This window comes from Halobacteriovorax sp. YZS-3-1 (assembly GCF_047084945.1).
Classification (GTDB): Bacteria; Bdellovibrionota; Bacteriovoracia; order Bacteriovoracales; family Bacteriovoracaceae; genus Halobacteriovorax_A; species Halobacteriovorax_A vibrionivorans.
Genome location: NZ_JBKIYI010000001.1, coordinates 1,268,790 through 1,326,460 on the forward strand (window position 1 = coordinate 1,268,790; position 57,671 = coordinate 1,326,460).

A 57,671-nucleotide genomic window follows, 5' to 3' on the forward strand; every position below is an offset into this window, starting at 1 on the left:
TCAAATATTCTTTTTTTAAAGAATTAGCTCTATATAGGCCATTCTTAAGTGTTTTTCTCGAAAGAATGACCTAGGTGTTTCTTGTATTTTTATGCTGCTTTTTCAAATCCAATATTTTTAGCTTCATTGCATTTTTTTAACATTGATAAATACCTCGTTTTTGTCATTTTTATATTCTCAATAATTAAATCTAAATTATCTAATTTCTCTACCGCTTGATATGCTTTTTCTACATGTTCAACATCTTCGTTCGAATGAATAAACATAAATCGCGTAGTAGGTTTTCCATGTATGGAGATGAGCTTATCAATGTATTCTTTAGGAACAGAAGCAGCAAAAGCTTCAAGAATAAGAACCCATCCAAGGACACTTTCTCCAGAATACTTTTGTGCAAGAAAAAACTGTGATTGATAAAAAAGCTTTGTTTCTTCAAATTCAATGAAGTTTTCTATTTTGAACCCAAGTCGTTTTAAATCACCCAATGCTAAATTCTCATGGCCAGCTTCTTCATCAGCATGTTCTAGCCATCTTTTTGCCATATCTGATTTTTTACTCTTTTCTGCACAAAAAAGAAGGATATCCTCAGAGCTTGAAGTATAAAAATATGTTTGTGCCAGCCAGTTTGCATATACTTCACGAGATTCTAAGTTCGCTGCCATAAAGAAATCGATCATTTCAGCAACTTCATTATCAACTAACTTTTTTAGCTTGCTCATAAATTTTCTCCTTGTCAGATAAACTCTTAATTTTTTCTTTGAAAGGTTGATAGAGGCTATTAATTGCTTTTGCTAGCTTTTCATCTTCTATATCTGGAACAGTTTTGTAGTTCATATGTAAAAAATCACAAAATAAACTTTTATATATAATATTTTGAATAATGATTTCACCATGGACCCGACCTTTTAAACTTGCTTGGTTTGTTTTTACAATAGGTGCGATCACATGTTCTGCTTGAAGATCACGAATGATATTCATAAGTACTTGCTTTAGGCCTTCATAAACATCAATTTCGAAATGGCCTTGTCTAAAATTAGGGTGGACAGTTAGAAGCTCAACACTCCATGTTTTTTGAAGTTCTAGTTGCGTAAGTGTCTCTAATACTTCATTTGGCATATTAGTGAAAAAAGAATGATGTCGGTAAGCTAACAAAGTATAATCGTACTTGCTCATTGCACAATATCCAATAGGTTTCATTTCGTGATAGAGCAAAATATGTATATCTTGTCTTAATAGTGAATCAGAGGGGAATACCTCATACTCTGTGAATATATTTTTCCATACATCCATATAAAGCTTAAAGGCCTCATTTATGGAAAATGAGTTTACAGATGAGTTCATTATTTCATCTTTTAAAATAATATTCATTGATATATTCATAAATTTTATTTTAGTAAGGAAAGGCCGGCCATAGGGATAATTATATTAGATCTTGAGTTTTCAATACTTTATATATAAAATAAACTTGTTTTGTTTACTTTGGTGTGCCACTATTTTATGTGTATGTTTTACACATCAAACTGTCTATACTTACTTATATGGTAGATAAGAACACATGATGAACGATTTACAAATCTCAAGTGTCGTTGCAAATATTCTCATGGGCTCTCTTGAGAAATTCAATATTGAGAGAGACGAGTTCAACGAGCTCTACAGAGAACATTTTGGTAACAAACAAAAGTATAGCAGTGTAAGTTTTCTTAATGAATACTTCGCAAAGCTACGCAAGAGTTATTCTGATGAAGAAATCGTTCGCATCATTGCTATAGAGGGAATTCATTCAGAAGATATCGCATTATTTAAAAATCTCGTTTTTAGCTTCATTTCACATAAGAACCTATATCGTTTTCAATCGAGGCTAGTTCTTCCTTATCTATATAAGGGAATAAAGTTAAAGGTAGAGTTTCGAGATCGAAAGATCATATTAGAGCAAATAAATGAAACTCAAGAAAGAATTGATCCAATATTTTTTAAAGTATATCTCGAGGTTTATCGCAATTTTCCTGTAATCATTGGAAGAAAATCAGCAGTTATTTTATTTGAAGAAATTACATCTAATTCTTTAAAATTAGTTTTAAAGCCTGCATTAGGAAGTAATATCTTCTCTTCTTTTTTCCTATATATTCGTACTAGAAGTGCTCATTTTGGTGCAAGATCAAAGTACTTAAAATTAATTAATGAGCTAAAGGATGAAACAGACAGAAAAAACGAAGAGTTAAAGCGTTTAAACATGATGTTGGATCAATCTTTAAAAGAAAAATCCGTTCTAGTTAGAGCGATGGGCCACGATGTAAATAACTCTATTTATGCCTCTCAGCTATTATGTCAAAGACTTGAGAAGAAGCTAGAAAATACAAAAGAACTAGAGTTAGTTAAGAAGCTTACAAACCATATTAATATTATTCAAACCATCTCAGCTAATACTTTAAAAAATGAAATGGATGAGGACCACATCTTAAATGAATATAGTTATGAAAAGGTTTCTGCCATTGTTCATGAATTAGAAGAGATCTATCAAGAGCAATTGACTAGAAAACAAATTCAGGTGAATTTTAAAATTGATGTGGAAGAAGAGATTATTCAAATCAATAAATCAGTCTTTTTATATAATATCTTATGTAACTACTTCTTTAATGCCATCAAATATTCTTCTGTTTATTCAGAAATTGATGTCGAAGTAAAGCAAGTAGGAGATTGTTTTTCTTTCAGCATTATTGATTATGGAAAAGGAATGAATGTTGAAACTGTGCAACAGATAGAAGGAACTTTAGGTGAAAAGGGATATGGCCAGGGAATGATCATTGCTAAGAACCTTCTTGCAAAAATGTATGGTGAAGTAAAAGTTTTAAGTGAAGTAGGAAAGGGAACAACGATTACTTGTGTAGTCCCTCGTCTGCTATCAAAAAGCTCAATTTCTGGAGTTTCATTAAATCACTAAAGTAACTATCAATTGTAAATATGCATCGTCTTATTTCTTTGCTAAACTTAATTCATGAAATTTAAGCTCAGGGATTATCAGGTTGAAGCTGTAGAGCGTGTCATTTCACACTTTCGAAAAACCAAGGATCCATCTCTCATTGTTCTTCCAACTGGGGCCGGGAAATCTCTGGTGATTGCAGAGCTTGCAAGAATTGCAAGAGGCCGTGTTCTTGTTTTGGCCCATGTAAAAGAATTAGTGGAGCAAAATCACGCTAAGTATGAATCCTATGATTTAAAAGCGGGGATCTTCTCTGCTTCAATGAAGAGAAAAGATTATAACGATAAAGTAATCTTTGGTTCAATTCAATCAGTGGCCAGAGCGGACGATAAATTTTTTAAAGACTTTTCTTTGATAATTATTGATGAATGTCATCGCATCTCTCTTGAGAAAGAAACTCAATACCAACAAGTTTTTGAAAAGATAAAGAAGGCCAATGAGAAGGTTTTTTTCTTGGGCCTTACTGCGACACCATATCGCTTGGGAATGGGGTGGATTTATAATTATCATTACCATGAAATCCTTCGAACAAACGAAGAACGATTCTTTAAGTTTTGCCTCTATGAGCTACCATTAAGTTATATGATTAAAAATGGCTATCTAACGAGGCCGATTAAGATTGATTCTCCTGTTGCTTGTTACGACTTTTCTAAGTTAGAAGTAAATGAAGATAGTGGACGCTTTTTAACTCAAGAAATCGAGAAGATTTTAGAAGATTCCGCTCGAGTGACTCCTGGAATTGTGAAACATATTGTACAAGAAGCAAAAGATCGTCGTGGCGTTATGCTTTTTACCTCTACTGTAAAACATGCCAATGAAGTTCTTTCTCATTTACCTGAAAATGAAAGTGCTATCGTGACAGGAGAGACTCCTCAGGAAGATCGAGACTTATTAATTACTCATTTTAAAAATCAAGAAATTAAGTACTTGGTCAATGTCTCTGTTCTAACCACAGGTTTTGATGCCCCTCATGTGGATCTTATTGCAATTCTTCGTCCAACAGAGTCAATCAGTCTCTATCAACAAATCGTTGGAAGGGGCCTAAGACTTTTTGAAGGCAAGCAAGACTGCTTAATTTTAGACTATACAGGATTGGATCACGATATTTTCAAACCAGAAGTTGGGGAAGTAAAACCGAGTGGTGATACACAAGAGGTTCAAGTGATGTGTCCGGATTGTGGGCATGCAAATATCTTCTGGGGAAAAATGGATAGTGAGGGAAATATCACTGAACATTACGGCCGAAAATGTCAGGGAATACATCTTGATGAAGTAACAATGGACGTTCAAGAATGTGGCTTTCTCTTTCGCTTTAAAAGCTGTGATAATTGCGGGCAAAGTAATGATATTAGTGCTCATATTTGTGCCCATTGTGAACATGAGTTGCGTGATGCAGATAAGAAGTTAAAAGAGGCCATGCAGCTTAAAGATGCTCATATAATGCGAGTAGAGGAGATGTTCTTTAAGCAATACCAAGGTAAGAAAGGACGATCTCTAGAAGTTAGTTATTTTGATGTAAATGGAGAGTCTTTAAAAGAGTATTTTCAGTTAAATACTCAGTCACAACGCATGGCTTTCTATCATGCTTTTGTGAAAAAACACCTCAAGCGTAGTGATTTGAAATATAAAGTTGATGATATTGAAAAAGTTATTCAAGATCGTATGTTCTTTAGAAAGCCCAAATTTGTAATTGCTCGTAAGAAGCAACGATTCTGGCAAGTTAGAGAAAAGATATTTTTAGAAGAAATAAATAGTAAACGCTATTTATAATCTGCGGGAAATACGAAATAGCTTCTGCATTGCTAGCTCTCCTAAAGTTTCGGAAAACATTTCAAAGAGTGTATCTGGTATTGATGACTTTTCTCCTTTCCAAAAACTTTTAGAAAAGAAGAGGCAACGTCCATCGCTTAATTGTCTAACATTTATTTCACCACGTAATCCTTTTAAGAATCCTTTATCAAAAGTGAAGGGATAGACACCCGGTTTTTTAATACGTGGAATCTTAAAAGTTAGAGACATTGGAAATGGCATTAATGTGTGATCAAGATAGAGATAGATTTGTTTTTTCTTCTCTGAATAGCCAGATAATTTAACCAGATCAATATATTCATTGAATTTCTCATAACGAGAAATTTTTCGCAGTGCAGTCTTGCACTTGTTTGGATGGATGCCATATATTTGGTAATCTAAACTTTGTTTATTTCCTTCGGTCTTTACGATGGATTTACGATAAATTCTTTTTTTATCTACTAATATTTCCTTAATATCAGGGTTAATCCCTTTGAAATCAGAGGCATAGGCCTGATTTGAAAATACTAATAATTGGCAAAAAAGCGCTGTAATTATAAATGGTTGACGCGTTGTAACTTTCAAGGCCTTTAAGTTTCCCTTATTCTTTATACTGATTACATTATAGCACGAAGCTAAGATAGGGGAAAAGTTAAGGATGGGACGCAGCATTGAGTCAGTTAAAAGAAAAGGGAAGACGAAAGACGCAGTCATTGAGAGTAAAGATCAAAGATGGCACTGTCGAAATCGTATCACTCTCGTTTTCGGATCCAACGATATTGAAGACTTAGAGACTTATGTCTATGGTGATAAATCTGTTGATTTTCAGACAGTTAAGTTTCACCAGGCCAAGTCTAAAGCAATAGAAGAGTTACTAGATAATTGTATCGATGAGTATTATCGTGGCCACGTTACAGAGGTTCACACTTCATTAAGTGAAGATGGAAAGACGGTAACTGTTGCAGATAATGGAATCGGTTTTCCACTGGATAAGGTTAAACAGGTTTATTCTGAATTTAGAACAGGTTCTAAGTTTAAAGATGAAGAAACTGACGAAAAAGGTTTTCTTCACAGAACATTGGGACAAAATGGTCTTGGTGCAGCTGCTACATGTTTAACGGCCGATGAGTTCAATGTAACAATTAAACACTATAACTCTAAAAAAGAGCAGACAACGAAGTTTATCGATGGTGCTCTGAAGATAACACAAACAAAGCCTAAAAAGTTTAAAGGTGCTTCTGGGGTATCGATTCAGGTTACTCTTGCCAAGGAAGTTTATAAAGATAATAAAATTGATGAGGACCTTTTAAGAAAGCGTATTATCGACCTTGCTTATAATAATCCAGGTCTTGCTTTTTACTTTAACGGTGAAAAGTATCACTTCACTAAAGGACTATTTGAGCTTTCACAACGTATTGACGAAGAAAATGCTCATGACTTTGGTGTTCATTCATATGTTTATGAAACAGTAAATACAAAGAAGAAAAAGGTAAAGGGACGTATCGACATGTCTCTTTCATTCTGTATTGATAAAAGTAGTGAAGAGCGTGAAAGGTTTATTTCATTTGTAAACTCTACACCTACTTATGATGGTGGTTTCCACCATGATCGAGTTCGTCGTATCTTTATCAATGCCATAAAAGATAAGTTAGAGAGACAAGCTAAGAAAGAAAAAATCAAGCTAGTTGATAACGATGTTCTCTCAGGTCTTACTTTTGTCCTTGGTATTACAATGCCAAACCCAAGGTTTGAGTCGCAAACAAAGCGTAAGCTTGTACGTGATACACATCTTGAAAAGGCCCTTGAAGAATTCATGGGTAAGAATATTGATAAATTTATGAGAAAGAATAAGGACTATCTAGAAGTTGTTCTTGAAAGAGGTAAGTCTCGTCATAAGTACCAAGTTCTAAAAGAAGCCGCTAAGAAGGCCCGTAAGCAAAAAAGGCAAAGAGTTGAAAAACTTCTTGATGCCAACGAGAGAAAGAAGCGCGATCTTTGTACTCTTTTCATTTGTGAGGGAGATTCAGCAATTGGTGGTTTAAGATCTGCTCGTAATAAGCTTTATCAAGGAGGGATTGCCCTTCGAGGTAAGCCAATGAACGTTGCACAAGCAGGTATTAAAGATATTCTAAATAACCAAGAATTTTCAGATATTATGGCCTCAATTGGCCTGGCCCTAGGTCAAGAAGTTGAACCAAAGAAACTTCGTTATTCTAGTATTGTCTTCCTGGCCGACTCAGATGTTGATGGTGGCCATATTAATACACTCTTAACGAATTTCTTCTACCAATTTTGGCCGGAGTTATTCGAGATGGGTGCTATTCAGATTGCAAAGGCACCTCTTTTTGAGGTTATCACTGATAAGAAGACACTTTATTTTGAGTCAGAGAAAGAATTAGATCAATTTAGAGATTCAGGTGAAGCTAAGATTAAAATGATTCACCGAAATAAAGGGCTAGGGGAGATGTCTCCTGAAGCTTGGAAGTACGTTCTCTCAAAAGATGAGTACACAAAGATAACAATTGATAATAATGCTAAAGCTAAAGAAATGTTAAATATCTGCTTTGGTAAAGACACAAACTTAAGAAAGGACCTTCTATTAGATGAAGCCGAGTCTGAGATCATGTCTGAAGTTATCGAAGAGCAAGAAAAGGCCCCTGCTAAGAAAAAGCCTGCTAAAAAAGCAGCAAAGAAAGTTGCCAAAAAAGCAGCAAAGAAAGTAGCGAAGAAGACGGCAAAAAAGACGGCAAAGAAGAAAACTGCAAAAAAAGCAGCAAAGAAAACTGCTAAAAAGGCCAAGAAGAAAGCAAAGAAAGCAGTTGGTAAAAAAGCGGGCTCAAGCCTAGCAGATATGATTGATTATCTTGATTAAAAAAGTATTAGGAAGGAAATAAATAATGCAAGAAACTTATCTTCACTCACTTGAGTCTATTAATTTAGAAGATATTGTAAGAGATGAATACCGCACATATCAGATCTATACCTTAATGGATCGTGCCATCCCTTATCTACAAGACGGCCTAAAACCAGGACAGAGAAGGATTTTATATACTCTTTGGAAAAATCAATCAAAGGGGCTTTTAAAAGTATCAGCTGCAACGGGATTAGTTCTAACTCTTCACCCACACGGACCTGCATCGATTGAATCTGCCATTGTTAACATGGCACAAGATTATACGTTCTCAAATAATTACCCTCTTATCGATAAGAAAGGGTACTTCGGAGAACGTATGGAAACCGATCCAGCGGCCGGAAGGTATATTGAGTGTAAGTTAGGAAAGTTTTCTGAAATTCTTTTATTTGATGATATGAACCAAGTTGAAATGGTTCCTAATTATGATGAGAGAACAATGGAGCCAGTAGGGCTTCTACCAAAGCTTCCAATTATGCTACTTAATGGAGCAGAGGGGATTGGAACTGGTTTTTCTTCAATGATTCCAAGTTTTCACCATAAGGATGTTATCCGATCGATGATCCATTGTGTAGAAAAAGGAAAACCTCGTAAGATGAAGCCTTATGTGCACAATTATTCACTTCCAATTCATGAAGATAAGAAAACTGGAAAGCTAACCTTTGATATGTCTATCGAAGAAAAAGGCGGAAAGTTTTTTATTACTGAATTGCCACGTGGTTATGATGCAAAAAAGATCTATCGTCACTTAACGAAGTTTATCGATAGTGGTTTTATAAAAGACTTCGTTGATGCATCAGTTGATAACGAAATTAATATTGAATTACTTTTCAAAAAAGGCCAGGAAGTAACGCTAAAAGAAGTTACTGACACAATTGGAGTAACATCTTCACTATCTCCAAACTATACTCTTATTTCTGAAAGAGGAGTTAAGATCTTTGAGCGTGCTGAAGAGATTATTGAGATCTTTACGCAAGAAAGACTTAAGGTCGTTAAGCGTCGATATGAACTTCTTTGTGAAGATCTTAAAGATTCAATTACAAAAAATAATGAGATCATCAAATTTATTAAGAATAAAGAATACGAAAAGGCGACAAAGTCAAAAAACAGAAAGTCATTTGTTGAGTATCTAGAGAAGAAGAAATATGTCTACTCTGATTACCTTGCAGATATGCCTATTTATCGTATGACAAAAGATGAAGTAGAAAAGCGTAAGCTCATGGTTAAAGATGAAACGAAGAAGCTGGCCGAGTATACAAAAATCGCAAAGTCTCCTAAATTAATTGCCAAGAAGTTAATCGAAGAGCTAAACGATGTTGATACTAAGTTGACTGATTGGATCAAGAAAAAAGATCAAGAGAAGCAGAAGGTTCTAAAGAAAATTGCTAAGGATCAAGAAAAGCTTGGAAAGAAGAAGGCAAAGAAAAAGGCCGTTAAAAAGAAGTCTAAGTAATCATCTCGAAAATGAATAAAAAAAATCCCCAGCAAGAGTGCGGAACCTATGCTGGGGATTGTTCATGTCAATACGCCAATTTGACAAGAAGAAGTTGATATATACATATTACATAATAGTTGTTTAGTAGGACAACTTAAGAAATTCTTAAAGTAGGGAAATGATCGCTTTACTCTAAAAATGTCTAAGTTATTAAAATGAAATATATTTCCCATAAAATTTTTTTTGTGAAATATTCATAATTCTGCTAACCTATTAATATATATAGGTTCTTTTGATTCATGGAGGAATGCAATGAGCTTGACCAAAGCTGATATAGTTGAACGAGTTTACAAGGAAGCAGGGTTTTCTAAAAAGGAAGCTTCTGACCTAGTTGATCTAGTGTTTAAGGTAATTAAAGACACTTTAGCACGTGGTGAAAAGGTGAAAATTTCTGGTTTTGGAAATTTCTCAATTCGCGATAAGGCATCTCGTGTGGGGCGAAACCCTCAGACAGGTGAGGCGATGGAGATTTCTGCTAGACGTGTTCTTACGTTCAAACCATCTCAAGTACTAAAAGAAGACATCACTGGACGTTATGCTCATCGTATTGATGAAAAGGGTAAGGAAGATACTTCTATTGCTCCTAAGGAAGGTAAGCCTCAAGCGCTTAGCTCTTTCTTAAATAACGATGATAGTAAAGATGATGAAAATGAATTCAATGGATTTTAATCAATGTTAGAGAACTTAGGTATCCCACAAAAATCACTTTTTAAATTAGATGAAGTTTGTACGATCGTCGGTGTAAAGCCGTATGTATTAAGATTCTGGGAAAGTGAATTTGAAGAAGTTTCACCCCTTGTTTCATCGACTGGACAAAAGTTATTTGAACAAAAAGATATCCAAATTCTTGCAAAGATTAAGTCATTGCTTTTTGATAATAAATTATCAATTGATAAGGCCAAGCTAGTCCTAAATGGAAAGCTTGATCTAGAAAAAGCAACTAAGCCTAAGAAAGTTGTAGCAAGATCAAATAAGCCAATTAAAGCTGTAAAGTCTAAAATGGCAAATTTTGATATTGATCTCGATAAGCTTGAACAGGCACGTGGCATTCTGAAAGAATTGAACCTAAAGAGTCAAAGTATTCAACAAAGAAATAATTGGATCTAAAGAGGCGGCTTGGGCCGTCTCTACATCCTCTTCATTCTTGAGTTGCGATAAATGAGAGATGATCGTCTCTTTACTATTTTCTATTATTGAGAGTATCTTCCCTAAGTATTGTCCATAGACAAACCTTAAGTTTTCACAGCCATATTTTTCGAAGAAATGTTTTTGATATTCTAAATTACGTTTTAACTCATTAAAGCATTGAGTTTGTCTTGTAAGCCATGGGTTTACTGCTGATTCATGTTCACTAAGTTTCTCATCTTCTAGCTCACATAAATCATCTAGAAGTTGAAATGCAACTCCCATATGATGACCTAGTCGGTGAAGTGCTTTGGCCTGTTGAAATGTCGTATTCTCTGTTTGGAGATATGCTCCAACAATGGCCAGTTGAATGAGTCTAGCCGTTTTAAGTTTATGCGTAAGAACGAGATTCTCAAAACTCTCAGTCATTTGGTGATCAAGGTCTAAGGCCTGGCCAAGGATTAGTCCTTTTGCTCCTAGACACCAGTGAGCATAATTTAATATTTCATATTTATTATTACATTTAATTTTATTAATAAGATTAAAGCTTAATCCGTGGAGTGCATCTCCGGCCAATAAGGCCTGCCACTGACCAAATTTTGCGTGTGTCGAAAGTCTACCGCGACGATATTGGTCGTCATCCATGCATGGCATATCATCATGAATAAGTGTATATGTGTGATGGATTTCTAATGCGCACGAGAAGCTCTTAATTGAATTATGTGCATCTTTATTGTCTAAATTGATACCAAAGTCCATGGCCGTTGCATATGCCAGGAGAGGGCGAAATAACTTACCAGCAGGAAGAAGAGAATAGTCATAAATTTCATGGAAAAAATTTTGATAACTATGTTTTTCTATTAGCTCTTTTAGGTCAGCTTCGATATGCTGCCTTGCGTTTTTTATATCCAGATTATTCGTCGTTTGCATCGATTAAAGATGCTCTAATTTGTCTTAGTAGTCAACTAGAACTATGGACTATGGCTTTACGATAATTGGTGTTCCAGGGTTTCCAAGAGTACCGTTAATTCTCATATGATAGAAGCCTTGTTCGTCTGGTTGACCGTTTCCTAAAATAAGATTCAAAATAGCAAATTGTTCAATAAATTCTGGAGAGAACTTAACTTGTGCTTCAATCTCTAACTTCGATCTTTTAATATTGATTTTATCCAGGTCAATAATCCCACTGGCCTTAGCACGGATAGGTGAGTCTTGAGTTCCAAGAATAAGCTCTTTTATCTCTATTGGTCCACCATCAGATGATGCTTTTAAAGATAGGTTATTAATTGCTAAAGTTGGAATTTCAAAACTTTGAATGATCTGTGATGGTATAACTAAGTCTTTTGAACGTAGATATATATCGAGATCTTTAAGTGCTTTTAAATCAGTGCTAACAAGGGCCTCTATATCGATATTTCCATTGATTGAAACTGGACCCAGCATTGGCCTAAGTGATTCTAGATTAATTCTTGTCTCTTCTAATTTTAGATACTGAGTAGAGAAGTTATGAATTGATTTAATATTCAATGTACTATCAAAACCATTGATTTTATCGATTTTAGAAGAAAAGCTAATTCCAATAGGTGCGACACTTGGAAGACCAAGTGAAACGTTAGCAGATTTTATCGTTAGAGCATCTGGTGTACGTAAGCAGCGTCCAGAAACTTCAAGCCCTGATAACTCTAGGCCAGGTAAGAAGTAACTTAATTGTGCTTTCTTATAGAATATTGGACACTGGCGATTCTTTTTTAGGCCACTTTGTAATAGCCCATATATTTTATCTTCAAAAGAGAAGTTTGCTAAAAACCCTATAATGACTGAAGAGAAGGAAAGGACAATAATAAGAAATATTGTTTTCTTATTAAGCTTATAAGTTTCTTCTTGTATATTATTTTCGTTCTTGCTCATCGTTTCTTGCATTAATCGGCCTTCGTATAAAACTCAAAAGTAAACTTACCTGAGACAAATTTTGTGTCTTTCGTACGTTCTAATTCTACTTCTGTAATAATTACTTTGAAGCGTCTATGTAATTCATTGAGTAGACCTACGAGGGCCTTATTTGTAAATTTGTTAATCATAAGATTTGTTTCGATTCGACTAATAGAGCCACCAAGGTTTGAACGACTAAAACCATCAACAGAGACTTGATTAGATTCGATATCAAAACGAGTTAGAGAGTTACTTAACATTTGTACAAAGTCCGGCTTTTCATAGATCTTTGCATCAGATATTATTCCACCTTCTTGAGTTTTAAGTTGAACATTTCCTTCCTTAAAACTAATGATTGAATCTTTAAGCTCCAGTCTTGTCGTTAATTCATTTTTTTGAATCGTTCTAAAAATAAAGACACCGGCCAAAAGTAGAATAGGGATAATAAGAGTTACAGCAGAAAAGAATTGATTGATAATTCTTTGTTCTGTTTCGGAAAATGCTCTTAATTGATCAGCTGTTGATTGAAAGAAGTTAGATGATCTTGCTTCTTCAATTTGCTTATCAATTGCAATATCAATTTCTTTAAATAAACTTTTATCACTCATATTCTATTTGCCTTTAAAGCTAATGATTACGCTACTTTGTTTTGACTCGTCTATATTTGCTTCGTTAACATTTAATTTTTTTAGAACCTTAATGAGTTGGTCGCGATCTCGTTGCGTCTTTGTGTTGAACTCAGCATAACCGCTAGTGAGGTCACCACTATACTTTGTTAATGAAACTTGAGTATTTCTTTTAATTGCTTCAGTTACTGTGTGAAGGTTTTTAAGTGCACTTGAAGTAGGGACACTTTCTAATACTTCTAAATCGATATTAATTGCCTTGTTCTTACGTTCAACAATCTTTTGAAGTCTTTCTGGTCTTTTTCTTAAGTAAGCAGTTTGTTTTCTTGTTAAATTTAGATCACTTGTTTTAATAAGTTGTCTTATTTCACGGTTAGTTGTCTTTATGTCATTGTTTATGAAATAGAATGATTCAACGAGAAGGCCTGCAATTATAATGAGACAAACAATTGCAACACGATAAAAAGAAAAAATTGTATTTTCTAGTTTGATTCCATCTTTTAGGGCCGAGGCAAATTCTTTAGTAAAGAAATTCTTTGCTGGTTCTTTGAAAGCATTAGTCGCACCCATTGTGTAACCAAGCGTGAGGGCATTGTACTCGTGTGTTGATACCATCTTCTCAAGACCCGGTGACATAAATTGAGAAACACTAACTTTTAATCTTTCAGTAATATAATTATCAATATTTTTAATATTTGCACTTCCACCAGTAAGGTAAATATGCTCAATACTTTGACCTGTCTTTACTCGATGGCCTAGAAGCCAACGATCAATTTGTGACAGTAGATCCTTAAATGTTTGATGCATCATCAGTGCGAAATCTTGTTGCTCTTTTGTAACACTATCAAGCTGAGACTTTGTTAAAAAGAAGCTATTTTCATGCTTGAAGATACGCGCTTCACTTGGCCCAATGTCATAAGTTTTAGAGATCGCCTCATCAATTGCGGCACCTGCAACGTATGAAATATGGTGTGTATAAATAATTCCATTATAAACAAGATACGCCTTAGTTGTTTCGTGACCGATATCTAAGATACATACATTTGATTCGATTTTCTTTTCTTCAACGAAACTTTGATAAACACTTAACTCGGAAGTTAGGTTAGAAGGTACTGTATGATAGGCTTGTAGGAAATTGCGATATGTTGCAAAAACATTCTTTTCTGCAATTTGTACAATAGCAGAAAATTGGCCATTAATTTTCTTATAGAGATTCACAATATAGTGAGTATCAATAATATTAAAAGGAAGATCCTCTTCAAGTTGAAAAGGGATCATAAGCTCAGCATCTTTTTTATTCTTTGCTGGCAAATCAAGATAGCGATTTGTTAAGAACTCATTTGGTAATTGAGTGATAATTCTTCCATGGAAGTTTTGATCCTGGAGGTATCCAGAAATAATTCTTTGTTGTAACTCATGAATAGAGATATCAATTTCATTTGGCCCTCTAACATCTTCAAGTAGAATCTCTTCTAACTCTTCAATGATGAATTTCTTCTTTTGAACTCGGCCTTCAATAAATTTGATACTGTACGTACCACAGTCAATAACTAAAATGCTCATAAATTTATTTTACCAAATTTCAATAACTTTGCTGTTACTTTTTATAATGAAAATTTTGCCATGCAAAAGGAGGGAAGTTAGTATGTACGGATTTCTACAACTCTTGGCCTTAGAAGATAGTATTTACTTTCTTCATTTTGTTGCTGCTGACCTTGAGTAGTCTGGTTTGTTCCTTGGTTATTTACTTGGCCATTATTAGAGCCTTGATTGAGTGAACCAGTTTGTCCTTGTGAGTTTGTTGAAGGTGATTGAGGCTTGATTGGTAAGTCGATAAAAGCAGTCAACTTATAGGTAGAGTTTCCATAAGTGCCGATGGACTCAAGTTTAAATAATTTTCCACCAGTTCCAATAACAATGTCAGCATCTGCAAACTCTTTAATTCTCTTATCATATTCACTTGCATCGATGGCACCAATTCGCCCCGTGAGAAGAGCTTTAAAGTCCTTTTCTGTTTTAAAAGGTGTTGCCGTAATACCTGACTCTTCATCTCCGTCACGGTATTTAAAAAACTCTTCAAGTGCCACATCTGACATTTCTGGAAAGAGAACTTTTAATTGATTAAGAGTGATTTCATTGACGTTAATTACAGATACGTTGTGAATGCTAATACGGTCTTTAATTAAGTTTACGATTTCATCATCCCAGCCAGCTAGAGAGTAGAGCTCGTCTGTTGTCTCAAATGCTGCATGTTTTGCTTCAATTCCCTCATTTTGATAAGTTCTTTGAATATCGGCCTTCTCAGGCTCATCGTAATCATTTTCTCCAGATACGTAATATTTCAATTCTTTTACTAGTAACCTGGGATCTAAATTCGAGTAGTGTAGAGCGAATGTTTCACTATTTTCAATCTCTTCTCTAAAAGTTTTCTCAAGCATTTCAATAAAAGTTTTTTCCATAAACTCATGTGGCTTTAGTGACTGGCCACTTCCTTGTTGCGATGAGCTGCTCTGAGAAGAGCTATTGGCATTTTGATTGATTGGCTTAATAACTCTTAGTGTATTAGGGTTTAGAAATCCTGTAATCGATTTTAAGCTAACTGAAAGAGTCCCCTGAATGAATGATTCATCTTCAAACTCAGCAATCGCATTCTTTTGTAGGGCCGACATCTCTCCAGTTGTAGGAATTGGAATCATAAATGGCTGTGTCGCAATCGCTTCAATATCACTTTTTGAAATAGTATTTTGAAGTGAAGTATTATCTTCTAATTTATTCCATGCTTCACGATACACTTTTAGAATTGAAAGAGCATATTGTAGACCTGCTTCAGCATTTAGCTTTGCTTGGGCCTTATCAACTTGGTGCTCAATGCGAATTTTGTTAAGCTTTGTCTCATAAGTAAATTGTGCCAAGAGAACAGTCAAGATAGCAACCGCCGTTGTTACCATGATAATAGCAATACCGGAATTGTTCTTTAATATAATGTTAAAAGTGCTATTTTTTGACTTCATATTTCTCTTTTAAATCTTCAGTTGTATCAAACGTAGGCCATAGGACTCTTACTGTTCTTTCTATCTCAAATTCATCGCCATTTTTTGAAACGTAGTCTAGGTTCAGTTTTATTAGTCTTGGCGTATTTCTTAACTTATTTAATTCTTTTAATGATGCAACAAACTTTTCTTTTTCTGGACTATAAAACTCAAAGTAAAAATCCCTTAAGTTATTAATGACAGCGTACTCTTTTGCATCTTCCCAATCTAGCTCTGTATCATAGAGGTTTTGTGAAATTACTGTTCTAGTTAATGAGTAAGGAGCTTCTTTATTCTTTTCTTCTTCATCAACTCCTGATGTTTCAGTTGTTACAACGCGATATCGAACCCAAATCAAATTAGACTGCTTTGAGTTTTTTATAAGTCTTCGGTTTGCAGAAGTCATAAAAATTAGCGAGCCTTTCTCTTCATTAATAAGAATAGGGATCGGAATATTACTAGATGATAAATTATCAAAGTTCTTATTTTGATAGAGGTGAGAAGTCATCACTGGAGGATTCGTGTTCTGAGTTTGAGACTGACTCTGGCCTTGTGTTTGTGAACCAGGTTGTCCACTTCCAAGTTGTGAGCCTGAAGTACTTGAGCGCTGGCTTTGCTGATATGTCTTAGCAAATAATTTATTATCTTCTGACTTTTGTGATTCAAAATATAGAGGAGAGTGGATTAACTCGAGGTCTCTTTGAATTCGCATAAGACCAATTTCTAATTGAAGTCTTTCTCTGTCTTCTGAAGTTATTCGATCGTTTGTTGTGGCACTACTATCGACAATTTGATAAATGGCCGTCATGAGAAATGAAAGAATAGCAATAGCAATTAAGACTTCGATTAATGTGAAGCCAGCTTTATTTGCTAATATCTTTTCATCTCTTTTATAAACCATTTATTTGAACTTTGTATTTTTCGTTTGAGATCCAAGTACTTAATGAAAATGACTCTTCAGTCGTTTCGTCTTTTACTGTTACACGAACCTGCCAAATTAGTTTTTCTAAATTATCTTTAACAACTGAAAAAATTTGTTTTTGAATAGAGTTGTTACTGTCATCTCCATCTTCAGGAGTTTCTTGACCTGTAATTTTTTCGTAATCGGGAACAATAAACTTATTCCATTCTACGCTGTAGCTAATATTTTCGTTTTCTTCAAACTTTCCTGTTTCAGCTTTTAAAGTTAGGCTTTCTTTAAGCTCTGGTGGGTAGGCCACTATTTCATTGACCTTTTTAACAGCGTATTCACGCAGAGTGATCTCTGAGCGCATCTCTATTGAGTCTGTAATATTTAGACCTTGTGCTGTAATATATGCAGTAATGAATACTGCAAATATAGCAAGTCCTATAAGAACTTCAATTAATGTGAAACCAGAGTTGTTTTTTAGTTGCTTAACCATTCGTCATACAATTCGTTTGCTTTTTCAATTAACTTCTCAACATAGTCTTCGTTTCCAAAGTTGACACCTTCAAGTGCTACGTACTCTCTATTAATTACTTGAGAGTAAGGCTCGGTTGAAAGAGCAACCATTTCTTCTTCTGTTGCTAAGATAATTATAACAGAATCTTTTTCACCTGTCGGGTAAAAGTAGACGAAAGGTTTTCCCGTTGTATGGAGTTTTTGTGTCAGGGTGCTTCCAACGGCGACAATTTTAACTGCACCACTAGGCGTAAAGTCATCGGCGTTAAACTCTGGTAGAGGTGTGAAGCGTCCAGATGACTTCATCTCTTCTTGCTCTTCTTCAGTTAAATCATCAAAGTTTCTTGTGCCCTCTATGTCGATAACAAAGTCATTACTTTGGGCAATTTCAAGAGTTGGTCTTTGATCAAGTTCTTCTAAAGGAAAACCAAGGCGAATAAACTTATTTTGAAGGCTTGCTTCATCACTAGAGAAGCGAATAATGCGTTCAATATTATTGATTGTTTCATCGAGATTGCGGCGACTTGAAAAAGAGGTTCCCACAACCATGTAGAGCAGTAAAGATGCTAAGGCCATGGATACCAGAATTTCAATTAATGTAAAACCTGATTGTCCATGGCCTCTATGCATGATTACCTTTAATCTTTAATTACTTTCTATCTCTTAGGTATAGATCTTTAGCGAAACCTTCTCCGCCTTCTTCATTATCATTACCATAAGACATAATATTGTACGTCTTACCATCAGAAGTATAAACGTATTCCATATCCCATGGATCTAGAGGGATTTGATCTGCATCAATAAATCCATTTGGTGGATAGTTACGACACTCACGTCCTCCTGAAGGCTTTGATAGAAGTGCTTCTAGACCTTGTTCTGTAGTAGGGTAGAAGTTACACTTTCTTCTAAAGTCTTTTAGAAGTGATTCAAGTGACTTCATCTGAATGTTAGCTGATTTAACACGACCTTCTTCTAATGAATCAAAAACTTTACCTGCAATAAATGTCCCCATTAATGAGATAAGTGTTAATGCAATTAGAATTTCAATTAGCGTCATACCTGCTTGGTTTTTTAAAGCCTGAACCTTAAAAAAGTTTTTAAAATTGTAATCTTTCAAAATAAATCTCCTTAAATATCTTCTCTTCCTAAAATCAAGTTAAGCTTAGTTGATTGAGTTGAGCTCCATCATTGGAACAACTACCGACATTACAATAAATGCAACGGCACCACCCATTCCCACCATCATAATCGGTTCTAAAACAGATGTTAACCCACTTAGCTTAGATTCTACCTGATCTTCGTAGTTTTCCGCAATAATGTTAAGCATTGGCTCAAGTTCCCCTGACTTCTCTCCTAGGCTGATCATGTGTGTCACCATAATAGGAAAGTGTCCAGATTGAGCCAAAGGCGCTGCCATTGAAGAACCTTCAGATATATTAACACGTGCACTCTCAATTGCATCCTGCATGTGGACATTGCCGATTAGATTTTTGACAATTTTCATGGCAGCAAGAATTGGAACACCCGAATTCAATAGAGTTGATAGAGTTGAGGCAAAACGTGAAACGTTTACCATTGTTATAAGTTGACCAAAGATTGGTAGCTTTAAAGTTAATGAGTCCCAACGTGAACGGCCTTTCTTTGTATTGATATAGCGTTTAAATAACCAGAAGGCACCGAAGAGACCAACGATAACGGCCCACCAGTATTGTTGAAGAAAGCTTGAGAGCCAAATTGAAATCTGTGTTGGTAGGGGAAGCTCTTTTTTCATTGAGACAAAGATTTTTGTAATCTTTGGAATAACGAGAACTAGAATAACACCCATAACGGTTGCACCAACAATAAGCATAATTATTGGGTACATCATGGCACCCTTCACTTTATTTTTTAATTTAACTTGCGCTTCTGTAAATTCAGCAAGACGTAGTAGAACGATGTCTAAAGTTCCTGATTGTTCACCAGCTTCAACCATGTTGACATAGATATGGTCAAAAACTTTTGGGTAATCAGCAAGGGCGGCAGCAAGGGAAGAACCCTCGTTAACCTTTTGTCTTATTTCTGAAAGTATAACCTTAAGTTTTGGGTTTTCACATTGCTCGATTAAAGCATTAAATGATTCAACAATTTGAATTCTTGCCTTAATAAGCGTTGCTAATTGTCTTGTCATTAATGAGAGATCATTAATTGAGATTGTGCTACCAAAGTTGATTTCAAAAGATGCTTTTGATCCCGATTTATGCTCTTTTATTGATGTGAGCATAATACCTTGAGCGCGAATTTTTGCCTTTGCGGCCAATTCATTTTCGGCCGTAATATTGCCTTTCTTCTCGCTACCTGTACGATCAATACCTTTATAATCAAAAATGGCCATGTATTACTCTTTTCTTTCTTCTTCTGTTTCAATATTGATGGCACGATTCATTTCAGATATAGAAGTGATACCTCTAAGAACCTTCTCAATGGCGTCATCGCGAAGTGTCTTCATTCCAGCTCTTTGTGCCGCACGTTTAATCTTTCCAGAGGGTGCAGAGTTAATAATCATCGTTCTGATCTCGTCGTTAATCATAAGAAGCTCTGCAACTACTGTCATTCCAGAGTATCCTTTGTTATCACAACTTGGACAACCTACGGATTCATAGACAGTGTGTCCTTCAGGAATCGCCTTAATACCTAATACTTCAAGATCAAATTTCGTAATTTCTTTTGGTCTCTTACACTCACTACAAAGTGTACGAATAAGTCTCTGTGCTAGTGCGCCAGATAGGGAAGAGGCAATCATAAATGGCTGTACACCCATGTCAATTAGACGGTTTGGAACAGAAGAAGCATCGTTGGTGTGAATTGTTGATAGAACAAAGTGACCTGTAATCGATGCTTGAATTGCCATTTCCGCTGTTTCATAATCCCTCGTTTCCCCAACCATGATAACATCAGGGTTTTGACGAAGAATAGCTCGAAGTGCTTTAGCAAATGATAATTCAATTTTGTGATTTACCTGAATTTGTGAAATACCTGGTACTTCATATTCCACCGGGTCTTCAACTGTAATGATCATACGATCAGGAGTGTTGATACGACTTAGCATTGCAAAGAGAGTCGTTGACTTACCGTGACCAGTTGGCCCTGATACGTAAACAATTCCATCTTTTCTTTGTGATAGGGCATCGAGATCATTTAGAACCTTCCCATGGAAGCCTAAGTGATCCAGTTGAAGGATATTATTATCCTTTTCTAGAATCCTCATAACAATACGTTCACCATTTTGAACTGGTACTGTTGAAAGACGAATATCAATATCTTTTCCGGCCATCTTAATTGGAATTCGGCCATCTTGTGGCATACGCTTTTCTGCAATATCTAGTTTTGCCATAACCTTAATACGTGAGGCAACAGCAGAGTGAGTTTTTAGAGGTTGTCTTAAAACTTCCGTCATAACTCGGTTGATACGAAAACGATAAATCGACTCTTTTTCATAAGGTTCAATATGAATATCTGTTGCACGCTCTTTAACAGCTCTAAAGATAATAGAGTTAACAAAGCGTATAACAGGAGCCTCGTCAGCTCCAGCATCAAGGATATCAATTGGCCCATCTAGGTCGAGAGTTTCATCAAACTCGTCCTCAAGAGATTGAACCATATTCTTATTAGCTTTCTCGTAAACTCTGTTGATTGCATCATTAACTTTTAAAGGCTGAGCAACTGAGACATGAATATCTTTTTTAAAGATTTCTCTTAAATCATTGATGGCATCAAAGTTAAAAGGGTCGGTGATAATAATTGAAACAAAGCGTGGTGTTTCTAGTACTGGAATTAACTCCTGACTTTTAGCATAGTTAATCGGAATATTAGTAATGAGTTCAGGGTCAATCGTATCAACATCAATTTCAGTTTCATAAGGAATATCAATTTGATGACAGATTACTTTTGTGATGTCATGCGGATGAATGTAATTCTTCTTTAAGAGAATTTCTCCAATTAGCATTCCCGATTCTTGTTGAATATCCAGGGCCTCGTCAAGTTGTTCACGAGTGAGGGAAGTGTGCTTAATTAAAAGCTCACCAATTTTCTCTTTTCCCTGTTCAAATGTTTCTAGCACTTGGTTTCTCATATACTGTGTATGCCTTTATAACTCTTACTTACTAATGATAACGTCTTTATTACTTGTTTTAATTCTTACTTCATTGTCTTTTTTTGAAGCAGCTTTTTTAGACTTTACCTTCTGAACGATATCTTCATACTTTGGTTTATCAACAGGAGCGCTACTGTTTAAGTCCATCTCCTGATTTTGAACACCTTTCTTATTCTGATCTTTGTAGTAACGGTTACGACTTTCATCATAAAGTGGACCGTCTTGTTGTTTCTTGGCCTTATTGTAAAGTCCTTTGGCCGTTGATTTAAACGGATCGTTTTCACCATGGTATTTCTTCAGGTGAGAGGCACGACGATTTAAATTCTCTTTAACAGTTTCAGCAACATCTTGCTGGTAGTTATCTAAAATACTTGGTGTTAAGAAAAATAACATATTAAGTTTTTCAGTCTGTGTACTTGTATTCTTAAATAGCCAGCCTAGGACAGGGATATCACCAAGTAGTGGAACTTTTGAAACAGAGTCAACTGTCTTGTCTCGCATTAAACCACTCATGGCAATTGTGTCACGATCTCTTACTGTAACTGTTGTAACTGCACTTCTAACAACTGTACCAACACCGACGTTTTGAACACCTGATGGAAGGGCACGGCTAGAGAAGTCTTCTAGGTTCTGATCAATCTTAAGTTTGATATAACGAGTAACCTTATTAATTTGTGGTGTAATCTTAAGTTTAAGAGTTACGTTTTGTGTTTCAAGTGATGTCGTTGTCGACCCATTTGAAGCTTGTGTCTCTTTAGGCACAGGAATCTTCTCACCAACTTCAAATACACCTTCTGTATTATCTTGAACGAGTAGTTGAGGAGTCGAGAGAACATTTGTGTCACCGTGACTTGCAATCGCTGAGATCAGTGCGTTCACTGAATCGATCTTAACAGTTTGCCCACCAACATCAACTTCAACTTCGTTTCCGATACCAATACCTGCAAATAGTCCACCGATTGATTGCCATGAACCTGAAAGTAGTTGAGTTAGTGTACTTCCTGAAGAACCTTGCAGTGAACCAGCTCTATCAGCAGCACCTGTACCGTAGGCTCCAACAATTGATACACCTAAGTCTCTTGACTTAGAAATATTTGTTTCCATAATTAGACCTTCAACAAAGACTTGGTCTTTAGGTTGGTCTAGTTTCTTGATTACTTTTTCAAGTGTTAGCCAATCAGTAGGAGAGGCAGTAACAACAAGAGCGTTATTTGATTTGTCTGCTGTAATTCTAACTTCAGCATTGAATAATTCGTTTTCATCATCGTTACTTGCTGCTCTCGAGAAGCGTGATCGTCTCGTCGTTCTCGATGTTCTAGAGCTTCCTGAGCTACTAACTAGTTCAGAAAGTGTCTTAGACATATCCTCGGCATCACCGTGGTAGAGGTAGTAAACATGGATTTGCTCATTATTTGAAGCGACTAGCTCAACATCAAGTTTATTAATTAACTCTTTTAATCTCTTTGCACCACTTGAGTTGGCCATGGCGATAATAGAATTTGTTCTTGGCTCAGCAGTAAGTTTTGAAATACTTTGTCCTCCGCCATCATTACTACGACGTGCGGTCTTCTTTGATGTGTCATCCTTGAGGATTTTATCGAGAAGCTTTGCAATTTCTGAGGCAGAAGTATTTTTAACAGGTATAATTTGAAGCGTTTCTTCGTGTCCTGGAACATCGATGAACTTAATTAAGCTCATAAGACGATTAATATTAGAACCTGTATCTTGAATGATAATTGTATTTGTTTGTTTAATTTCAATAATACGCCCATAACGAGACATAAATGGTCTAAATGAACGAGAGACCTCTGTCGAGTCAATATTCTTTAGGGCAATAATCTTCATTAAGTAATTTTCAGTTTCTGGAACGTAGTTTCCCGTGTAGATCTTTGTTGGGATATAACGAATATCTCTTGCTTGAACAATCTTATAGAATGCACCTGATTTAACCATTGTTAAACCATTCATATTAAGAGCTGCTAGGTATGCCTTCCATGCATCTCCAACTGTAATTGGAGTAGGTGCAGAGATTGAAATCTTTCCTTTAAGGTCTTTGTCGATAATAAGATTGAGACCAGTAAGCTTTTGCATATGTTTTGTCAGATCTTGTAGGGATGTATCTTCAAAGTCAAAGCTAGTAACAATTTCAGGACCAAAAGCTGTTTCTGGATTTAGGTTTACATAGGCATCATCAGTTTTCTTTGGTTGATTTGCAGTTCTTCCAAAAGCATCACTCCCTGAAGTCGCTGTACTTGTGTTAAGTAAGTTTGCTGCAGATGGTCTGTCGCTGCTATCGCGATTAACTTTCGTCTTTGACTTAAACTGTCTAAACTGCGCTTCTGCATATGGTGTAGACAGGCAGAGTAGTGAAAGTGCTGAAAGATTTAAAAATAGTTTCTTCATCCGTGATCCCTATGATTTAATCAACAAAGTTATAATTAAAGCTTTGGTGAACGCCATTGCGTTTGATACCTAATTCGTAATAGTCCGTAGACTTAATTTTTCCAAACATCCCCATAATCTGGTTCATGTTATTTATTTTTGCGCCGTTGATTTCGCAAATAATGTCATCATTTTGAACATTCAGGTAAGAGTAGATTGACCCTGGCTTTACCTGTGTCATTTTAAAACAAAGTGAACCATCTGGATTCTTAATTGTAATGGCCTTAGCTTGAGTCAAAACATCACCAATATTACTTAGTAGCTGATCTCTTAATTGCTTCTTGATCTTAAAGTTATTACCTTCAACTTTAATATCTTTATTGAATTCAGGCATCACATCCTTTGCTCGACTAGGAGGAAGGATCTTTGTTTTTGTTTTACGTGCAAAACGTCTCGCACGATCATCTACATTTTCAATATATTCACATTCACCTGAGCGAAGGTTTTTAAAGATAACCTTTTGACGTGAAATATTTCCAATCTCTGCAATATTATCAATCTTACTTCCAATCCTAACGTTTAAACGCTTTCCTCGGTTTGTAATACTTGCAACAGACTTTTTATTATTTTGTAGAACAACTGTGTTAATTAGTTTCAAGCCAAGCTTTGATTCCGCTTCGGCGCTACGACAAACTTTTATAATATTGCGTGGCTTCTTAGGCTTATCTTCAACTTTTTCGTTCTTATCCTCTTGGATATTGAAAGGATTATAATTTCTTATATTAGCAATAGGACGATTATACTCATATGTTTGTGGACGACTAAATGTTGTCTGAATTGAAGAGCCTTCACCTTTATCTTTTAAATAGAGTGCGGCCATCTTTCCAACTTGATAGAGTAGGACGAAGCTAATGGCCAAGATAAAGTAACGATGCACCTGTGGACGATTCTCTGAACTAAGTAAGTTTGGTAGAAAGTATTGTGGCCCACTTAGTTGTTGCTTGCCTTTCTTTCCTGTTACATTAGCTGTTGAGAGCTCATCTCTTTTTGATTTGATACGATCAAGCATACGTTGCATTACGTTGTACTTATTTGCATCTTCATCTTCTTCTATTTCATCAACTTCAAGCTCATCGTCGTCTTCAGAGTCATGAGAATCATTATTCTTTTTTAATTTATTTTTTAATTTGCTTAAGAAGCCAGCGCTTTGCTCATCATCTGCTGATAGGTCATCAATATAGACTTCTAACGTTGGATCTTCCACCGCTGGGGGAGTTGGAGGAGTATCCTCTTCTTCAACTTCTAGATGATCTTCACCATCGAGTTCTTCATACTCTTCTTCGTACTCTTCATTATCGAAGTCTGCTTCTACTTCTTCCTCATCTTCATATTCTTCGTATTCATCAGATGGAGGTGTCTCAGGAAGATTTTCACTAGTGTACTCAGCATCATCCTGATCCTTCGACAGTTTCGATTTAATTTTTGAAAAGAATCCTTTCTTTTTCGTCATTCAATTTCTTCTTGAAAGTTTTTATATTTTAATACCTTATAGTATTTTAAGGTTGTTTACCCAAAGCATCAACCATTGATATATCTGGTAAGATTTTTCTTAAGGAAAGCAGAGCGTTGTGCTCGGATAATCATAATATCTGTTTACTTTGCGTATTTGACAATTGTCGTGCTAAAATGTCAGGGAATTCTAGTCAATCAATACTCTAATATAGTTAGAAGGATTTAAAAAAGGACTTAATGATGAGTGAAGAGAAACAAATGATGGACTCCATTGTTGGAGACCTGTTCTTTGGTGAAGTTAAAGAAGAAAACGTTTTTCCATTTCCAGGTTTTACTGAAGAGCAGCAAGACTTTGGTCGCGAAATGGTTAACGCTGTTAGTAAATTCTGTGAAGATGCACTAGACTGCGAAAAAATGGATGAAGAGTCCGTTATTCCTGATGAAGTTATGAAAGGGCTAGCTGAACTAGGTCTTTTTGGTATGGGTGTTAACGAAGATCTAGGTGGTCTTGGTTTAGATTACACTCTATATAGTCGTGTTTTTGCTGAAGTTGCTGCATTTGATGGCGCTGTTGCAACAATGATTGGTGCACACCAGTCAATTGGTTATCGCGCACTTCTTAATGAAGGAACAGAAGAGCAAAAAGCAAAGTGGCTTCCACAACTTGCTACTGGTGAAAAGTTAGCATCATTTTGTCTAACTGAGCCAGGATCTGGTTCTGATGCTTATTCTATTAAGACTAAGGCCGTTGATAATGGTGATGGTACTTATACATTAACTGGACAAAAACTTTGGATCACTAATGCTGGAACAGCAGAGTTCTACTCAGTATTTGCTAAAACTGATCATGAAATTGATGGAGAAACAAAAGAGAAAATCTCTTGTTTCATCGTTGAAAAAGGTATGGAAGGTGTCTCTTTTGGAGAAAAAGAGAAGAAGATGGGGATCAGGGCCTCTGAAACTCGCGCCGTATACTTTGATAAAGTAATTGTTCCAAAAGAAAATATCATTGGTGAGCTTGGAAAAGGTTTCAAGATTGCTATGAACGTTCTTAACTCAGGACGTCTATCACTTGGTGCAGGTTGTGTCGGTGGTATGAAGACTCTACTAAAGATGGCAACTGAGCACGCTAAAGGGCGTAAGCAATTTGGTGCACCAATTGCTGAGTTTGGTTTAATCCAAGATAAACTTGCTCTTATGGCAGCAAGAATTTATGCAACTGAATCAATCGTTTACATGACGACTGGAAATATGTGTAAAGGTCTTAAAGATTATTACTTAGAGACAGCTGTTTGTAAGGTTTATGGTTCTGAAGCACTATGGGAAGTATGTGATCAAGCAATGCAAATTGCGGCCGGTAACGGTTATATGAAAGAGTATCCTTATGAAAGATATATGCGTGACTCACGTATTAATATGATTTTTGAAGGAACAAATGAAATTCTTAGAATCTTCCTTGCTCTTTCTGGTATTAGAAATCCTTCTGAAAGTATGAAAGAGTTAGGTAAAGCGGCAGACGTTTCTAAAGCACTACAAGATCCAATTAAATCAGTTGGTGTACTAACAAACTTTGCACGTGGTCGTTTCTCTAAAATGATTGGTCAACGTCTTATTACTAAGCAACATGAAAAGCTAGATAAAGAAGCAGGGAAGTTTAACTCTCTTCTTGGTCAATTTGCGATTCAAGTTGAAAATACACTAATGAAGTACGGTAAGAATATTATTGGAAATGAGCTTCCACAAAAGAGAATTGCTGAAATGGCAATGAATCTTTATGTAATGCTTGCAGTAATTTCACGTACAACTTCTATTTTAAACAGTGAAAAAGTTGATCAGGCCAAGAAGGACTATTGTCTTAACCTTGCTCGTGTAGCACTAAAAGATGCTAGAGCAGTAGTTGTAACAAATCTTAAGTCAATGACAAATCACGATGATAAGATTGTTAAAGCAACTTCAGATATGGTTTGTGATAATGATGGTTACGGATTAGACATTATTAACTTCTAATTTCTCTAAAAAAATATTTTTCACAAATATTGGCCCTAGTTATTTGCTAGGGCCTTCTTTTTTCTATTATCATATAGGTATGAAAATTCACTACTTATTAGTCTTCGCTTTATTATTTAGTGCTTGCTCTTCTTTTAATAAGAAGAAAAAAGAAGTCAAAAGAAAGCGTGCAAAAATTAATTACGGCCCACAGAAGAAATCATCTGCATTTATTGATGTGACTCAGAAGGTTGGCCTTGCAAATATCGAAGCTTCTCGTGTTTATATTTATGATATCAATAGTGATGGGCTTGAGGATTTAGTTTTTCTAAGTGGGAATTATTCAACAGCTCAGTTCTATTTGGCCACAAAGAGTGGAGAATTTGTTAAGGCGAAGAATATTTACTTTGAGGATGATGTTCAAGCAACTTTTTTTCAGTTTTCTGACTTTGATAAAGATGGAACGACAGATGTATTAGTTGGGCTTCACAATCAAAAGTCGGCCTTAACGAAAAAACCGATCTCTATTTATTTGGGAAATAAGTCTCGCGGAAATAGTATTATTTTTAGAAAGGCACATGAATTTAAATTTGATTTCATCGCACCTATTACTAATGTAAACGTCTTTGATTACGATAATGATGGTGAATTAGATATGTTTGTTGCAAGTTGGTTTGACCGTCGTAACAAGGGGAAACCTGTTGCAAACCGACTATTTACGGCCAAGAAGAAAAAGGTCTATGAAATATCAGGGGCCTTAACTTCTGAACTGGCAATGCGAGGTGATGAAGAGTATAACGTCGCACCGACATTCTCATCTAGTATCTGTGATATCAATAATGACGGATATGCGGATATTCTAACTAGTAATACGGCCGGTTATCCTAATAAACTTTGGCTTTCAACTGAGCAGAATAAAGTTTTAAAATATGTGGATTATGGACCTCAGTCTGGTTATGCCATGGATAGTATTACCAGTGGTGGACGTTTTAATGGTGGTAATTCAACCTTTGCTATTTGTGGTGATTACAATAATGATGGTTATTATGATATTGCCATGGGAGAGGTTTCAAAGTCTCTTGATCTCGACTATCGTGACCGTTCAAGTATCCTCACAAATAGAGGTCTTAAAAAGATTTCATTTTTAAGAACAGAATATACAAATGATGGTGCACTTACTAATTGGAACCAAGGTGATATGCGCGGACTTTGGAGTGATCTTAATAATGATGGCCTCATTGACCTAATTGTTGATAATTCGGGGTTTCCCCCGCACACAAGACTCGTTAGTTTTGTACAAGAAAATGATCACGAATTAGTAAACCGCTCTAAAGATTACGGTATTGATATTGTAAACCCAAGCTCAACTGTAGTCTTTGACTACAATGGTGATGGAAGAAATGATCTTTTAACAATTCAAGTTAATACCAGAGATGCACGCATTAAGCCGCGTGTTTATCTTTTTGAAAATAATTTACCACAGAAGAACTTTATTAAGTTGAAGCTTGAAGGTAAGAGGTCTAACCATGATGCAATCGGTGCAAAGATTATTGTTGTTACAGATAAAGGTCGTACACTAACGCGTCAACATTATTTTTCATATGGACAATTCCAACCACAAAACTCATCGATTGTTCATATCGGCCTTGGAGATGAAAAGGTTAGTGAAGTCATCATTGAATGGCCTTATCGCTTAAAAAGTGGAAAGAAGCTTCGAAGAAGTTATCCTGTTATAATGAATGATTTAACATTGATTAAAGAATAGGTGCTACAGAAGTAGCACCTAATATATGAAATTATAGATTATTTTTGATTAAAGAGATCATCTCTTTTACTTGCTTATCACTGGCCTTTCCATTGATTTTATAAATGATATTTCCGGCCTTATCAAAAACAATAATATTAGAATCATCATCTTTTACAATTCCGTCCCATTTTTTTACGACGACTTTTTCTAGGTCTTTAACATATAATGTATTAGGGTACTTCTTTTGCTTATCTTCAAGAGCACCTTCTAGGATTGAGTTAGGTAGCCAAGTTGCATCCATATTGATTACGGCAACTGAAGCGTATTTTTTTAGGTCAAATTTTTCAGCGGCCAGTGCTTCAGAAGCATGGTTATTTAAGTCTTTCTCATCTGGATCAACATAGAATAGTACGTGTACTTTGCCTTTTAGCTCTTTTGAAGACCAAGCATTTCCATTTAAGCGTCCGCCATTATCTCCTGAAATTTCTACTACTGGTGGTCTAATTGCAAATGATGCCACACTTGAAAGTAGTAGTGCCCCTAAAATCAACTTCTTCATAACCTCTCCTAATCGATAAATGTTTTATTGAATATTTGCTTAATATTCTTATTAAATTTTGAATCTTTCTTTAGCGTATGCTTAAGTATTTTTGTTCTTAAAGTATCGTTATATTCAACTAATTCCTGCATCAACTCGTCAAACTGATTTAATTCAATCACATTTGGGATACGTGTTTGAAAGAAGTCCTTTAGTTGTTTGATTCGATTCTTTTCAATGTCCAAAAAATTCGTCAGCTTATGTCCTTCTTGTCCATTATCGCTTCTCTTTTGAACCGGCGCAAACTCTTCTCCTAACACTTTTCGGATATGTTGATCAATTTTCTTAGCATCGTTATTATCATTATTGTCGTCGTTCATACTTTATCCCTTGGCCTCTTCTTCAAGAATTTTTAGAATCTTTTCAAGTTTACTTCCTTCCTTGGCCAATGATTTAATAATTCTTTGAGATGAAATTGTGCGAGAGAACTCGTCTAAGCATAGCTGAACATCTTCATTTCTTATGTTAGATGCTGAGATATCGATGAAGTCCAGTATTTTTTGTTCCTTAGTCGTAGGTCTCGTTGCTTCAAATTGATAATAGCTTGGGAGCTCTTCGATACTTTTGAAGATTGGAAACTTAGTCCAAATATCTTCGATATCGGAAATAATATAAAAAGGGTAAGGAAACTTAGGTGATAAGTTTTCCTCTTCCATAACATTGGAGAGAAGGCCAAGTAACTTGATAAGACGATCTCTTTTAAGGCGAGAAGCATCAAGGTAAACCGGTTGATGGCCAACACGATAATGTTTTAAATTTGCCTTGATTTCCACTTTATCAATGGACTTCAATTTGAATTCTTCAAGAATAGGAGTTTTCATTTAATTATTATAACAGTTTCTTGTGTTATTGATAAAGCGAATATAAGTCTGGAAAGTGATGGAAATCTCATTTATCATAGGTATATGGAATTGGACTACATAGAACTTCCCGAGGCATTTTGTCAGTTACTCATCAGTAACGTATCAAGCTCAAGTCAGACCTCTGTGGATCTTCAAAAATATATTTATCAATCACCGGCCATGGCAAGAATTCTCTATCGAGTTTTAAATGCTGGTGAAGAGACAGACCTCACTTCACTTATTAAGAAGTTTGGATGGCATGGGATTCGTGATCGTTTATTGGCCTATTATATAAACTTCTTAGAAAATAGTAATCATCCTCATTCAGTTTTAGTTGATAGTGTTGATGATATTACAAATCTAGAAGCTAGGTTTCGTGATAAAACAGTAAGTGGATATTCTAGACTAATATCTCTTGGCTTTTATTTAAAAGTCTCTTGTTATGAACAAGACTTAAAGTCATTGGATGAGCATCCTTATTTTCCATCTCGTAAAATCGATCAATTAATGGCCTCTGTTACAAATCGAAATATAAGAATTGATATTCTGATTTTGATGCTTGTGCATTTCTTAAAGTTTCTAGGTGAAGAAAAGCTTTTTGGATTAATTAAGGCCAAATCAAGCTTTGATATGATTGAGACTATGCTCGAACCAAATCAGAAACAATTACTACAAAAGAATTTAATAAATTATGCGCTTAGTATTGGGGATCTCGAACTAGTTGCGGCTAAGACTGTTTAGGATTCATTTAAAGGAAATATATGACTGAAAATAGTATTTGGAAAATGTTAGATGATCTATCAACAAAACGAGGGATCTCTGAAATTGTCATTAATGGACCAAATAGTGTTTTTGTTGAAAGGGCCGGAGAGTTCATTGGCCTAAATGTGAATATTAATAAAAAAGATATTCTCGACTTTGCTACAGAAGTTGCAATTTTTAATAAGAAAGAATTCTCAAATAATGATCCTATCTTAGATGGCCGTCTACCAGATGGCTCACGTGTTAATATTATTAGTGAACCATTTGCCTCAAGTGGTACATCCATAACAATTAGAAAATACCTCTCAAATAACTTTGAGCTCGAAAAACACGGAGCTCTCTTTAATATTCCTGAAAATGTCGTTCCATTTCTTATGGCCTTAATGCGCTCAAGAAAGAATATTCTAATCTCTGGTGGAACAGGTTCTGGAAAGACGACTTTTATGAATATGCTTTTAAAAGAAGTTGATCAAGGAGAGAGAATTATTACCATTGAGGATACTATTGAGCTTGTTTTAAAACAGCCAAACTCTGTTCGTCTTGAGGCAGGGCTTGATAAGAATATCTCAATGAGTGAGCTCGTTAAAAATACTCTACGAATGAGACCTGATCGAATCATTGTTGGTGAGGTTAGGGGAGCTGAGACTTTTGATATGATTCAGGCGATGAATACTGGCCACGATGGAAGTATGACTTCAATCCATGCGAACTCACCTGTTGAGTGTCTACAAAGAGTTGAGTCTCTCTTTCTAATGTCAGGCTTTGATCTGCCATATCATGTAGTTAGACGTTATATCTCCACGGCCGTTGATTATATTATTCAATTAGGACGCGGTGAGAATGGAAGACGTAAGGTTACTCAGATCATGGAAGTAAATTCTATGGAAGGTAATCACATTCTAACAACTTCAGTTTTTGAGACTGAAAATGATGAATTAATCTTCAGTGGAGCAGTTCCTTCAAGTGCTAATGATCTCCAGCATAAAGGGGATTTAGAGATCAATTATTGGAATACTCTTTAATTCACTATCATTGTCGCATCAATCTTAGTGAAAATATTCTCATTCATCTCATCGGAGTGAATTGCCGTGATGAGACAATGATGGTCGATATCTAAAATAAAAGCAGCGATGGGAGTAATGATCAAGGACTCATGAGAGCCTTTGGCCTTTAGTTTCATTGCGGCTTCGCTGAGTTTAAATAAGTCCCTATCATTTAATTCAATCTGACGCTGAGACATTCTCTTTTGTGCATGTTTTGAAATTGATAATTGATTAATGACTCTTTCCATACAAACCTTCCATGGTTATTGTTAAAGTCATTTTGCCACCTTGCCCATTATTAGCGGTAGGTGGGAAGCGGTAAAGAAAAGCTTATAATTTCTTTAGCTCTTTTAATTCCATGAGAATTCCAAGCTGTTGATGACGTAAGCTTAGACATTTTGATTGAAAGTAGTAATTTCTCGTTTGATTAAAAAGTGAATTGATTTGTTTTTTAAGGTCCTTACCAACCTTCTTGGTTCCAACCTCATTAACAACTTTCTTAATTCTTATGAACTCTCTTGTGTTCTTATAAGCAATATTCTGATCTTGTTGTTCGCAACTTGCGAGGCTCTGTAATGAAAAGATTGTTGTAACTAAGGTAAGCGTGGTGAAAAGGAAAGCTTTAAACATTCGATCTCCGGCTAGATTGAGTAGCGTCTTGCTACTTATCTATCAATACCATAAGAACGCGTCTACTTACACCTTAGTAAGAAGATGTTGTGTTTTTTTCACCATTCATAATCGCAATTCCAGAACTTGTTCCAAGTCTTGTCACACCCATTTCGATGTATTTTATTGCGTCTTCGTAACTTCTAACACCACCAGATGCCTTTACCTCACAGCGTTTCTGGGCCTCTTCTAACATAATTTCAACAACTTCTGGTGTTGCCCCTGAGGAAGAGAAACCAGTTGATGTTTTTATAAATTTTGCACCAGCATCGATGGCCGCATTTGTGGCCAAACGGATTTCCTTTTCATTCAATAGGCATGTTTCAAATATAACTTTTACTGTCTTCTCTCCAGCTTGTGCAACAACTGCTGCAATATCACTTTTTATATAGTCAATTTCCCCTTCTTTAAGCTTTCCAATATTTAAGACCATATCAATTTCACTGGCACCTTTTGCGATGGCATCTTTCGTTTCAAACGCCTTTGCCTCAGTTGTCATGGCGCCTAATGGAAAACCAATAACAGTACAAATCATGGATCTTTGCGGGTCAAGATGCTTCTTTGCTTCTTCAATACGAGAAGGGTTAATACAAATTGACTTAAACCCATATTCATTGGCTTCAGTACATAACTTCTTTATCTGAGCAGCACTTGCTTCTGGCTTTAAAAGAGTGTGGTCAATATACTTTGCAAGATTTTGGATTTTTGATTCCATTTTGTCCTCATTATTAAACATTTTTCCTTAACTTATAGTGCCAATAATTGCTAAAATTTGCAAATGGCACGTCAAATTAGGGGACCTGTATTTTTACATCCCGTCTTTATTTTTATTTCATCCCTTGTAGCTCTTGGGGTTTCATTATACCTCTATATTTCTTCATATTTAGAAGTTAACGAGAAGCTAACGATATTTGTTGAAAAGTCTGGGATTCAACTCGTACAATTTCAGCAAACTCAGACCTGGGTTATGATCCTGGTCTTATCAATTCTTGTTACTTTGATTATCTTAGGCTTTAGTTTAGTTTTTTATTACTATCAAAAATTACGTCAGCTCTATCGTATGCAACAAAACTTTATTAACGGTTTCACGCATGAACTAAAGACACCTGTTGCTTCTATAGGGATATTTATCGATACCTTAAAGAAACATGAATTTCCTCGCGAAAAACAAATGGAGTACTTAGATGTTATGCGCCAAGATACGGAGAGACTAGGCGATAATATCGAACAAATCCTTCAGCTTGGACGAATTGAAGAGAAGAAGGTCGAGCCAGACGTGAGACTGATTGGGGTTCGTACGGCCATTGAAGAATTTCTTGATAGAAATAAGCATAATTTTAAAGATCTTCAGGTTAGTTATCTTCATCTTGAAGAGGATGCTTTTATTGATTTTGATCCGAAGCTCTTTGATATTTTACTGATGAATATTTTTACCAATGCGATTCGATATAATAGTAAAGCTCAGAAGAAAGTTGAGGTTATTTTTCAAAAATCTAAAAACTTTGGAGAGTTATTCTTTGTCGATAATGGTGATGGTGTTGAAGAAAAAGAATTAAAGAATATATTTAAAAAGTTTTATCAAGTTGGTAGATCCTCTAAGGGCAGTGGTGTTGGTCTTTATATGGCCACTCAGATTATGAAAATTCACTCTGGTAGAATCACTGCTTCTAGTGAAGGTAAAGGCAAGGGTCTAACTTTGAAATTGTCATTAAAACTACATAAGAAGGATTAGATTATGAGTCATATTTTACTTATTGAAGATGAGGAGAATATTGCAAAGGGAATCATCCTAAATTTAGAACTAGAAGGATTTGAGGTTACTCATGCCGCCCGTGGTGATGAGGCCATTGAAATCTATGAGCAAAAGAATTTTGATTTGGTGGTTCTTGATCTAATGTTGCCTGGACTAAGTGGTGAGGATATTCTTGTCAAAATTCGCGATGTAAATGAGAAGACACCTGTTTTAGTGCTATCTGCTAAAGATAGTAGTAAATCTAAAGTTCGCTGTTTTAATTTGGGGACAGATGACTATCTGGCAAAACCATTTAACCTCGATGAGTTTATTTTAAGGGTTAAAAGGCTTCTCAAACGATCAAGTTGGACAAAGAAAGAAGTCGAAGTTTATAAGTTTGGAAATAATGAGATTAACTTCTCAGACTTTAAAGCCTATTCAAATGAACAGGAATATTCACTGACTGAGCAAGAGGCTAAGATTTTGACACTTTTAACTCAAAATGAAGGAGAAGTGGTAACGCGCGGTGAGTTACTTGAGTTATTGGGCTACAAAAAGGATTCAAATACTCGTACAATTGACAACTTCATTGTACGTTTTAGAAAATACTTTGAAGAAAATCCAAAGGAACCTAAACATATTATTAGTATCCGCTCTGTCGGCTACAAGTTTGTTAAATAAAGTAATGGAGATATAAATGGGAATTTTAGAAGGAAAGAAAGTTCTAGTCCTAGGCCTTGCAAATGATAAGTCAATTGCATGGGGAATTTCAAAACAAATGAAAGAGCAAGGAGCACGTCTTGCATTTTCATACTTAAACGAAGCTCTACAAAAAAGAGTTGAACCACTCAGCGAAGAAATTGGTGGAGAGTTTACATTTGAGTTAGATGTTCAAAATGAAGAGCATATGACTAAGATGGCAGAAATCGTAAAAGAGAAATGGGGTGATGTTGATGTTATCGTTCACTCACTAGCATTTGCAGATAAAACAGATCTTAAGGATCGTTTTCATAAAACAAGCCGTGAAGGTTTTAAAATGGCACAAGATATCTCAGCTTACTCACTTTTAGGTGTGTGTAATGTTCTTAAGCCACTTATGGCAAAAGATTGTTCTGTTATCGCTCTTACTTACCATGGATCAGTAAAAGTTCTTAATGGTTATAACGTAATGGGTGTTGCAAAAGCATCTCTTGAATCAACAATGAGATACCTTGCTGATGATTTAGGCCCAGAAGGGATTCGAGTAAATTGTATCTCTGCAGGTCCAATTAGAACTCTTGCTGCATCTGGTGTACCAGGGCTAAAAGGATTCTTAAATGACGTTGAAGAGAAGTCGCCACTTCGTCGCAATGTAACTCAAGAAGATGTTGGTGGAGCTGCTGTGTTCTTAGGTTCACGCCTTGCAAATGGTGTAACAGGACAAGTTCTTTACGTTGATTCTGGTATCTCGATTTTAGGAGCCTAGTTTTGACTAAGATTTCAAGTTGGAACGTTGCAGGTCTTAGGGCCTGTGAGAAAAAAGGTTTTTACGATTGGTATTTAGAAGATGATTCAGATGTAATTTGTCTTCAAGAGACAAAAGCACTACCTGAGCAATTAAGTGATCGCCTAAATAATCCTCATAATCACGAAGTGTTAATAGCACCTGCGGAAAGAAAGGGATATTCAGGTGTGGCCACTTGGGTACGCAAAGGAATCAATGTTAAGCACACGGTTGGACTTGGAATACCTGAGTTTGATTGTGAAGGACGTACCATCATTTCAGAATTTGATGATTATATCCTCTTTAATTGTTACTTCCCAAATGGACAAAGAGATCACGCAAGAGTTCCATATAAGATGGACTTCTGTCGTGCTGTTGCAGATAAAGCTTTAAAGCTTAAGAAGAAGACAAAGAAAGAAGTTGTGATCTGTGGTGACTACAACACTGCTCATACTGAAAATGATCTTGCTAATCCAAAAACAAATAAGAAGACGACAGGTTTTCTTCCTATTGAGCGTGAATGGATGGATGAGTTTAAGGCCCAAGGCTTTACTGATCTTTTCCGTGAATTCACTTCTCCAGAAGAAAATGGCCACTATACTTGGTGGACTTATCGAAGCAATTGTCGTGAACGAAATGTTGGTTGGCGTATTGATTATTTTTGGTCAACTGATGAATTTGTTTCAAGAGTAGAGAATTGTTGGCATCAGCCAGATGTAATGGGAAGTGATCACTGTCCATTATCGATTGAATTTAAGTAATAAAAAAGCCAGCTAATGCTGGCTTTTTTTATATTAAAGTTGAGAGATCTGAAATTATCTATCAAGTTCAATGACAAATGATAGGGCAAGCTTAGCAAATTTAAGTGCATGATCTGCTGTTCCACCCATGTAATCTAGAGTATCACGTGATGTGTGAATTCTTCCATTCATTTCACGCTTACGAGTTTCAAATGGTGTCGAAGCTGGAAATCCTTGAGCTGTCCACGAAGCATGGTCTGAACAAGCATATCCACAAGTATCACGTCCCCAAGTTAATTCTGGAAGATATGTATCAATCAGAGATCCTAGGAAGTTATTTTGTGCTTCATTAGTATAGTCAGTAATAATCGTAATATCGTCGTTAGAGTTATTGAAGTTTGTCATATCAAGTTGCATGACACCAACAACACTTTTTCCTTCACGCTTGTGAGTTTGTGCAATATCTTTAGATCCAAGAAGTCCAACTTCTTCTGCTGCATAGGCCATGAATTTAATTGTCTTCTCTGGTTGATAACCACTTTGAGCTAAAACCTTTAAAACTTCTGTTACAGTTGCTGTTCCTGAAGCGTTATCATCTGCACCTGGTGCGTGAGCATTTGTACGTCCCCACCAACCAGCAATAGAGTCAGCATGTCCACCAATTACGATAATATCATCTGATTTACCTTTAATTGTTGCAATTACTGATGGTTGAGGGAATCCTGAATGATTAAAGAATTCAACACTGATATCATTTCTGTGTGCCGTTAGGCTCGTCCAGTGATCCTTAAGCCATTGTTGTGATTGAACACCTGTTTCTGACTTATAATAACGATTATGGAAGCTAGACATCTTTTCAATAACACTTCTAATTGAGCTTTCTTGTGCTTTTGAAATAGTATCTCTTACAAGATCTTCTTGGTTAAGAGTGTAGTCGGCAACAAGTGAACTATAGTCTTGCTGTCCTTTCATATTTTCTTGAGATTCTTTAACGAATTTTAATGCTTCTTCTTTTGTTTGAAATGCGAAGTATCCACCACATCTTTTATGTTCTTCGTGGGCAAGGTGAGAAATTTCAGCTCGCTCTTCCATTCTTTTTGTTTTTGCAATAACAAGATCTTTTTCAACTTTAATAACATCAAGTTGCATTTCAGAGTGTAGACTCTGAGTTGATGTGAATAGGTCTTTTCCTGTTACAATGTAATTATGCTCGTGATTCCCGTTTAGATCTTGGGCAAAAGAATTAATTGTTAAAAGAGACAGTCCTGCTACTAATACCTTTTGTGTAAATTTCATTCAACCTTCCTTGGTCAATTTTATCTATTAACTAAACAAGTTTATGGCCAAACAACTGATTAAAATAGCGATAGATTCTATTATATTCTTACATAGAAGCTGTAAGGGCCTTGTATTAGGAGAGTTTGGGCGCTATGCGCCCAAACAATTAGTATTGAAACTTACTTTGAATTAATTCGACACTTTTTCTCACGTTCTCTTGGTCAATCCACTGAAGACAACCGTGGCCAAGTCCACAAATCCATTTATTCATCGGAGCATTGGCCGTTTGGAGTGACTCGTAAAGCCCCATCCATTTCTTTTCTAGAGTTTCCCATGGAAGCCCTAAGTATGCTGGTTCAAGGTTTCCTTGAATATAGTAGTCGTTACCTAGAGTGTTTAGAACATGACCAAGATCATGTCTCCAATCAACACCAAGAACATCAATATTATCGTCCTCAATTGCTTGTAGATAACGAAGGTGAGTCATTTTAGAATAGTAGATGACTTTTTTATTTGGGAATTCTTTTTTGAATTCTGCTGTAACTCTTTTGAGTACAGGAAGAACGATCTGAGTATAATCTTCGTAGTTTAACTCACCAGAAGCAGTGTCAAATAAACACATAGCATCTGCTCCACCTAGGGCCTGAGCACGCATTTCACCAAGAAGTTCTGGGATAAGTAACTCGACAAATGCATCCCAACGTCCATCATAAAGACCTAGCTTTGAACTATAAAGTGATCCAGCATGAGATCCTTCAACAGCATAAGTGTATAGAGTGAAAGGAGCACCAACAAATCCTAGAAGTGTCGTTGTATTTGGTAGAGTTTCTTTTAAAAGTGTACAGGCTTCACCTTGGAATTTATAAAAGTTCTCTGCAGTATCAAGAAATTTTAGCCCTTTAATATCAGCTACAGTTTCTAATTTCTTTTCTAATTTAGGTCCTGGTGCATATTCTAGTCCCATTCCCATTTGCTCAAGAGGGAAAAGTAGATCTGAAAATAAGATGGCCGCATCAAATTTAAAGTCATTGATAGGACCCATTGTTACTTCACATGCTAGCTCTGGTTGCTTGCATAATTCCATAAAAGTATTCTTCTTTTTCATTCCTTGGTAATGATCGTGGTAGCGTCCAGCTTGACGCATAAACCATACAGGTACAAATTCTTTTCCGTTTTCACTTTTGCGATCGTTAAATAATCCCATCTCTTAATCCTTTTTGATTATTTATTAATAATCAATTTATAGCCAATTCCACGAACACTTTGAATCTCTAGGGAGTTCTTGGAGTCGCTCTCGGCCCACTTTCTAAGTTTAACAATATAATTATCCACTGTTCGTTGAGAAGGGAACTTGTCTTCACCCCAGACTTTCTCAATAATAAGATCCCTCTCTACAGCTTCGTTCTTTTTCTTTAATAAGATCTCAAGAATTGCGCATTCTTTTTGCGTTAAATTAATTATTTTTCCTTCACCATCTTGAACTTCAAACCTTTTTGGCCAAATCTTTAAGTCACCAATGATAATTTCATCATCTAATGAATCAATTGTAGTTTTAAAGCTAAGAAGACGATCAAGCCTAATTGTTAGCTCTTTTAAAGCAAATGGCTTTGTTATATAGTCTTCTCCACCTGCTTCAAATCCTTCAACCTTCGTTTGAGGGTCATTAAGGGCAGACAAGAAAAGAAGAATGAAGTCTCTTCTTTCTTTTCTAAATTCTTTTGCTAATTCGATTCCATTACCATCAGGTAGACCAATATCCATAAGAATGATATTTGGGCCAAATTGTTCAAAATAATATCTCGCATCTTTGACATTTTTTGCAAGTTTACATTGATGACCAACATCTTCTAAGTATTCACTTAGAGTATCACCAAGGTTATTATCGTCTTCTACGACTAGTATCTTTCCGAAGTTACTCATTTTCTTCCTCGGCTTTTGAAAGTGGTAGAGATATCTTAAAGATAAGTCCATTCTCCTTCGTAATATCTAAACTTCCATGCATACGACTTATTAACTTTCTTGATAGATAAAGTCCTATTCCAGAGCCTTTTGTTGACTCATGTTTATAAAAGAGATTTCCAAGTTTGTTAATTTCACCATTAAAAGTACCTTTGTCTTGGTATGTAATAATGGCCTTATCTTCAAGGGTAGTAATTGTTATAGAAACATCTTTCGAGTTCGTATGTGAAATCGTATTTTCTAAAAGATTTTTGAATATAATACTTAGGGCAAACTCATCAGCACTTACACTAACTTCCTCAGCACCGTCTTCTAGTTCAACATTAAGTTTTGAAGAGTAATCTGACTTTACAATATTAGCGATAAAGTGAGTGATGTCGACATCAACAAAATTAAGATTTCCACCTCTTTCTAATCTCGAAAGTTGAAGGATTTTATCCATTTGATTCTCAAGTCGAATGGTATCCTCAATTAGGCGATTCGTTAATTTTTCTAATCTTTGATTTTCTATTCCATCAACTTCGTCTTTAATGACTTCCGATTGTAGCTTGATACTAGCAAGTGGCGTTTTAAGCTCATGAGTAAGACCTGCAAAAAAAGCCGTAATAGATCGATTCTTTCTTTGGTCGCGTATAAATAGGAGAGTATGTGAAACTACTAGAACTAGAATTAGCACTAGAAAGGTTGTCCCTTCCCATTTTATAAGTGAGCCAATATTTAGGTCTTCTGTAACATTTAAGCTACTGAGGCGGTCACTAAGCTTAAAAATTAAATAAAGCCACCAAACTCCAAAAAGAAAGATTAGGCCACTTGTGATGGCCGATACAATGAAAAATGGTGATGATGACTTCTTAAGTTCCAAGGTCTAACTAGCTCCAAAGTCTCTTTTCGAGGTCTTTTGCAACATCTTCGTCGTGAGCAAGTGAGCCAAAACCAACTTCGTATGCATTAGGTGAGAGATAAATCCCTTTTTCTAATAGTAGTTCAAATAATGGAACAAAGTCTTCACCGATATTTCCTGGAATATTACCAACTGACTTTATCTTATCTCCTGGAACAATCCAAAATAGAGAAGAGTGGTGGATAATATTATAATTTGAAAACTGTCCATCGTTATACTCAGCTAGCCATTTCTTAAAGATATTTACAATTCTTAGAGTGTTTTGTTCTAGCTTTTCGTAATTTTCTTTTGTCATCTGCTTAAGCGTCTCAAGCCCTCCAACCATTGCAAGTGGGTTGGCACTTAAAGTACCTGCTTGATAAACACCTCCAACTGGAGCAAGGTGTTCCATTATCTCTGTTTTCGCTGCTAGAGCACCAACTGGAAGACCACCGCCGATAACTTTTCCGTAAGTTACGATATCTGGTGTGATTCCTGTAAGCTCGGCCATTCCACCAAAGGCAACACGGAAACCAGAAATCACTTCATCAAAGATTAAAAGAGCATCATTTGCTTTTGTGATATCGCGAAGTCCTTGTAGGAATTCTTGATCTTGAATAAGAAGTCCATTATTAGCTGGTAGAGGCTCAACGATAATTGCTGCAATTTCATCTTTGTGGTCTTCAAAACATTTTTTTACACCATCAAGATCTTCTAGTTCTAGAATTAGAGTATCGTCAGCTACACCTTTTGGTACACCTAGTGAAGATGATTCAGCTGCTCCAGCAAGACCTGAGCCTGCTTTAATTAACATGGCATCAACGTGTCCGTGGTAACAACCGTTAAATTTAATGATTTTATTTTTCTTTGTTACACCTCGAGCAAGTCTTAAAGCAGTCATAACCGCTTCAGTACCAGAGTTCACAAATCTGATTTGATCAACGTGAGGTAGACGAGAAAGTAGGTATTCAGCAAGGTCAACTGAGTATGGCTCACAAGCTCCGTAGCTCCAACCACGACCAAGGGCCTGGGTCAATTTTTCTTTTACTGCTGGATTTTGGTGTCCAAGAACGAGGGGACCAAAGCTCATGCAAAAGTCGATATAGTCTTTACCCTCAATATCAGTAAAGTATGCACCATTTGCGCTCTTGAAAAACTTAGGAGTTGACTCCATTCCCTTGAAAGATCGAACAGGTGAGTGAACTCCTCCTGGAACCATCTTCTTACTCTTTTCAAAAATCTCTGTGTGTAAATTACTCATTATTTAATCCTTTTCTTATTTTTGCTTCATCCAGTTTTTAAATTCTTCCATTGATGTGAATGGACGAACTGTAATATCTTCTTTTGATAATTGTTCAAAAGTCTTTCCAAGCCCACAAGCATGGAACTTATTCTTTATTTCTGGAATATGTTGTGTATAAGTTTTATATTGTGAGAAGCTTGTCCAAAAGAAGACATCACATTGTCTTAATTCGTCCATAAATCCTTCACGAATGTCATTCGTACTTTTTTCGTAAGCTTCCATAATCTGGCCGTAGTCAGAGTATGAGTCCTTATGAGTTAGAATGGTTAATTCTTCTTTTGGCCCATTCATCACTTCAATTGCTTTGGAATCACGAATTTTATCTAGATATGCTTCACCTAAGCTGTCACAGCTTCCATGAACCCATTGACCATTCCTAGCAAGTAGTCTCCAAGTTGAAAGTCCTGCCGTATAAACTGCCTTACCGTGGTTTTTGAATAGGTTTGCACCGTAACGAGCAGAAACAAGAAGATCATTATTAGGAATATTTGCTTTCTTAAGCGATTCCTTATTTATTAATTCACAATAAATATATTCATCTTCTCTGTGATCAGCGTGAGGAAGACCGATGAAGGCGCGCTCTTTCTTTTCTGGAGAAGGAAAGCTTCCTTCAAGATGTCTCTCAAAGATAACTTTGTCATCTACTTTACCTTTATGAGTATGAACGTAGTAGTCGCCTTTTTTAGTAACGTTGATTCCAACTGCTAAGTGACAACCTCCTCCATAGCTTGCAAAGGCCTGGCGTTCACGACTTACTTCACTAACTGTATCTTTATCTTGAAGCTGTTTTAACTTTGCTTCTAATTCACCATTATCATCACGTCCTTCAAGGCATTCAATTCCTAGAGCACCTTGAGATGCCGCTGCTGGAAATTGGCTATGAGGCATAACCATAAAAGTCATATCTTTTAAAAGTGGCTCGAGCTCTTTTCTCGATGACTCAGTTATTGCAAGTCTTTCAATCCCAGGCATAGCAAGAACGATGGCATGATAATTACCATCTCTTAATTTTTGTAGGCGTGAGTTTACATTTCCTCTAAGCATCTTTGTCGTAACTTTTACGTTCTCTCCATATGGAAGATATTCAGCAAGTGAGCTTTCGATATTTGTAATTCGTCTTGGTGATGATGTTCCAACAACAAATTCTTTAATTTCTTTGCACATTAATTGGCTTACAGTTTCTTCTTTAATAAAGAGAATATCGTGAGCGTAATCTCTTTTTGTAATGGCCGCTAATTTAATACCTTCAGGCCTATCACTTCCAAGGTCTTTATAAGAGTGAACCACCATATCAATTTCTTTATTTAAAAGGGCCGCATCAAGTTCTTTAGTAAAAAAGTCTTTACCTTCAAGTTGCCAAAGAGGCTTGTCTGTAACCTGATCTCCTTGAGTTTTGATAACCTTTAGCTCGAACTGATCTCCAGTTAATTCTTCTAATTGATCTTTAACTTGATTACATTGTGTAAGTGCTAAAAGAGAACCGCGTGTTCCAATGATGTACTTCAAAATATATCCTTGTGTTTAGATGTGAGTCTGTAAATTACAATACTTAACTTACTTTTTTGTCATGAATTTGTCATTAAAAGTGGGGTAAAAACAACGTGTGCGCTATGTGTTAAGAGGTGGTAGTGGTCCCATATCCGATGAAAAATGTAAGAAAAAGATATTTTCTTTATTGATTTTATATGGCTACACTTAAGTTGTTGAAATTTAATTAGCAAAAGGAATTGCAAATGAATCGTTCGATCTTGATTGGGACAATCTTAATTGTTCTGGGTTTTTTTCTGAATATATCAGCTAAGGCCACATCAATACACGCCAACTCGAAACGAATTGTTATCAAAGTAAAGAAAGGGAAGTCGCTGCCACAATTTTCTGGTGTTCAAAAGATTAAACATTTCTTTGGTGAAAACTATGTCGCTTACACAAATGGTGATGAATCATTAATTGATCTCTATCTTGATCATGAAAATGTTAAAACAGCATACTTCGATACATATGCGGACTCTGAGAAGTTACCTCGTCCAACTGATGTGGAAAAAGTAGCGCCTCAATTTAATAAGTCTCGTGCAACTCTTTTTAATGATCCAAAGATCTCAAGGTTATGGGCATTCGATTCAGCTTCTGAATATGGTATGGGCGTAACAAGAGCGTATGAAGAGTTTGGATTCTCTACTGGAGCTCCTGTTATTGTAGCAGTTGTTGATACTGGAGTTGATTATAATCACGAAGATCTTAAAGATGTGATGTGGATCAATGAAGATGAAATTCCAGGTAATGGAATTGATGATGATGGAAATGGGTATATTGATGATATTCATGGAATCAATACTCTTGAGCGTGACTCTAGTGGAGAGGCGACAAGTGATATTATGGATAAGCATTCTCATGGGACACATGTTTCAGGAACAATTGCAGCAAAACAAAATAATGGAAAGGGGATTGCTGGGGTAGCTTCAAATGTTAGAATCATGGGGCTTCGTACTGTTCCTAGTCGTGGTGATGAAACTGATGTCGATGTTGCAGAAAGTTTTCTTTATGCTGCAAGAAATGGCGCGCGTATTATTAATTGCTCATTTGGGAAGTCTCATAATGAAGGTGGAGACCTTGTTAAAGAGACAATTGATCATATTGCAAAAGTTTATAATGTTCTAGTTGTTACTAGTGCTGGTAATAGCTCTAAAGATATTGATCGCTATCTTACATATCCTGCATCTTTTGATAGTGAGGGGATGATTGTAATAGCCTCATCAACTAAGTATGGGCGTTTTTCGTATTTTTCTAATTATGGAGTTCAAAATGTTGATCTCTCATCTCCTGGGTCATCGATCTACTCAACAACACCAGGGAATCGTTACGGAAATATGTCGGGAACTTCTATGGCCGCACCAAATGCTTCAGGTGTTGCAGCAGAAGTTCTCTCTCGTAACTCAAGTTTAACAGCAGTGGAGCTAAAGAAATTGTTAATGGATAATGTCGTTAAGAATTCATCAATGGATGGCGATATTCTTACGGGTGGAATTATTAACCTTAATTCAGTATTACAAGCACTTTAAAAAATAAATAGTGCCCTATTCAGGGCACACTTTCCTTTTAGTTAGTGCCAAAGTTTATATCTTTCCTTATGATTTACTTTCAACTGAGTTATATTTCCTACGTCATTATAACTTAGATTAATTCCTTTAGTGTTATTTGCGATATAAATGCCTTTTTCTGACTCATTAGCAGATTCACTTGAGTTGGTTTGTAAATACTTCTCATAATTAAAACCATCACCGCCATCGATGATGTTGATTAAATAATATTGATCACACTTTTCAAAAGTAATAATGATGGGTTCTTTATTTCGATTTGTTAATATCTCTAGATAACTTTCATACTCACCGCTTTCTTTGGTTCTAAGTCTTTCTTTTTTATTAATTTTGAGTTGGCCATGTTCGAGAGAGTTTAGAATCAATTCAAAGAAGGCCCTTTCTTGATTTAGTGTAGCATTGGTTATCTGTTTTAAGGTTCTTGCACAGCCTGCTACATCGGCCAACGTTCTTACTTGCATATGTGCTAATGAGATAACATCAAGTCCACTTTTATGATCAATAGAGTAGTTTATAATTGAATTAATCCGAGACTGTATTTTGATTTTAGACTTAACCATTTGTTGTATAAGAGGGAAGCTCTGCATGTCAATGAAGTCACTTATGTCATTTTCAAGAAAATGTACTTTTCTTTTTTCGTTAATCTCTTCTGCTAACACAATAACTGGAACGTTGGTAAAGCGAGGGTATTTCTTCATCATTGAAATTAGTGAGAGATCTTTTTGGGGATCACTATCATAGTAAATAACAACATCAATATGTTCTCTTTTTACACTTGCAAATAATTGAAAGATCATTGATAAGTTCTCTCTTTCAATTATTCTAAAATTATCTCCAAGTAGAAGCCTGAGCCTATTTGAAATTTTTTTATTATTTGAAACGATAAGAATACTAGGCTTTTGCTCCTTTATTAGGATATGTTGTTTGTTTTTTTTGTTTTCAGGTAAGTTGGTGCTACTTCTTTCGAAGTCTGATGAGTCTGGAGTATTCCCAATGGCCTGTAAGATTTTTTTTAACATTTATTGCTCCGTTAATGTGTAGAAAAATGGTTTTCGAGTTACTTCTTCCAGTGGTCCAATTAGATATTTTAAGATGCTTTTTCTAGCGGTGAGAATATCCGCATGTATTTTCATACCTGGTAAAATTAAATTTTGAATATCATCATTTCCCATGTAGTTTTTTGATAGCCTAACAACCCCACGATAGTAACTCTCATTCTCGTCTGAGTAATATGTGTAAGGTGAAATTGATGTGATGATTCCTTCAACTGAGCCATATATTCTGTAGTTATATGAGTTCACTTTAATATCAACAGGCATGTTGACTTGAACAAAGCCAATATCATTTGGGCTGATTCTAATAATTGCATTTGTCGTACTCTCAATGGGAACTATTTCCATAATCTTTTCATTTGCTACAATTGTATCTCCAATGTTCTGTGCTTTTATAGCTCTAGCGATACCTGCACTTTCGGACCTAATATTTAATGTTTCGATTTTATTTGTAATTTTACTTAACTCATCCTTTAAGGATATGAGTTTTTTGTTAATAAGAGAGACTTTTGATGTTTTTGTGGAACTATTTCCAAGTTGTAGGTTCTTGAATTGAATCTTTAACGATTCGATCTCATTTCGAATAGAGTTTTCTCGACTTCTTAAACCCTTATCTTCTAGAGTGAATAAAATATCTCCTTCTGCAACAATTTGACCCTCGTTAACATATATATTCACAATTGTTCCTCCATGCATATGTTTGATAGAGTGAACCTTTGTAGAAGGCCTTATTTCACCTTCACTTTTAACGATTTCTTTTACTGTTGTTGTCGATGCCCAAAGTATTAATCCGCTAAAGCCTAGTAGGAGAGTTAATATAATAGATTTCGTTAGTAAGGGAACTCTAGCTTCTGCCAGTAAAATATCCTGTCCTATATAATCGACTTGTCTAGAGTATTCGATATCATCAACTATTGATGTAAATTTTCTTTTGATCATTTAAATCTCCATTTTGGACAACTTTAATATATGACTCCTTAAGAAGCGTAGCTTTGTTTTTTGTGATTATTTTAGCGTCTCTTGTTAGATATAAAACTTCATCACATTCTTTAAGTATTTCAAAATGGTCACTTTTAAAAATAACAGTGAAGTTATTGCGAGCTATATTGATAAATTTCCTTAACATTGGCAGACTTTCGTTGATTATTGATGATGGTATCTCTTCGATTAAAACAATTTTTGCCCTTGTTGTAAAAGGGATAAGTAATACAGTCGCGGCATATAGTTCTTTTGAAATCTTGTAATTATGTGGTCCATTCAGTGGTGTATCGATAGTCAAATCACTGTCTTTAAGCATTTTGTTTAATCCAAATATTTCCATACTAATTAGTAATTCTTTTTTTGTTATTAGTGGATTTATGTATTTTATATTCTCAAAGATGCTAAGGTTTTTTAGTAAGGACTTTGTTAAATTAAGAGTTATCAATCGTTGTCTTAGATACATTGTGTCAGCTTGGCGGTGATCAACATTTCCAATTGTTATAGTCCCAGTGTGAGGCATGTATGTTTTATTAATAAGTTTTATTAGTATATCTTTTCCTGTGTTGTGATCACCATCAATACCAAATATCTTTCCATGTCTTAAGCATAAGTTAATATTTTTTAATAATGGGATCAGAGTAATTGGGTTTGTGTAACTGACTTGAGTAAATCTCAAATCGAGGCTTTTTAAATAGAGATCTTCAAGTGAGTATAGTGACCTTTTTTCTATATCTTTAATTAATTCTATGTGTATGTCTTTTAGAACTTTTCTCGAAGATAAATTGGAATTTCGATTAGTTAAGTAGCGATTTATTGGAAGAAAGATAAAAATAATGAGCGAGATACTTGCTAATAATTTTGAGATACTTAAATCTTGATTCCAGTATTGATTTATACCGATCGTTAAACACAGAATTATCGTAATAAATGATAAAACGTAAAAATGAATTGCATATTTGAAAATAAGCATTTCACATTTTAAATCATGTAAAGCACTACCGGCAGTCATACTAGTAAGTCTTTTATTAAAAATAGGAAGTATATTTTCAAAGAAAATAGATTCAGAACGCCTTTTTAATTCATTTGTTAGTATCATTCTTTGCTTTGAAATATTTTGGAATAAAGTTTTTGCAATACGAAGGTTACGATGATGTCTCTTATAATGAAGAAAGTAGAAAGGGGACATGATCAATATTGGAAGGGCCATCTTCCATGATATGATCACTAATGGGATAAGAAACAATGGTACAAAAAGTAAATCTAGAATTTGAGCGGTTGTATTTGAGCCAAAAAACCTTGTCATTCGATTAATCTGCTCGTATAGGTTTATATTGATATGTTCCTTTTCAATATTCGCATCTTTAAAGTTTATCATTTGTCTAAAGAGTTCTGTCTTTAAAAGATAATTAACTCTTGATGATGTCCATGCGATTATACTCGATCTTATATTTCTTATTCCGTAATCAATGGCCAGGACTATGACTACTCCCGTTGATGCATTGATAAGAGTTAGACTATCTCTTGTGATTAAATAGTTCTCGTGTATAAAATAAATGTAGTAGGGTATTACTAGTATTGAACAGGTGGAAATTAAAGTTAGTAGATATAGAGAGTTTATATTTTCCCTAAAGCGAAAGAAAAACTTTATCATCCATTTTTTTTCATTTTTGCTTATGTTGTTTACGGTGTTTTCTTTGTCGTCGCTACTGATCAAAACCCGTCTTTTTACAAGTATTGCTGAATTAATATTTATATGACTTGTTTTTGAAAGGTCTTTTCTTTGACCTTTTGAGTTTAGAAGGTAATATTCCTTTTTGCCATCATCATAAGAATAAATTAATAGGTCACCATCTTTACAGTAGTTATCGATGTTTTCATTTATTATTATAAAGCAAGGTAGTGCCTCTCTTTCTATGTTTTTAAAGCTAATATCAAGATGAATGCTTTCAAATCCTAATGATGAAAGTGCATTTCTAATGTCTACTAGTCGCATTCTTGGGTACGACAAAAGAATCTCACTTACATCTTTCTCATGTATATCGTCTTTTTTAAATTCAATAAAGTAGCTAAATAACCTCTTTTTATTATTCATACATTATCCTAGGTTAAGTAACTACTGTATTCACCTATGCGATTATTAAATAAGTCTCTATTACATAGGTTTATGTAGTTATGGTCTTTTGAGTTTATGAAAATTATTTTATTGTCTCTAATGTTTGCGATATGATTGTATACTTTTGCGTAATCTCTCTTATCAATATTCGCTTCAAAGTCGTTGAGGAAGATGACCTCTGGGTCTAAAGCAAGTTTTCTTGTCATGTAAATTAGTGCTTTTGCTTCGTTTGAAATTAAAGATGTATCCTCTTGAGTGATATATGTCTCTAGTCCTAGAGGTAATGCGCTTAGTATTTCGTTTAATCCCAGTGTGTTAATGTAATAGTTTAAATTTGATTCTGGTATCAATCCAAACGAAGTTAGGTTCTCTTTGATTGTTCCATCCCATATATTCACCTGTCCATTGAGTATAGTGATTTTCTTATAGATAGAGGTCTCATCAATGTTTATGAGGTAATCATCATTAATGAGAATTTTATTTCTTAATTGATTGATTTTTGATGATAAGATGTAATTGATCATGTTTTCATCTGCATTCTCTAAAGAGATAGTATCTCCTTTCATAAATGGAACCATTACTTCTTTCTTATTTTGCTTTAGAGGGATAATCATTGAATAGATGGTTTCAATAACTTTTGTTCCCATCTCCTTTTGATGTATAGAGGGGCTGATTGATAAGTCTTCTATTATCTTTGTTTCATGTAAACGTTTTATAACTTTAAACATACCAATGGTCGGGCCAAAGGACTTACTTGCAATATATACACTTGCCACAAGTCCACCTATTCCTATTTGATTTATCGTTATTAGATACGAACCTACAGCTATGATTAAGATGATATTTATTTGGGCAAATAAGTTATTTAAGTTTATGTTATTTAACTCTTCTTTATTGGTGATAAACTCCTGTTTAACTGCTCTTCTCATTAATACTTTAAAACGATTGTGAAAAAGGTTAATTCGACCAAATCTTTTAATTGTTCTGAGGTTGTTTAGTGTGTGATAAAGAAGGTTATCTTTCTTTATAATTGAGAGATGCTTAAAATATATTGAATCTCCAACTTGTTGTGTTGAGTTTAGTGAAAATATTGTGAATATGATAATTAACACTAATGGAATAAATGCCAGTATTGGATTGATATATAAAAGAAAACCAATGTACATAAGAAGAAAGGGGAGCTCTGTAAGAGTAACAATGCCACTATTTGCATAAAGGGCCTTGTCTGCACCGATCTCATTTAAAGAATGCTGAAAGAGTCCTATATTATAATATGATGGATCCATAATGATATTTTTAATAAGATTTTTAGTCTTGTTGTTATCGTAACGGGCGCTGTTAAACGTTATTATATAAAATCTTAAATATTTAAGGCCGGCCTCTACTAATATAAAGACAACGAGTGCTAGCAGGATGTAAAGTAAGAGCGCTGTATCTCTTTCTGGAATTGCTCTGTCGAAGATATTTAATATAAGAATCGGTATCGCAAGAATGGCCAGATTAATGATAAAGTTTAAAGAGATTAATAATGGTAGAGAGATAAAGTTATAATTATATAATTGAACACACTCTTTAAACCACTTTCTAAGTGAATTTGGTAGGTGTGAAAGGCTGATATTCTCTTCATTAGTCATGCCATCTCCTATAGTGGGAAACTATATGAGATTAATCGACGACATTGAGAGACTTTTTGACTTAATAAAAGTTAAATTGCAGCTCTTGTATTTGCAATTGCCAAGTGTTTAGCTCTTCTTTCTACAAGGTCTTGAATAGCAAGTTTTGCTTGATCAATCTTTTCTGTCTTCTTCTCGTTTAATACTTTACCGTGGTTTAGGATATCTCCAAGGCGGTAAACTCCATGCTGCTTGTCGTATTCAGTTTGAATCGCAGAAGGTGAGCCAAGGTCGACGAAAACAGAGTTATTTGGACAGTGACCTCTGAAGTGCTCATCAGCAAAAATGGTATCATTAGATCCAATTGTATTCACATGAGAGTTGAACTTGTAATAAGAGTCAAAGTCTCTCCATTCAACAGTTTGAATATTTACGTTTGGAAATTCTTCAATGAGAGCCTGTACTTTTTGCGAATTTCTAGCACTGATATAAATATTGTATTTCTTCATTAAGTGCTTAATCGAATCTCTTGCAAGTTGTCCTGAGCCAAGAATTAAAACATCACCAGTTTCATATTTTGACTGAATGATTCTTCTCATGATTCCGGCATATGATTGTTGACCAATCTTAACGAGGTGCTTTTTTCTCACTTCTTTAGCATCTTTAAAAAGTTTTTCTAAAACTCTTAGAATGACAGAAGAGCGAATATCTTCTTTAAGGTAATTTGCAAATGCTTCTTTAAATTGAGCTACGATCTCACTTTCACCTTTTAGTTTACTTTGTAGACCGCAAATCGTTTCTAAGAGAAAATGATAGGCTTGTTTTGAAGTATGGTATGTACCTAAGGCTTTATCCTGTGAATCAAACTCTGTAGTTGTGAGAATGATTGTTCTTTGGCAAGTAATTAGAACAAATGCCCCTGGCATCTCTAATAGTCTTTTAGGTATTTCGTTACTTTTTGTTTGAATATTAAGTAAATGGATCTTTTCTAACAAAAATCTGTTCCTTGCGTTGTGTTATTGTCCGATCTCTGTAAAAAGAGATTACAAAATTCAACACTTAAAAGTGTCACAATTTTGTAGAATTCATTATGCATTGACGATATTGCGCTAATTTGTCTTCATTGAGCAAAATAGTCAATGTTTTCTTTACAATATTACTATCTTACACATTTTTATTTAGGTCTATTTGAGTCTGTCTATAATGCGATCAATAACTTCCTAAAGTTCTTTTCACGGGTAGAAATTTCTGCTAATTTGTCCTCATCATGAATACAGTTACGAAAAGTTCAAATGATGTGGCCAGTGAGGCCAAAAAACCTAAATCAGCGTTTAAAAGACTGTTGGAGAGGCTGTGGAATAAGTTGAAAAAGCCTGCTTTAGCATTCGATCGCAAGGTTGATGGGGCCATTTCTTTCTTTATTCAACACTATGGCAAAACAAAGTTCATGGTAGCGATGTCAAAGAAAATTCAATACTTAGGAATTGAAGGACTTTGGAACAAAGGCCCAAAAGCTTTTATTTATTTTTTCCTATTTTATCTAATTCGAGATACAATATTGTACATAATCATACCAATTTGGGTGGCCAAGGCTACTTCGTAAATTAATTTTATTATGTACTATTTGCAACACATCTTATTTTTTATCTCTGGTCTCGCAATTTTCTATTATGGCCAAAGAATTATTTCAGCTGGAATTCAAAGTTTAGGCTCACAAAGTATTAAACATATCGTCTCTGATATTGATGGTAAAAACTTTGTGGTTAACTTTTGGAATGGAGCAAGGCTAAGTCTTTTAGCATTTTCTCCAACTATGGCAAATCTCGTTACCATTGGTCTAGTTAATGCTAACCTTATAAAGCAAAAGAGGGTATTGCCTATGTTCCTAGGCTCATCCCTGGGCTCAATTGCAATATTTATTATTCTTGTTTTCTCATCTCAAGAGACAGCTTTGAATCTGATGGCCTTCGCTTTAATCTTAGGTTTAATTTCTCGCAATCTCTATATTAGGAAGTTGTGTAAGCTCTTATTTGGTCTTGCTTTTTTATTCTTAGGCGTTGCAGTTATGCACGAGAGTTTTGTAAACCTTGTAACTTGGAAGTATATTCAAAACTTTATCGTCTTATTTATCGATTACTCACTTTTTACAAATATGCTAATAGGACTCACTGTTGGAAGTATTATTGCTGTTATCTTAAGAAGTCAGACAATGACTTTGGCAATTGTAGTGGTTCTTTTAATTAGTAACCTTTTTCCAACTAGTTTTTGCTTTGCAATGCTTACAGCGTCTTCACTTTGTTCGTTTGTCATTAACTTTGATACAGCAAGACGAAATGCGAGACCTTTGGCCATAAGACTAAGCCTTGGCCCATTAATTCATTATTCAGTCGCTACAGCAGCTTCTTTTCTATTGATTGTATTAATTGATCATAATGTTCAAACTGATTTAGATCCACTTAACCTTGTTGTTCTGGGATTCTTCTTTGTTAACATTCTAGCTATTCTTAATTATTTCTTTTTTAAAAATATTATTTCAGAAATGGTTAAAGGCCTATATCCTGATGCTAAGTTCAAGGATCGCCCAAAGCTTAAATTTCTAGGTGATCGTCGTCACATATCTTCAACGATGGCCTATGTCTTAGTAGAGTTAGAAATTGGGAAACTTATGGATATTGTTTCTCGAATGTTTGAAAAATGTTATGAGTACGTAGAAAGTCCAACTAAAGGTGCTAGGGCACTTGCAAAGATTAAAGATTACGAAAAGATAATCGACAATATTCAAGTTGAAATCAATGAATTTATCTCTAAGGTCATCTCTAGTGGAGTTGAAGAGGAAGAGAGTCGCAATGCCATTAAGTTAATGCAGATTGCTTCTGACCTTGAGCAGCTAGCTGATAGTCTAGATAAGTTAACGACAATGCTTACGAAGTATTATGAAAATTGGCAACTATCGGCCGATGAGTCTGAGCGCTTATTAAACTTTTATAAGGAAGTTCAAAATCTTTTTGCTGAAAGCTTAAGCCTTTATGAAGGGCATATTGCCTCTGAAGAAGATGTTGAACGAGTTATTCATGATACAAGAGAGCTCAAGAAGCATCTGATGACTGAAAGAGAGGACTTCGCTAAAGTTCATCACAATGAAGATGGTCGAAAACATATCTATTATTCTGATATGATGACTTCAATTTCTGTTGTTAGAGCAAATGTAAGAGATATTTACTTACTTCTTTCAAAGTAATTATTCCCATTTCTGCGTTAATTCGTTTTGACACACTATCAGTGGAAGTTCCTTAACAATCGTATTTTGATCTTTGTTTATAGAAAACGGAAAAAGCTTTCTTGTGGATGCTATTTTTCTATTAATGATCTTCTCTTTGTGGCCACGTGAGGCCCTAACGCTACGATAGCGTACACATCTTTTACCGCGCATACGAATACACTTCTTTATCATTGAAACTTTATCTATCTGCTCTTCATAATATTTCATTTCTTTTTCAAGTTCTTTTTTTGTATTTGTTATGGGAATAAACTCTTCGCCCTTAGTCGTTCTTATTCGATAGCTACCAAATGGCCTAGTTGGCCTTAAAGTAAGAAGGTCTTGTTTTGCTTTAAGATTGATATCAACTTTATATTCAAAACAACTATAGTCTTGATCAACAACTTCACTCATTACTTCTAATGCTGTTATTTGGATTTTAAAAAAATTTGGTATTTCATAAAAGTCACGAGCAATCTCAGACAGTCGTTGCTGAGAAGGTTTTTGGTTACAACTTATAAGTAGTAGGGGAATGATTATTATTAAAGCTCTCATGAAATAATCATAAGGCCCTAATGCTATCTTTTAATAGTGGGGAAACGCTTAAATTAGGTTAATAAAGCTAAAGCTAAAACCAAAGTGCTTGCATGCGCTTAAGAGAAATATCAGTGTATTCGATATCTTCTGTTTTAGATGCAAGGCCTCTTCCCTTATCTGCTTTTTCTTTATGTGCTAGATTTTCAATAAGTAGTTTATTAAATACTACGCTCATCTTAACTAGTGAATTAGCACCTTTTAGAGTTTGTGCAGATACCTTCTTATCTTTAGCTAGTGTAATGTAATTAGCAAAAGTATAGTAATTATCTGAGAATCCATTATAACAAAGTTGCTCAAGTTCTTTGTGAGTTCGATCCATATGATCTCTCATCGCCAGAGGTAGTGTCTTCTTTGTTGCTCTTTTTCCTTCGTATGGAAGATGCCAAACAACATTTTCAATATCGTCTGTAATTTCTTCTTTCAAGGTATATTCCCACATTTTAGGTCGATCATTATAATTAATGAACTCCTGATGAAAGGAAGCACATGTTTTAATCTCTTTTTTAAAACTAGGGTATATCTGTGAGAAAGTTAAATATTGCTCATATAAAGATAAGAAATAGACTTTCTTATTATCTAGCTTTGAAATATCTTTAGACGTTTGTGAGTCTGCACTTGCAGGACCTCTTTTTTTCTTTTCAAACTTACGAACTTTGTAAGTTGGAGTAGGGTTTACTTCACTTTCTGATCGGTCTGTAAACTGTGCAAATTGGTCACCAAGCCCGTTACCGTAATGTTGTGATCCAGCACAGCTAATAAGTGTTGTCGATAATAGAAATAGTGTTCCAATTTTTTTCATTTTAGTCACCTCTTACTATCTCTTATCGACAGAAAGAGGCTTATATTTAGAAAAAATAGATGTGTTCTAGAGTGAACCTATCACCATCTTAAGAATCGTCTTGCCGTCATTATTGCGGCCGATTCATTTAAAGTTCCACCACTTACACAAAGATCACTTAATTTAGCTTTCTTAGTAGCTGATGATAATAGTATGTCTTTTACATGCGCTGGTGAAATAGGCTTAGCGTAGTAGTCGGCCATTGCGAAAATTTTGGCCGCTATATTGGTAACGTGAGGAGCTGCCTGTGATGTACCATTAATTGGAATGTAGCGATCTCCTGGTGAACATGAGTATATGGCCACACCTGGTGCAAAGAGAGAAACAGTTGTTTTCCCAAAATTAGAAAAATAAGCTTTATCTTCATTGTCTTCGTCAATTGCTCCTACGGAGATAACATTATCAGCGATAATTGATGAAGGGTAGTGAAGCATTTCATCTGTATTATCTTTCTTATTTCCAGCAGAGAAGACGAATAAAAGATTTGAATAGTTTTCTACGACTCTTTGACCTTTTTTCATAAGGCCTTTCATATAGTCGTTACGAAATTTCGTGATTGTTGACTTGTATTTCTCATCAGCTTCTTTCTCACTTATATCAAACTCATCTTGAAAGAGCTCGTTTACCATATCATATGCAGGCTCCCAGCTTTGGCCCCATGAGGCATGATAAATCTTTGACTTACTTGCTGAGTATTTAACTGTCTCTTCAAACTTCTTGATCATCCAAGACTGATAATAGTTTAGGTAATTCTTAATATTTTGAATTTTATAATAGCTTCTTGAATATTTACTCGGTGTAAACTCTTTCTTTTTAAATAGCCCGACTTCATCATCACCAAGGTAGCGTATAGGCATGAACTTAAGGTCCCAGCTTTTCATTTCATACGGAAGCTTTTTTGTATTCATCGCAAGACAAGTGACATGAGAGCCATGTGTATATGAAGAGAAGTCACTTCGATGATCCATGAAATCATCATCTTTTCTTATCTCTTTATACCATTCAAGTTCTTCATCTGTTGCAATCTTTAATGTTTTTCGACGTCTAACTTCATAGTACTTGTATACATTTGGATCAAAAGTACCAATGAGTGAAGGGTCGAATACTTTATTAGTATCATGAATAAAGTTCCACCCATTAAGATCATCAACTTTTCCATTTCGATCGGTGTCATATCCGTTTTGATATTCAGAAAAGTTACGATAGAGGTGGGCACGTAGTTTTTCATGGCCAATATCTATTTGGTTATCGCTAATGGCCACGACTGTAGAAGCATACGTACTACTTACGAGAATTAATGAAATTAAAGCTTTTATAAAGTGTTGTGTGTATTTATGCATGAGAAAATAAATAATTGATCTTATGCGTCTTTGCAATTGCATCGCATAAAACAATGCTTTGCACAACGTCTAAGTGATTGAATATTAATTAGTCTTGAATTTTTATGATGGCATAGACAGGGTAGTGGTCAGATGGATTATTCCAAATATCACCTCTTCTACGAGGAGGGCCAATAAGACGACCTGTTGAATTCTTATATTGATAGACAGCAGCATCCATTAAACGATGGCCAAATGACTCTTCCATGAAGATATAATCTAATTGAAGTTGGTGTGCGGCTTGTCCTACAAATTGATAAAATGTTGTTCGATACTGTAGGGGAAGCTGACGCATAGAAAGTACATCTTTAAGATCAGTCTCTTTATATATGACTTTAAATTCTTCATCTGTATTTTCATTTGAAGCATTACCATTAAAGTCACCACATAAAAGGATTGGCGTAT

Annotated in this window: 55 protein-coding genes (2 of these 55 cut by a window edge); 18 read left to right on the forward strand and 37 right to left on the reverse strand. The window is 35.3% G+C overall.

Features of this window, described 5'->3' with window-relative positions; all coding sequences use genetic code 11:
* Positions 1–27, forward strand: partial view of a sensor histidine kinase gene (locus ACMAZI_RS06155; RefSeq protein WP_115363609.1) — the 3' end only. Its footprint begins 1,368 nt before the window's first position; 27 of the gene's 1,395 nt are visible here — the last part of the coding sequence; the start codon falls outside the window, past its left edge; it ends in the stop codon at positions 25–27.
* Between the two features lie 62 nt (positions 28–89).
* Here the strand turns inward: ACMAZI_RS06155 and ACMAZI_RS06160 are convergent, their stop codons facing one another.
* Together ACMAZI_RS06160 and ACMAZI_RS06165 are read right to left on the reverse strand one after the other, a co-directional pair.
* Positions 90–716 (reverse strand): iron-containing redox enzyme family protein, encoded by a 627-nt coding sequence (locus tag ACMAZI_RS06160; protein WP_120405101.1) that lies wholly within the window; start codon positions 714–716, stop codon positions 90–92.
* On the reverse strand, positions 691–1,365 hold the full coding sequence (locus tag ACMAZI_RS06165) for a hypothetical protein (RefSeq protein ID WP_412475115.1): 675 nt from the start codon (positions 1,363–1,365) through the stop codon (positions 691–693). Before ACMAZI_RS06165 ends, ACMAZI_RS06160 begins: the two co-directional genes overlap by 26 nt.
* A 187-nt stretch (positions 1,366–1,552) precedes the next feature.
* Between ACMAZI_RS06165 and ACMAZI_RS06170 the strand changes: the two genes are divergently transcribed.
* Both ACMAZI_RS06170 and ACMAZI_RS06175 read left to right on the forward strand, forming a co-directional pair.
* A complete protein-coding gene (locus tag ACMAZI_RS06170; RefSeq protein ID WP_334678301.1) occupies positions 1,553–2,935 on the forward strand; it encodes a HAMP domain-containing sensor histidine kinase in 1,383 nt (460 codons plus the stop codon).
* Between the two features lie 54 nt (positions 2,936–2,989).
* Positions 2,990–4,744, forward strand: coding sequence for a DEAD/DEAH box helicase family protein (locus tag ACMAZI_RS06175; RefSeq protein WP_412473546.1), 1,755 nt, complete (start codon positions 2,990–2,992; stop codon positions 4,742–4,744).
* Here the strand turns inward: ACMAZI_RS06175 and ACMAZI_RS06180 are convergent.
* Positions 4,739–5,347 (reverse strand): hypothetical protein, encoded by a 609-nt coding sequence (locus ACMAZI_RS06180; protein ID WP_412473545.1) that lies wholly within the window; start codon positions 5,345–5,347, stop codon positions 4,739–4,741. The two genes, ACMAZI_RS06175 and ACMAZI_RS06180, sit on opposite strands and share 6 nt — an antisense overlap.
* A 73-nt stretch (positions 5,348–5,420) precedes the next feature.
* Here ACMAZI_RS06180 and ACMAZI_RS06185 point away from each other — a divergent pair, with 73 nt between their 5' ends.
* The 4 genes from ACMAZI_RS06185 to ACMAZI_RS06200 all read left to right on the forward strand — a co-directional run bounded on the left by ACMAZI_RS06185 (position 5,421) and on the right by ACMAZI_RS06200 (position 10,275).
* Complete coding sequence (locus ACMAZI_RS06185) at positions 5,421–7,634, forward strand: toprim domain-containing protein (protein ID WP_412473544.1); 2,214 nt, start codon at positions 5,421–5,423, stop codon at positions 7,632–7,634.
* 25 nt (positions 7,635–7,659) lie between these two features.
* Positions 7,660–9,126 carry a DNA gyrase subunit A gene (locus ACMAZI_RS06190; RefSeq protein ID WP_115363596.1) on the forward strand — a complete coding sequence of 489 codons (1,467 nt, stop codon included), beginning with the start codon at positions 7,660–7,662 and terminating at the stop codon, positions 9,124–9,126.
* A 300-nt stretch (positions 9,127–9,426) separates the two neighbouring features.
* Positions 9,427–9,837, forward strand: coding sequence for an integration host factor subunit alpha (locus tag ACMAZI_RS06195; RefSeq protein ID WP_115363751.1), 411 nt, complete (start codon positions 9,427–9,429; stop codon positions 9,835–9,837).
* A gap of 3 nt (positions 9,838–9,840) precedes the next feature.
* Positions 9,841–10,275: a MerR family transcriptional regulator gene (locus ACMAZI_RS06200; protein ID WP_412473543.1), complete on the forward strand. Its 435-nt coding sequence runs from the start codon at positions 9,841–9,843 to the stop codon at positions 10,273–10,275.
* Here ACMAZI_RS06200 and ACMAZI_RS06205 read toward each other — a convergent pair.
* The 13 genes from ACMAZI_RS06205 to ACMAZI_RS06265 form a co-directional block, all read right to left on the reverse strand.
* Positions 10,234–11,223 (reverse strand): polyprenyl synthetase family protein, encoded by a 990-nt coding sequence (locus ACMAZI_RS06205; RefSeq protein WP_412473542.1) that lies wholly within the window; start codon positions 11,221–11,223, stop codon positions 10,234–10,236. The two genes, ACMAZI_RS06200 and ACMAZI_RS06205, sit on opposite strands and share 42 nt — an antisense overlap.
* A gap of 48 nt (positions 11,224–11,271) precedes the next feature.
* On the reverse strand, positions 11,272–12,213 hold the full coding sequence (gene gspN / locus ACMAZI_RS06210; protein WP_115363590.1) for a type II secretion system protein GspN: 942 nt from the start codon (positions 12,211–12,213) through the stop codon (positions 11,272–11,274).
* Positions 12,213–12,830 (reverse strand): hypothetical protein, encoded by a 618-nt coding sequence (locus ACMAZI_RS06215; protein WP_115363588.1) that lies wholly within the window; start codon positions 12,828–12,830, stop codon positions 12,213–12,215. The genes gspN and ACMAZI_RS06215 overlap by 1 nt, the downstream gene beginning before the upstream one ends.
* A 3-nt stretch (positions 12,831–12,833) precedes the next feature.
* Complete coding sequence (gene pilM, locus ACMAZI_RS06220; protein ID WP_412473541.1) at positions 12,834–14,411, reverse strand: pilus assembly protein PilM; 1,578 nt, start codon at positions 14,409–14,411, stop codon at positions 12,834–12,836.
* A gap of 77 nt (positions 14,412–14,488) precedes the next feature.
* Positions 14,489–15,859 (reverse strand): hypothetical protein, encoded by a 1,371-nt coding sequence (locus tag ACMAZI_RS06225; protein WP_412473540.1) that lies wholly within the window; start codon positions 15,857–15,859, stop codon positions 14,489–14,491.
* Positions 15,843–16,778, reverse strand: coding sequence for a type II secretion system protein J (locus ACMAZI_RS06230; RefSeq protein ID WP_115363582.1), 936 nt, complete (start codon positions 16,776–16,778; stop codon positions 15,843–15,845). Before ACMAZI_RS06230 ends, ACMAZI_RS06225 begins: the two co-directional genes overlap by 17 nt.
* Positions 16,768–17,280: a prepilin-type N-terminal cleavage/methylation domain-containing protein gene (locus tag ACMAZI_RS06235; RefSeq protein ID WP_115363580.1), complete on the reverse strand. Its 513-nt coding sequence runs from the start codon at positions 17,278–17,280 to the stop codon at positions 16,768–16,770. The genes ACMAZI_RS06230 and ACMAZI_RS06235 overlap by 11 nt, the downstream gene beginning before the upstream one ends.
* Entirely contained in the window at positions 17,265–17,930 is a 666-nt protein-coding gene (locus ACMAZI_RS06240) for a Tfp pilus assembly protein FimT/FimU (RefSeq protein WP_115363578.1), read from the reverse strand. Before ACMAZI_RS06240 ends, ACMAZI_RS06235 begins: the two co-directional genes overlap by 16 nt.
* A 19-nt stretch (positions 17,931–17,949) precedes the next feature.
* The gene (gene gspG, locus ACMAZI_RS06245) at positions 17,950–18,417 is read right to left on the reverse strand and encodes a type II secretion system major pseudopilin GspG (RefSeq protein WP_115363576.1); all 468 of its coding nucleotides are present in this window, start codon (positions 18,415–18,417) and stop codon (positions 17,950–17,952) included.
* A 45-nt stretch (positions 18,418–18,462) separates the two neighbouring features.
* On the reverse strand, positions 18,463–19,671 hold the full coding sequence (gene gspF, locus ACMAZI_RS06250; RefSeq protein WP_115363574.1) for a type II secretion system inner membrane protein GspF: 1,209 nt from the start codon (positions 19,669–19,671) through the stop codon (positions 18,463–18,465).
* Between the two features lie 3 nt (positions 19,672–19,674).
* Positions 19,675–21,408 (reverse strand): GspE/PulE family protein, encoded by a 1,734-nt coding sequence (locus ACMAZI_RS06255; RefSeq protein ID WP_120405090.1) that lies wholly within the window; start codon positions 21,406–21,408, stop codon positions 19,675–19,677.
* A 24-nt stretch (positions 21,409–21,432) separates the two neighbouring features.
* A complete protein-coding gene (gene gspD / locus ACMAZI_RS06260) occupies positions 21,433–23,832 on the reverse strand; it encodes a type II secretion system secretin GspD (RefSeq protein WP_115363570.1) in 2,400 nt (799 codons plus the stop codon).
* Positions 23,833–23,848: 16 nt separating this feature from the next.
* Complete coding sequence (locus tag ACMAZI_RS06265) at positions 23,849–25,321, reverse strand: hypothetical protein (protein ID WP_412473539.1); 1,473 nt, start codon at positions 25,319–25,321, stop codon at positions 23,849–23,851.
* 242 nt (positions 25,322–25,563) lie between these two features.
* On the opposite strand from ACMAZI_RS06265, the gene ACMAZI_RS06270 reads away from it, so the two are divergent.
* On the forward strand, positions 25,564–27,330 hold the full coding sequence (locus tag ACMAZI_RS06270) for an acyl-CoA dehydrogenase family protein (RefSeq protein ID WP_158536922.1): 1,767 nt from the start codon (positions 25,564–25,566) through the stop codon (positions 27,328–27,330).
* A 79-nt stretch (positions 27,331–27,409) separates the two neighbouring features.
* Positions 27,410–29,074, forward strand: coding sequence for a CRTAC1 family protein (locus ACMAZI_RS06275; protein WP_120405088.1), 1,665 nt, complete (start codon positions 27,410–27,412; stop codon positions 29,072–29,074).
* Positions 29,075–29,105: 31 nt separating this feature from the next.
* Here ACMAZI_RS06275 and ACMAZI_RS06280 read toward each other — a convergent pair whose 3' ends face one another.
* Genes ACMAZI_RS06280 through ACMAZI_RS06290 form a run of 3 tightly spaced genes read right to left on the reverse strand, consistent with a single transcriptional unit; the run spans position 29,106 to position 30,475 of the window.
* Positions 29,106–29,615: a YtfJ family protein gene (locus ACMAZI_RS06280; RefSeq protein WP_120405087.1), complete on the reverse strand. Its 510-nt coding sequence runs from the start codon at positions 29,613–29,615 to the stop codon at positions 29,106–29,108.
* 8 nt (positions 29,616–29,623) lie between these two features.
* Positions 29,624–29,974 (reverse strand): hypothetical protein, encoded by a 351-nt coding sequence (locus tag ACMAZI_RS06285; RefSeq protein WP_115363551.1) that lies wholly within the window; start codon positions 29,972–29,974, stop codon positions 29,624–29,626.
* Between the two features lie 3 nt (positions 29,975–29,977).
* Positions 29,978–30,475 carry a hypothetical protein gene (locus ACMAZI_RS06290; RefSeq protein WP_115363549.1) on the reverse strand — a complete coding sequence of 166 codons (498 nt, stop codon included), beginning with the start codon at positions 30,473–30,475 and terminating at the stop codon, positions 29,978–29,980.
* Between the two features lie 84 nt (positions 30,476–30,559).
* Here ACMAZI_RS06290 and ACMAZI_RS06295 point away from each other — a divergent pair, with 84 nt between their 5' ends.
* Entirely contained in the window at positions 30,560–31,237 is a 678-nt protein-coding gene (locus ACMAZI_RS06295; protein WP_133296982.1) for a hypothetical protein, read from the forward strand.
* 20 nt (positions 31,238–31,257) lie between these two features.
* Complete coding sequence (locus tag ACMAZI_RS06300) at positions 31,258–32,280, forward strand: CpaF family protein (RefSeq protein ID WP_115363545.1); 1,023 nt, start codon at positions 31,258–31,260, stop codon at positions 32,278–32,280.
* On the opposite strand, the gene ACMAZI_RS06305 is transcribed toward ACMAZI_RS06300, so the two are convergent.
* The 3 genes from ACMAZI_RS06305 to deoC form a co-directional block, all read right to left on the reverse strand.
* A complete protein-coding gene (locus ACMAZI_RS06305; RefSeq protein ID WP_115363543.1) occupies positions 32,277–32,549 on the reverse strand; it encodes a hypothetical protein in 273 nt (90 codons plus the stop codon). The two genes, ACMAZI_RS06300 and ACMAZI_RS06305, sit on opposite strands and share 4 nt — an antisense overlap.
* 82 nt (positions 32,550–32,631) lie before the next feature.
* The gene (locus ACMAZI_RS06310) at positions 32,632–32,931 is read right to left on the reverse strand and encodes a hypothetical protein (protein WP_133296981.1); all 300 of its coding nucleotides are present in this window, start codon (positions 32,929–32,931) and stop codon (positions 32,632–32,634) included.
* 73 nt (positions 32,932–33,004) lie between these two features.
* Complete coding sequence (gene deoC / locus ACMAZI_RS06315) at positions 33,005–33,685, reverse strand: deoxyribose-phosphate aldolase (protein WP_412473538.1); 681 nt, start codon at positions 33,683–33,685, stop codon at positions 33,005–33,007.
* A gap of 63 nt (positions 33,686–33,748) precedes the next feature.
* Between deoC and ACMAZI_RS06320 the strand changes: the two genes are divergently transcribed.
* Genes ACMAZI_RS06320 through ACMAZI_RS06335 form a run of 4 tightly spaced genes read left to right on the forward strand, consistent with a single transcriptional unit; the run spans position 33,749 to position 36,946 of the window.
* Entirely contained in the window at positions 33,749–34,702 is a 954-nt protein-coding gene (locus tag ACMAZI_RS06320) for a sensor histidine kinase (RefSeq protein ID WP_115363536.1), read from the forward strand.
* 3 nt (positions 34,703–34,705) lie between these two features.
* A complete protein-coding gene (locus tag ACMAZI_RS06325) occupies positions 34,706–35,383 on the forward strand; it encodes a response regulator transcription factor (RefSeq protein WP_115363534.1) in 678 nt (225 codons plus the stop codon).
* A 16-nt stretch (positions 35,384–35,399) separates the two neighbouring features.
* On the forward strand, positions 35,400–36,167 hold the full coding sequence (locus ACMAZI_RS06330; protein WP_115363532.1) for an enoyl-ACP reductase: 768 nt from the start codon (positions 35,400–35,402) through the stop codon (positions 36,165–36,167).
* A 2-nt stretch (positions 36,168–36,169) separates the two neighbouring features.
* Positions 36,170–36,946, forward strand: coding sequence for an exodeoxyribonuclease III (locus ACMAZI_RS06335; protein WP_412473537.1), 777 nt, complete (start codon positions 36,170–36,172; stop codon positions 36,944–36,946).
* A gap of 54 nt (positions 36,947–37,000) precedes the next feature.
* On the opposite strand, the gene ACMAZI_RS06340 is transcribed toward ACMAZI_RS06335, so the two are convergent.
* From ACMAZI_RS06340 to hemC, 6 genes are all read right to left on the reverse strand, one after another.
* On the reverse strand, positions 37,001–38,221 hold the full coding sequence (locus tag ACMAZI_RS06340; protein ID WP_120405082.1) for a M20/M25/M40 family metallo-hydrolase: 1,221 nt from the start codon (positions 38,219–38,221) through the stop codon (positions 37,001–37,003).
* 148 nt (positions 38,222–38,369) lie between these two features.
* Positions 38,370–39,407 carry a uroporphyrinogen decarboxylase family protein gene (locus ACMAZI_RS06345; RefSeq protein WP_120405081.1) on the reverse strand — a complete coding sequence of 346 codons (1,038 nt, stop codon included), beginning with the start codon at positions 39,405–39,407 and terminating at the stop codon, positions 38,370–38,372.
* A 17-nt stretch (positions 39,408–39,424) separates the two neighbouring features.
* The gene (locus ACMAZI_RS06350) at positions 39,425–40,123 is read right to left on the reverse strand and encodes a response regulator transcription factor (protein WP_158536921.1); all 699 of its coding nucleotides are present in this window, start codon (positions 40,121–40,123) and stop codon (positions 39,425–39,427) included.
* Entirely contained in the window at positions 40,116–41,024 is a 909-nt protein-coding gene (locus tag ACMAZI_RS06355) for a sensor histidine kinase (protein ID WP_115363522.1), read from the reverse strand. Before ACMAZI_RS06355 ends, ACMAZI_RS06350 begins: the two co-directional genes overlap by 8 nt.
* Positions 41,025–41,031: 7 nt before the next feature.
* A complete protein-coding gene (locus ACMAZI_RS06360) occupies positions 41,032–42,303 on the reverse strand; it encodes a glutamate-1-semialdehyde 2,1-aminomutase (protein ID WP_115363520.1) in 1,272 nt (423 codons plus the stop codon).
* Positions 42,304–42,318: 15 nt separating this feature from the next.
* On the reverse strand, positions 42,319–43,851 hold the full coding sequence (hemC, locus tag ACMAZI_RS06365) for a hydroxymethylbilane synthase (RefSeq protein WP_412473536.1): 1,533 nt from the start codon (positions 43,849–43,851) through the stop codon (positions 42,319–42,321).
* A gap of 227 nt (positions 43,852–44,078) precedes the next feature.
* Between hemC and ACMAZI_RS06370 the strand changes: the two genes are divergently transcribed.
* Complete coding sequence (locus ACMAZI_RS06370) at positions 44,079–45,401, forward strand: S8 family peptidase (RefSeq protein ID WP_412473535.1); 1,323 nt, start codon at positions 44,079–44,081, stop codon at positions 45,399–45,401.
* 41 nt (positions 45,402–45,442) lie between these two features.
* On the opposite strand, the gene ACMAZI_RS06375 is transcribed toward ACMAZI_RS06370, so the two are convergent.
* The 5 genes from ACMAZI_RS06375 to ACMAZI_RS06395 form a co-directional block, all read right to left on the reverse strand.
* Complete coding sequence (locus ACMAZI_RS06375; RefSeq protein ID WP_115363514.1) at positions 45,443–46,456, reverse strand: hypothetical protein; 1,014 nt, start codon at positions 46,454–46,456, stop codon at positions 45,443–45,445.
* Entirely contained in the window at positions 46,457–47,428 is a 972-nt protein-coding gene (locus tag ACMAZI_RS06380; RefSeq protein WP_115363512.1) for an HlyD family efflux transporter periplasmic adaptor subunit, read from the reverse strand.
* A complete protein-coding gene (locus tag ACMAZI_RS06385) occupies positions 47,397–49,562 on the reverse strand; it encodes an ATP-binding cassette domain-containing protein (protein ID WP_115363510.1) in 2,166 nt (721 codons plus the stop codon). The genes ACMAZI_RS06380 and ACMAZI_RS06385 overlap by 32 nt, the downstream gene beginning before the upstream one ends.
* Positions 49,563–49,570: 8 nt before the next feature.
* Positions 49,571–51,217, reverse strand: a complete 1,647-nt coding sequence (locus ACMAZI_RS06390; protein WP_115363508.1) for an ABC transporter transmembrane domain-containing protein — start codon at positions 51,215–51,217, stop codon at positions 49,571–49,573.
* Between the two features lie 71 nt (positions 51,218–51,288).
* Positions 51,289–52,191: a hypothetical protein gene (locus ACMAZI_RS06395; RefSeq protein WP_412473534.1), complete on the reverse strand. Its 903-nt coding sequence runs from the start codon at positions 52,189–52,191 to the stop codon at positions 51,289–51,291.
* Between the two features lie 272 nt (positions 52,192–52,463).
* Between ACMAZI_RS06395 and ACMAZI_RS06400 the strand changes: the two genes are divergently transcribed.
* Together ACMAZI_RS06400 and ACMAZI_RS06405 are read left to right on the forward strand one after the other, a co-directional pair.
* Positions 52,464–52,799 (forward strand): hypothetical protein, encoded by a 336-nt coding sequence (locus ACMAZI_RS06400; protein ID WP_120405074.1) that lies wholly within the window; start codon positions 52,464–52,466, stop codon positions 52,797–52,799.
* A 21-nt stretch (positions 52,800–52,820) separates the two neighbouring features.
* On the forward strand, positions 52,821–54,434 hold the full coding sequence (locus ACMAZI_RS06405; protein ID WP_162929644.1) for a PhoU domain-containing protein: 1,614 nt from the start codon (positions 52,821–52,823) through the stop codon (positions 54,432–54,434).
* Here ACMAZI_RS06405 and ACMAZI_RS06410 read toward each other — a convergent pair whose 3' ends face one another.
* From ACMAZI_RS06410 to ACMAZI_RS06425, 4 genes are all read right to left on the reverse strand, one after another.
* Positions 54,435–55,007 (reverse strand): hypothetical protein, encoded by a 573-nt coding sequence (locus ACMAZI_RS06410; RefSeq protein ID WP_334678326.1) that lies wholly within the window; start codon positions 55,005–55,007, stop codon positions 54,435–54,437. It abuts the gene before it with no gap.
* Between the two features lie 73 nt (positions 55,008–55,080).
* On the reverse strand, positions 55,081–55,848 hold the full coding sequence (locus ACMAZI_RS06415; RefSeq protein ID WP_115363498.1) for a hypothetical protein: 768 nt from the start codon (positions 55,846–55,848) through the stop codon (positions 55,081–55,083).
* A gap of 80 nt (positions 55,849–55,928) precedes the next feature.
* Positions 55,929–57,227, reverse strand: a complete 1,299-nt coding sequence (locus ACMAZI_RS06420; protein ID WP_412473533.1) for a S8 family serine peptidase — start codon at positions 57,225–57,227, stop codon at positions 55,929–55,931.
* A gap of 88 nt (positions 57,228–57,315) precedes the next feature.
* Positions 57,316–57,671 carry the 3' end of an endonuclease/exonuclease/phosphatase family protein gene (locus ACMAZI_RS06425; protein ID WP_412473532.1) on the reverse strand. 559 nt of this gene lie beyond the right edge of the window, so the window shows 356 of its 915 coding nt (coding positions 560–915); its start codon lies off the right edge, out of view; the stop codon is at positions 57,316–57,318.

What these genes read in the sequence shown, in the direction of transcription:
- ACMAZI_RS06160 (WP_120405101.1), bottom strand. Translation starts at nt 716, where the DNA reads ATGAGCAAGCTAAAAAAGTTAGTTGATAATGAAGTTGCTGAAATGATC.
- ACMAZI_RS06165 (WP_412475115.1), bottom strand. Translation starts at nt 1,365, where the DNA reads ATGAATATTATTTTAAAAGATGAAATAATGAACTCATCTGTAAACTCA.
- ACMAZI_RS06170 (WP_334678301.1), top strand. Translation starts at nt 1,553, where the DNA reads ATGATGAACGATTTACAAATCTCAAGTGTCGTTGCAAATATTCTCATG.
- ACMAZI_RS06175 (WP_412473546.1), top strand. Translation starts at nt 2,990, where the DNA reads ATGAAATTTAAGCTCAGGGATTATCAGGTTGAAGCTGTAGAGCGTGTC.
- ACMAZI_RS06185 (WP_412473544.1), top strand. Translation starts at nt 5,421, where the DNA reads ATGGGACGCAGCATTGAGTCAGTTAAAAGAAAAGGGAAGACGAAAGAC.
- ACMAZI_RS06190 (WP_115363596.1), top strand. Translation starts at nt 7,660, where the DNA reads ATGCAAGAAACTTATCTTCACTCACTTGAGTCTATTAATTTAGAAGAT.
- ACMAZI_RS06200 (WP_412473543.1), top strand. Translation starts at nt 9,841, where the DNA reads ATGTTAGAGAACTTAGGTATCCCACAAAAATCACTTTTTAAATTAGAT.
- ACMAZI_RS06205 (WP_412473542.1), bottom strand. Translation starts at nt 11,223, where the DNA reads ATGCAAACGACGAATAATCTGGATATAAAAAACGCAAGGCAGCATATC.
- gspN (WP_115363590.1), bottom strand. Translation starts at nt 12,213, where the DNA reads ATGCAAGAAACGATGAGCAAGAACGAAAATAATATACAAGAAGAAACT.
- ACMAZI_RS06215 (WP_115363588.1), bottom strand. Translation starts at nt 12,830, where the DNA reads ATGAGTGATAAAAGTTTATTTAAAGAAATTGATATTGCAATTGATAAG.
- pilM (WP_412473541.1), bottom strand. Translation starts at nt 14,411, where the DNA reads ATGAGCATTTTAGTTATTGACTGTGGTACGTACAGTATCAAATTTATT.
- ACMAZI_RS06225 (WP_412473540.1), bottom strand. Translation starts at nt 15,859, where the DNA reads ATGAAGTCAAAAAATAGCACTTTTAACATTATATTAAAGAACAATTCC.
- ACMAZI_RS06230 (WP_115363582.1), bottom strand. Translation starts at nt 16,778, where the DNA reads ATGGTTTATAAAAGAGATGAAAAGATATTAGCAAATAAAGCTGGCTTC.
- ACMAZI_RS06235 (WP_115363580.1), bottom strand. Translation starts at nt 17,280, where the DNA reads ATGGTTAAGCAACTAAAAAACAACTCTGGTTTCACATTAATTGAAGTT.
- ACMAZI_RS06240 (WP_115363578.1), bottom strand. Translation starts at nt 17,930, where the DNA reads ATGCATAGAGGCCATGGACAATCAGGTTTTACATTAATTGAAATTCTG.
- gspF (WP_115363574.1), bottom strand. Translation starts at nt 19,671, where the DNA reads ATGGCCATTTTTGATTATAAAGGTATTGATCGTACAGGTAGCGAGAAG.
- ACMAZI_RS06255 (WP_120405090.1), bottom strand. Translation starts at nt 21,408, where the DNA reads ATGAGAAACCAAGTGCTAGAAACATTTGAACAGGGAAAAGAGAAAATT.
- gspD (WP_115363570.1), bottom strand. Translation starts at nt 23,832, where the DNA reads ATGAAGAAACTATTTTTAAATCTTTCAGCACTTTCACTACTCTGCCTG.
- ACMAZI_RS06265 (WP_412473539.1), bottom strand. Translation starts at nt 25,321, where the DNA reads ATGACGAAAAAGAAAGGATTCTTTTCAAAAATTAAATCGAAACTGTCG.
- ACMAZI_RS06270 (WP_158536922.1), top strand. Translation starts at nt 25,564, where the DNA reads ATGAGTGAAGAGAAACAAATGATGGACTCCATTGTTGGAGACCTGTTC.
- ACMAZI_RS06275 (WP_120405088.1), top strand. Translation starts at nt 27,410, where the DNA reads ATGAAAATTCACTACTTATTAGTCTTCGCTTTATTATTTAGTGCTTGC.
- ACMAZI_RS06280 (WP_120405087.1), bottom strand. Translation starts at nt 29,615, where the DNA reads ATGAAGAAGTTGATTTTAGGGGCACTACTACTTTCAAGTGTGGCATCA.
- ACMAZI_RS06285 (WP_115363551.1), bottom strand. Translation starts at nt 29,974, where the DNA reads ATGAACGACGACAATAATGATAATAACGATGCTAAGAAAATTGATCAA.
- ACMAZI_RS06290 (WP_115363549.1), bottom strand. Translation starts at nt 30,475, where the DNA reads ATGAAAACTCCTATTCTTGAAGAATTCAAATTGAAGTCCATTGATAAA.
- ACMAZI_RS06295 (WP_133296982.1), top strand. Translation starts at nt 30,560, where the DNA reads ATGGAATTGGACTACATAGAACTTCCCGAGGCATTTTGTCAGTTACTC.
- ACMAZI_RS06300 (WP_115363545.1), top strand. Translation starts at nt 31,258, where the DNA reads ATGACTGAAAATAGTATTTGGAAAATGTTAGATGATCTATCAACAAAA.
- ACMAZI_RS06305 (WP_115363543.1), bottom strand. Translation starts at nt 32,549, where the DNA reads ATGGAAAGAGTCATTAATCAATTATCAATTTCAAAACATGCACAAAAG.
- ACMAZI_RS06310 (WP_133296981.1), bottom strand. Translation starts at nt 32,931, where the DNA reads ATGTTTAAAGCTTTCCTTTTCACCACGCTTACCTTAGTTACAACAATC.
- deoC (WP_412473538.1), bottom strand. Translation starts at nt 33,685, where the DNA reads ATGGAATCAAAAATCCAAAATCTTGCAAAGTATATTGACCACACTCTT.
- ACMAZI_RS06320 (WP_115363536.1), top strand. Translation starts at nt 33,749, where the DNA reads ATGGCACGTCAAATTAGGGGACCTGTATTTTTACATCCCGTCTTTATT.
- ACMAZI_RS06325 (WP_115363534.1), top strand. Translation starts at nt 34,706, where the DNA reads ATGAGTCATATTTTACTTATTGAAGATGAGGAGAATATTGCAAAGGGA.
- ACMAZI_RS06330 (WP_115363532.1), top strand. Translation starts at nt 35,400, where the DNA reads ATGGGAATTTTAGAAGGAAAGAAAGTTCTAGTCCTAGGCCTTGCAAAT.
- ACMAZI_RS06340 (WP_120405082.1), bottom strand. Translation starts at nt 38,221, where the DNA reads ATGAAATTTACACAAAAGGTATTAGTAGCAGGACTGTCTCTTTTAACA.
- ACMAZI_RS06345 (WP_120405081.1), bottom strand. Translation starts at nt 39,407, where the DNA reads ATGGGATTATTTAACGATCGCAAAAGTGAAAACGGAAAAGAATTTGTA.
- ACMAZI_RS06350 (WP_158536921.1), bottom strand. Translation starts at nt 40,123, where the DNA reads ATGAGTAACTTCGGAAAGATACTAGTCGTAGAAGACGATAATAACCTT.
- ACMAZI_RS06360 (WP_115363520.1), bottom strand. Translation starts at nt 42,303, where the DNA reads ATGAGTAATTTACACACAGAGATTTTTGAAAAGAGTAAGAAGATGGTT.
- ACMAZI_RS06370 (WP_412473535.1), top strand. Translation starts at nt 44,079, where the DNA reads ATGAATCGTTCGATCTTGATTGGGACAATCTTAATTGTTCTGGGTTTT.
- ACMAZI_RS06375 (WP_115363514.1), bottom strand. Translation starts at nt 46,456, where the DNA reads ATGTTAAAAAAAATCTTACAGGCCATTGGGAATACTCCAGACTCATCA.
- ACMAZI_RS06380 (WP_115363512.1), bottom strand. Translation starts at nt 47,428, where the DNA reads ATGATCAAAAGAAAATTTACATCAATAGTTGATGATATCGAATACTCT.
- ACMAZI_RS06385 (WP_115363510.1), bottom strand. Translation starts at nt 49,562, where the DNA reads ATGAATAATAAAAAGAGGTTATTTAGCTACTTTATTGAATTTAAAAAA.
- ACMAZI_RS06390 (WP_115363508.1), bottom strand. Translation starts at nt 51,217, where the DNA reads ATGACTAATGAAGAGAATATCAGCCTTTCACACCTACCAAATTCACTT.
- ACMAZI_RS06400 (WP_120405074.1), top strand. Translation starts at nt 52,464, where the DNA reads ATGAATACAGTTACGAAAAGTTCAAATGATGTGGCCAGTGAGGCCAAA.
- ACMAZI_RS06410 (WP_334678326.1), bottom strand. Translation starts at nt 55,007, where the DNA reads ATGAGAGCTTTAATAATAATCATTCCCCTACTACTTATAAGTTGTAAC.
- ACMAZI_RS06415 (WP_115363498.1), bottom strand. Translation starts at nt 55,848, where the DNA reads ATGAAAAAAATTGGAACACTATTTCTATTATCGACAACACTTATTAGC.
- ACMAZI_RS06420 (WP_412473533.1), bottom strand. Translation starts at nt 57,227, where the DNA reads ATGCATAAATACACACAACACTTTATAAAAGCTTTAATTTCATTAATT.